The sequence below is a fragment of the Thalassotalea sp. G2M2-11 genome (assembly GCF_017168195.1).
GTDB lineage: Bacteria > Pseudomonadota > Gammaproteobacteria > Enterobacterales > Alteromonadaceae > Thalassotalea_E.
Window position 1 is genome coordinate 1 of record NZ_JADNYL010000003.1, and the last position, 57671, is coordinate 57671.

A 57671-nucleotide genomic window follows, 5' to 3' on the forward strand; every position below is an offset into this window, starting at 1 on the left:
GAGATAAAGTAAATGATGACTGGTTCATCACTGATGTTATTTGTGTTAATTCATTTCCGAGTTAATTCACGGGGAGCTATTTAGCTTTATTTATCGAAGTTAAGTGTTTAAAAATAGTACTTAATGGTATTGCCATATCTTTGTGTTTTTTATGTATATAATGATACAGCTTCAATTGATAAAGTGGTTTTTCTTGAACATGAAAGTTAGTAGTTGAGTCATCCATCATTAATCGATCGATATCATGTAAAGGTAATATCAGAACATCTACTGTATTATTTTTCAGTAGGCGAGCAGCCTGTTTTAGGGTATTTTCATAGCGAATATCGTGATGTTCGAACATTAATTCAGCTGCCATCATACCGCGTATACTCCCAAGTTTTAAGCTCTTAAGCATATTTAACGAATTGATAGGTTTGTGCGGTTTTTTTGTGATGATATAAAAAGCCAATTGATGGATAGCGGGTTCAACACGATATAAGTTTTTATAGCGATTTTCGATGAGCTTTACACGGCATAAATCGGCATCTGAATGCCCCGTATCTGCCATCAGAATACTTCTCCTCCCCGGGTATTGGACAATTTTATAAGCAATGTTAAGAGTATCGTATGCAATTTTTACTTTCTCAATGCAGGGTTGTAATGCACTGAGCTCATTGATATCTTGATGTTGACTAATAATAAATTCGCTGGTCGCACCTAGGGTATAATTGCTGAAGAGCAATGCAGTTAATACGATATGTTTCATCAAGTACTCTTCCCGAAAAGAAGTTGATCAATACAGTATAGCAGTTTGCTTTTAATAAATTTTAGCTTGGCTGTTAAGGTTTGTACAAGCCCATTGTTATGGTGAGTTTATTAAACTGTTTGAGTTTATCTAAGACATCAACCACTTTTTGATAGTTGGTTTCCTCATGAGGACGCAGGATAATATTTCTCGTTTGATGTTCGGCTAGAAAGAACTCTATTCGCGCAGGTAAACGTTCTATGTCAACCGGCTTAGTGTTAAAAAATATCGTGTTATTTTCATCAATATGGATCATGATATTCTCTGACTTTGCCGCACTTGCCTTACTTGATTCTGATTTTTTCACTAGAAAACCATTTTCTTTGACAAATGAAGTCGTGACAATAAAAAAAATCAGCAAGATAAAAACAATATCTAGCATGGGAGTCATATCCACTCCTGCATCTTTTTCAACGATATGTGGTTGCTTTCTTCTCTTCACTTAAACTACCTTTGACGCCTCTATAATTAAGTGTAGATGATAAAATGTTAATACTTACAATAAATAACGAATAAAAATTGTACTAACTCAAATTCATGAGCACTTAATTGGATTAGCTCACGTTAAGAGCAATATAATTGATAGGATAAATAACAATTAGTTGTTAAAATTCATTGATGTAATTCAATTGTGAACTCAAACATGGCAATTAATTGGTTTCCAGGGCATATGCATAAGGCCCAAAAAGAGATAAAAGAAATTCTGCCGCAAATAGACGTTGTTATAGAAGTATGTGATGCGCGTCTACCTTTTAGCAGTGAAAACCCGATGATCACTGAAATTAGAGGTGATAAACCTTTAATCAAGATTTTAAATAAAAGTGACTTGGCAGATCCTGAGCAGACTAAGGTGTGGCTGAGTTACCTTGAGGCTCAACAAAATGTAAAGGCCATAGCCTTAACAACGGATGATCCGAGTGTTGCCAAAAAAATTCCATCGCTAATTAGGAACCTAGTGCCTAATAAAGACGAAACAGGTAAACAAATTAATGCAGTGATCATGGGGATCCCCAATGTTGGTAAGTCAACCTTACTTAATACCTTGGTTGGTAAAGCCAAAGCAAAGGTTGGTAATGAGCCAGCGGTGACGAAGGGGCAGCAGCGTATCCGGTTAGAAGATGGCCTTTATTTGTATGATACCCCTGGCATGCTATGGCCAAAAATTGTCAATGAAAATAGTGGTTATCGATTGGCGATTACTAGTGCGGTGAAAGATACCGCTTATGATCACGATGATATTGCCTGTTTTGCTGGTGAATTTTTGTTAGCGCATTATCCCGAGCAATTGAAACAACGCTATGATTTAACTGAAATGCCTGAAAGAGAAGTTGAACTTATTGAAGAGATTGGTCGTCGTAGAAGTTGTATCAAAAGTGGCGGTCATGTTGATTTTCATAAAGCTTCCGCTATTTTAATTAATGAAATTAGAGATAAGACGCTAGGCGGTTTAACTTTTGAAACTCCAAGCATGGTTGAAGCAGAACAACTATATTTTGCTGAGCAGGAAGCAAAGAAAATTGCTGAACGTGAAGCAAAGAAGAAAGCACGTGGTCGCGGACGAAAAAATAAACCAAAGAAGGGACGATAATGAATACTTCATTTACTTTACATCATTTATTACAACGTGATTGTCTCGAATTAATAGATTTTCCTTTGTCTAAGTTATTAGTGATGAATGACAGCCAATATCCTTGGTTTGTTTTGGTGCCTAAGGTAGAAAATATCAAAGACATTTATCAATTAGACTGGGCTGATCAGCAACAACTGTTAAATGAATCGAGTTTATTGAGTGAATTGCTGATGCAGGTATTTAACGGTGACAAAATGAATGTGGCGGCATTAGGTAATGTTTGTCCCCAATTACATGTTCACCATATTGTTCGCTTTGAAGAAGATAAGGCTTGGCCGAAACCTATTTGGGGTGAACATCCTATGCAGGCATATTCTGAAGCTGAATTAGCTGAATTAAAAAACAAGCTAATGCCTGCGCTAGAATCTATCCTAGCGCAGTTTTAACAAGAAAATTAAGCAACTTGTTGTTCGTTGTTTTCGATAGCATCTAGTGACTGTTTTAAGTCTTCAATGAGATCGGTCACATTTTCTAAACCTGCAGAAATTCGGATCAAACTGTCACTAATGCCTGCTTCGCGACGTTCTTCATCGCTGTATGGGGAATGAGTCATCGAAGCTGGATGTTGGATCAATGATTCGGCATCACCTAAGCTAACTGCGATTGAAAATAATTGCATACGATTAATAAAGTCCGCACCACCTTTTAAATCTGTGTGTAATTCAAAGGCAATGACACCACCGGCAGCCTTCATTTGCTTACCAATAAATCGATGACCGCTATGAGAAGCAAGCCCAGGATAATAAACGCGAGCCACTTTGGGGTGAGACTCTAAAAACTCAGCGACAAGTTGAGCATTTTGACAATGACGTTCAACACGCAAATGTAGCGTTTTAAGTCCTCGTAATATTAACCATGCATCATGAGGGCTCATTGTGCCGCCAATGTCTTTGAGTGCCGTCAGTTTAATGTGCTCTATCATCTCTTTACTGCCACAGATAATACCGGCAACAACATCACCATGCCCATTAAGATATTTTGTTGCGCTGTGAATGATGATATCGGCTCCCATTTTAGCGGGCTGCTGTAAAACTGGGGTCATGAAGGTATTATCAACCACTGAAATGAGTTGGTGTTGTTTACAAATAGCTAAAATACGCTCTAAATCTAATACTTCAAGGTTAGGATTTATCGGGCTTTCTAAAAATACCATTTTGGTATTGTCTTTGATTACCTCAGTGATGTTTTCTGGTTCAGACATATCAACAAAACTCACTTCGATACCGAATTTAGTTAGCATATGACTAATTAAAGCAAACGTGCAGCCATAGACTGCTTTAGATGAGATAATATGATCACCAGCAGCAAGGTTAGCGAGTAGGGCACCCGAAACTGCAGCCATACCTGTTGCGGTTGCTGCCGCATCTTCCATGCCTTCCATCGCGGCAACGCGCATTTCTAATTGACGTGTGGTTGGGTTACCCAGACGGGTATAAATAAAACCATCGGATTCCCCGGCAAAACGCTGAGCACCTTGCTCAGCATTATCAAAAATAAAAGTAGATGTCTGATAAAGTGGCGTTGCTAATGAGCCAAATTGCTCATCGTTGATACGACCGGAATGGATTGCTTGCGTTTCAATAAACTTACTGTTCGCCATAGTACACTCTCTTTGCTGAATTCATGTTGTTATCGTTATTATTTATCTATTACAGCAATAACTAATCCAATTTTATAATGTCTATATAAATCAGTCAGTTATGGAGTTTTTCTTAAGTAAGAACTCTACCTCTTGTAATATAAATATTACAAGAGGTAGAGTTCTTATGCATGTGATGCGATTTTTATGTATCTAATTAATTGTTAATTAAAGATTTTATTTTTGTACTAAAGGTATTACACTGTAATTAATGTAATACAGTGGTGACAAAATTGAAGATTAAAATAGAATCCAGTGATCGCATTGGTATTAGCCAAGAAATATTAGCAATCTTTGCTTCTAAATCATGGAATTTAAAAAGTATTGAAGTGGAAGCGCATTTCACCTTTGTTCATATTGAGAATGTGAGTGTTAGCCTAACAGAGGTCGATCAGTCATTACGCTGTATTGATGGCTATATTCAATGTGCTCAAGTAAGGCAAATGCCAGCGGAACAGCGTGAAAATCATTTGCATGCGTTACTGAATCGGATCCCTGATCCCATTATTGATATTGATGAACAAGGTACTATTTTAGCAACGAATTCTGCCGCAAATAAATTAGTGGCTGTGTCAAAACATCCCTTATTGCAGCAAAACATTGTTAAATTCCTTGATGTGCCGCTAACACAGTTACTGCCTTTAAGTGAAATTAGTGTTTCGGTCAATTTTTTGAATCAACCCTTTATTGCCGATGTAAATCCGGTGTTATCAAAGCAAAGGATCACAGGTGCGGTGATCAGTTTAAGATCAATGAATAAAGTGGGCCGTCAGTTGAGTCTAATGCAATCGTCTACTCAGGATGCGTTAGAAACAATTGTAGGGCGTTCGAAGAAAATAACCTTAGTGCTTGCGCAGGTTAGACGATTTGCAGAGTTAGATTTGCCTGTACTTATCTGTGGAGATACTGGCACAGGTAAAGAGCTTATTGCTAGAGCTCTTCATCAGCTCAGTAGTCGCAAAAAAGCGCCATTTTTAACCATTAACTGTGCAACATTACCTGAGCATTTATTAGAAAGTGAATTATTTGGCTACGAAGGAGGCGCTTTTACAGGTGCGAGCAAGGGAGGTAAACCGGGATTATTTGAATTGGCGCAAGGAGGAACGGTGTTTCTTGATGAAATTGCGGAAATGTCACCTTATTTACAAGCGAAATTGTTACGCTTTCTACAAGATTTTAAATATCGCAAAGTAGGTGGCACCAAGGAGTTTACTGCCGATGTTAAAATTATTAGTGCCAGCCATCAGGACTTTAATGAGCTAATAGAGCAGCAAAAGTTTAGAGAAGATCTTTACTACCGCTTAAATGTATTACGTTTAGAGTTACCATCGTTAAAAGATCGCTCAGAAGATATTGTATTATTGGTCGAGCATTTTATACAAAATGCTGCCCGACAGTTTAAGCTCGAACCACCTAAAGTTAGTCATGATGCTATGATCACATTGACAAGTTTTCACTGGCCAGGGAATATCCGACAATTGGAAAATGTTATCTATCGTTTGATTGCTTTAAATGAGGGAGATACTATCTTAGATGAGCAAGTGAAAACCGTTCTTTTTGATCGACAAGAAAAACTTGTGCTCCCACAAGTGAATCAAGAAGAAATAAAAGATTGGGCGAGTGCACAAGCGTTGTTTGAAAGCCAGTTATTAGCAGAGCTTTACCCTTTGTATCCTACTACCCGTAAATTGGCTAAACGTTTAGCCGTTTCGCATAACAAAATTGCTATGAAGTTACGACAATACGGGATTACTGAACAGGGGCAATAAAATTTAGCCGCCTGTAAATTTCACTTTAAAACCTTCTTTTTCTAAGATAGCTTTAATGGTTTCTCGTTTATCGCCTTGTATTTCAATGGTTTGTTCAACCACGCTTCCACCAGTACCACAGTTTTTCTTTAATTTACTGGCAAGGCTTTTTAACTCATCAGGTGCTAAGCCTAAACCACTAATGACGACAACCCCTTTGCCTTTTCTGCCTTTGGTTTCGCGGCGTACCTTGGCAAAACCATCACTAGGCGTGACTTCTGGTGCAGTTTCTGTTTTGATTTTCCCTTTATCAGTGGAATATACAAGGGTGGATAGTTGATCTTGCCAAGTCATAAATACAGCTCTATTGAAAAGTATATGGACGATTATAATTAAATCTAGTGATAAAAAAAACCAGCCGTATGGCTGGTTTCTATTATATTACATTATTTAGTGGTTACAGCTTAGCTTCAAGCTCAGGTAATACATCAAATAAGTCAGCAACAATACCGTAATCAGCCACTTGGAAAATAGGAGCTTCTTCGTCTTTATTGATTGCAACAATAATTTTTGAATCTTTCATACCTGCCAAGTGCTGAATTGCACCTGAAATACCAACAGCAATATAAAGATCTGGCGCGACAATTTTACCTGTTTGACCAACTTGCATATCATTTGGTACAAAACCAGCGTCAACCGCAGCGCGTGAAGCACCAATAGCAGCACCCAATTTATCAGCGATGCCTTCAAGTAGTTTGAAGTTATCGCCATTTTGCATACCACGACCACCAGAAATAACTACGCTTGCTGCACCTAGATCAGGGCGTTCTGACTCAGTAAGTTCATCGCTTACATGACTTGAAGTGCCTGCATCGGTAACAGTATCAAGCGCAACAATCTCGGCATTACCATCTGTCGCTACGGCATCAAATGCAGTTGCGCGAACAGTGATCACTTTTTTGCTATCTAAACTTTGCACTGTAGCAATGGCATTACCTGCATAGATAGGACGAACAAATGTATCGGCTGATTCAACACCGATAATGTCAGAGATTTGAGCAACATCTAATAAAGCTGCGACACGAGGCATAAAGTTTTTACCTGTGGTTAATGCCGTTGCAATAATATGTTCGTAATCACCAGCAAGCTCTGTCACTAATAAGCTGATATTTTCTGCTAATTGGTGTTCATAAGCTGCGTTATCAGCGACTAATACTTTGCTAACGCCATTTACTTTCGCTGCCTGTTCAGCTACGGCACTACAGTTGGCTCCTGCAACAAGAATATTGATGTCACCACCAATTGCTTGGGCAGCAGCAACTGTTTTAAGGGTATCCGCTTTTAATTCGTTATTGTCATGTTCGGCAAATACTAAAATACTCATGAGATCACCTTCGCTTCATTTTTTAACTTTTCAACTAACTCATCAACTGACTCAACTTTAATACCGGCTTGACGCTCAGAAGGTGGTGTTACTTTGATTAAGGTAGAACGAGGTGTTAGGTCTATGCCAAAATCACTCGCAGCTTTAACATCTAACGGCTTACGTTTAGCTTTCATAATGTTAGGTAATGAAGCGTAACGAGGCTCGTTTAAGCGTAAATCAGTAGTTACAATAGCAGGCATATTAAGTGCTACAGTTTGTAGGCCGCCATCAACTTCACGTGTTACGTTAACTTTATCACCATCTACTTTTACTACTGAAGCAAAGGTACCTTGTGGTAAACCTGTTAATGCAGCGAGCATTTGACCTGTTTGGTTGTTGTCGCTATCAATAGATTGCTTACCTAAAATAACCAATTGTGGTTGTTCTTCTTCAACAACTTTTTGTAGTAGTTTAGCGACATGTAAAGAGTCTAAGTTTTGATCTGTTTCAATTTGAATGGCACGGTCAGCACCTAAAGCTAAAGCGGTACGTAATTGCTCTTGGCAAGACTTATCGCCAATTGATACAGCAATTATTTCTGTTGCTGTGCCTGCTTCTTTTAATCGTACAGCTTCTTCTACTGCAATTTCACAAAATGGGTTGATTGCCATTTTTACGTTAGCTAAGTCAACATTGCTGTTGTCTGCTTTAACGCGAACCTTAACGTTATAGTCGATGACACGTTTGATGGGTACTAATACTTTCATCGTTGCCTCTAATTATGCTTGTTGTATTTTTAAGTCTACGCTTATTCAAGTGTAGACGTCATTATTGGCTCAAAGACTACTGTTTGATAACGTGCGCGTCAACGTAAAGTTGTGTCAAAATGAGCGAATATGTTTTATATCAGTAAATGTCTTTTACAGCATAGTATTTACTGACGAAAATTCTATAGGTATGATATTATCAAACAGGTGTTTGAAAATCAAACGTGTGTTTGAATTTCAGTAATAAAACAATTTTGGGGGAAATTATGGAACGCGAATCGATGGATTTTGACGTGGTGATCGTTGGAGCAGGCCCTGCCGGATTATCTACCGCATGTCGTTTAATGCAATTAGCACAAGAAAAAGAACAAGAGCTTATGGTTTGCGTTGTTGAAAAAGGCTCTGAAGTTGGTGCGCATATATTATCTGGGGCGGTATTTGAACCTCGGGCACTCAATGAACTTTTTCCTGACTGGCAAGAAAAAGGGGCGCCACTTAGCACGCAAGTGAACAAAGATGATATTTATTTATTTAATGGCGCCGAAAGTGCCATTAAGTTACCTGGTTTTGGTGTGCCTAAAACCATGCATAATGAGGGGAACTATATTGCCAGTATGGGCAATATGTGCCGTTGGTTAGCTGAGCAAGCCGAACAACTTGGCGTTGAGATTTTCCCAGGGTTTCCTGCGCAAGAAGTGCTTTATAATGATGACGGTAGTATTGCCGGTGTATTAACCGGTGATATGGGGTTGGATGTTGATGGTAAACCTAAAGATTCTTATGTGCCAGGTATGGAATTAAGAGCGAAATACACAGTATTTGCTGAAGGTTGTCGCGGCCACTTAGGTAAAGAATTAATTGCAAAATTTGCGTTAGATAAAGATTGCTCACCACAGCATTATGGTATTGGCTTTAAAGAAATTTGGGATATTGATCCTGAAAAACATGAAGAAGGTCTAGTAGTTCACACGGCGGGTTGGCCTTTAGATAAAAATACCAATGGTGGCGGTTATTTGTATCATGCAGAAAATAACCAAGTATTTGTTGGTTTAATTGTTGATTTAAATTATGCCAATCCACATTTGAGTCCATTTGATGAGTTTCAACGTTATAAACATCACCCGAAAATTGCGCAATACCTTGAAGGTGGTAAACGTGTCTCTTACGGCGCACGTGCGATGGCAAAAGGCGGCTTTAATTCATTACCTAAAATGACCATGCCAGGTGGTTTATTGGTTGGTTGTGATGCGGGTACGATTAACTTTGCAAAAATTAAAGGTAATCATACGGCGATGAAGTCGGGCATGCTAGCGGGTGAAGCTATCTTTGCTGCTATTAGCACCGGAGATGAAGGCGGTAAAGATTTAACCAGCTATACTGAAATGTACCAAAACTCTTGGTTGTACGATGAGTTATATAATACGCGTAACTTTGGCCCTGCGATGCATAAATTTGGTACTTTCTTGGGTGGGGCATATAACACTATCGATCAAAACTTTTTCGGTGGTAAGCTACCGTTTAACTTTAAAGATGATTCCCTCGATCATGAACAGTTAAAGCCTGCATCAGAGTGCGCAGTGATTAATTACCCTAAGCCTGATAACAAATTAAGTTTCGATAAGCTTTCTTCGGTATTTTTATCAAATACAAACCACGAAGAAGAACAGCCTTGTCACTTAAAGCTGGCTGATGACTCTATCCCGTTAACGGTGAATTTGCCTAAATATGCTGAACCTGCTCAGCGTTATTGCCCTGCTGGAGTTTACGAAGTGGAAGAGGGTGAACAAGGGCCTAAGTTTGTGATTAATGCGCAAAACTGCATCCACTGTAAAACGTGTGATATTAAAGATCCGAGCCAAAATATTACTTGGGTGACACCAGAAGGTGCAGGCGGGCCTAACTATCCGAATATGTAGGGAATGAATAAAAACTGCAGTGTAGCTCGTAAAGTTAAATGTTCGAGCTACATAGCGCTTTGGTGATGACATACTACTTAAGTCAGGCGCTCACCGTTTTGTAGTTATGTCTCTTGAAGAACGTTGTCACGCAAGGATTTAGCTATACAGTACCTCCTGAACATATACTAAATTATGCTCCTGCAATTTCGTGATACCGTACCTCATGAACATAAAAGCCAACTTGTTAACAAGTTGGCTTTTTAACTTTTAAAGCATTGGTCATGCTTTATGGATTATATACTACATCTAATGATAAGCCTGATACTGAAGAGTAACCATATATGCCTATGTGCCATGTATCAGCAGTTGGATTGGTAAAAGAACATGTCTCTTCGTTTCCACCTTTATACGGACGACAATCGTAGTTTGAAGACGTTGGTTGTTGGCCTCGTTTGATATACAGATCTGCATCACCAGTTCCACCACTGATGGTGAAATCTAAGGTAGACATACCCGCTGGAATATCGATGGTGTAGTATTTCCAATCATAACGGTTAACACTGATGTCTGAAACGCTAGCGCTTCCACCAGTAGCACCTGTGCCACCACTGTTATCTGTGTAGCTACCAGTTAATGACACACCGTTAAAATCAGAGTATGCGATTACTTTTACATAGTAAGTGCCTGTTTGCGCGCTTGAAATTGGACAGCTTTCACTATTACCCGTTTTGTATGGACGACAATCGTATGAGCTAGTTGTTGGCGCTGAGCCAAATTTAACGTATAGATCTGCATCACCTGTGCCGCCTGACATATCAAAGGTTAAGTCTGTTGCGTTTGCAGGAACATCTAAGGTAAAGCTAAGTTCTTGGCCTTTACTCGCCGCTAAGTTACTTTTTGCTACGCCGTTCTCTAGAACATTGTCAGTCGTCGGGGGTTCAGTTGTGTTGCTACAGCTACTGGCTAATGAATCAGATGCAGCTTTTGCTTGCACTAGACCATAACCTGTTTTGTCATCACGACCTGCTGTTTCCAAATCAATGGCTGTTGATTTTAATGCACTACGAATATCATCAGCACTACAATCAGGGTTATTACTCCACACTAATGCTGCAACACCTGCTACATGAGGCGTAGCCATAGATGTTCCATTGTAATAAGCATAATCTTGATTACCATTAACCGTTAACGTGACGTTTTGGCCTAATTGACCAGCCAATTGTTGTCCTAAAGTTCTGTTAACCGATACTGTTGGTACATCAACCGCACCTGTACCATCTACTAAGAATGGATTTTGTAAGCCTGGACGATCTGAATCACTATAAACAATCACACCCGCAGCCCCTGCATCAGTACAAGCTTTCGCTGGATTAATTTCAGGGTAGCTGCTGCCTGATTGATTACCATTACGTTCTGCTAAACAAATGTTACCAGCTACATTACTGCTACAGCTATAGCTGCTACCTGAGACAGTACATGCTGCAAGAATACCTTGTGCGGTACCATTGACGTTGTTAATACTGTAATTACCGCCACTTTCTACGTAGCGGCTTTGTGGTACCACATGGTCATTACCATAAGTTGATGAACCAATGGTGATATACCCTAAACGGCCGTCGCCAGCAACAGTCGAAAGAATGGCTTCACCAGGTGCTGCAACTTCTACTTGGCTGGTATATTGTGAAAACTCTGCGTGTTGACCGTTTTGATCGACTGCGCCAACCGCCATAACTGAATCGTAAGATGCAGGATAAGATAACGTTGAATTACCATCATTACCTGATGCTGCCACTAACAACACGCCAGCATCTGCAGCAGCTTGTAATGAGTTTTGCTCCGCGGTAGTTGAACCACTACCTCCTAAACTCATGTTGACAACTTTTGCACCATTGTTCACACAAGTATTAACAGCATCTGAAAGATCGCCTGAGTAACCCCAACCGCTTTCGTTAAATACTTTAACAATATGCAGGTTAACATTGGTGTTTGGCATAACACCTACAACACCTTCACTGTTATTAACACCCGCTATCGTGCCAGCAACATGTGTACCGTGAGAACCACCCGCTTGGTACCAGTTACCAGTGCCTGAGTTATTGGTTCCTGTAGCATTGTTAGCATTTAAGTCTGGATTAGATTGTTCGTAGCCAGAGTCAATAATACAAACGGTCATGTTTGCAGCATCATTATCAGAGAGTAAGTCAGACTGAGTATTAGCGATACCCCAAGGTTGATTCTGTGAAAATAGAAAGCGACGATAGTTAACTTCAACGCTTTCAACCGCAGGATGACGTTGCATTTTAGCAATGAATTTTTCAATATCTTTGATATGTTTTAATTCACCCATTGATACAACATGTTGACCATTGCTAAGTTGTTTTACATGTTTAAGATCTAAGCCTACTTTTTTGGCAAGTCCTGGTGGAATGCTGTGTCCTTGGTTTTTGTCTTTAAACTGGATAAGCAACTGATCGGTATAATCATACTTACTCAACTTTTGTTGTGCGCGCCATTGAGCAAAAGATGAGCTGGGTGCTGCTGCGTTACTAACTTTGCTGTTGCTTTTTAGGTTAGCCGTCTGTGCATAAGCGTGACTAGCTGATGCTGTAATTACCGCTAAAGTTAAAGTGTTCAGCAAAAATTTATTCGAATTTTTCATTAAGTAAACCCCATTAGGTTTGTTGTTTTTATTATTTGATTTCAAATTTGTTGAGCGTTTTCAACGTCATTAATATTGAGAGAGAAAGTAAACTGGTGATAGCAATGCACAGACATTTTTTGTTTTATTTGCGACTTTTTTAATAGTTGAGATTTATGTTAATTATTTGTAAATAAAGCATTTAATTTTTTTGTGTCGTTTTTGTACTAAAAATTGTCGGATTCGTACTAGGGCTGTGTTGGGGAGTAGGTAGTATCACTGCAAAGGGCGACATACGCTAAATAAAAAGTTATGACGTCGTTGAATGGAACTCAGTACTTTAATAGCAGAATAACGATTAAGAGAACTTCAACGCGGAGATAAAAATGACAGTTTCAAAATTTTCAAGTTCACTGGTAGCAGTAGCGATCACTACAGTACTTAATGTGCAATCAGCACAAGCAGCAGACGATAGATACATTATTCAAGTTGATAATAGTAATAAAGGGGTGGTAAAAGCCCTTGCCAAAAAATTAGGCGCTGATTTAAAAGTCGATGGTAATGGCTTTATTGCTGCTTCATTTGCAGGTAAAAGCTTAAGTGAAGTAAAAGGCTTATTAAATAATCCACACATTAAGGTGATTGAAGAAGATCAACGCCGAGTGCCATTATCGGTATACAGTGATGATGCTGGTGATCCGATGGCTCAGCAGGTCACGCCTTACGCTGTTTACCAGTCGCAAGCAAATCAAGTGATGTTTAATGATGCCGCAGGTATGAAGGTATGTGTAATAGATTCAGGCTTAGATAGTTCAAATTCTGATTTTGTTTGGAGCAATATCACAGGTGATAATGATTCAGGTACTGGTAACTGGAATGAGCATGGTGGTCCTCACGGTACTCATGTAGCAGGTACTATCGGTGCTGCTGATAATAACGTTGGTGTTGTGGGCATGGCGCCCGGTGTCGATATGCACATCATCAAAGTATTCAATGAAAGTGGTTGGGGTTATTCTTCGGATTTAGCATATGCTGCTGAGAAATGTTCAACTGCTGGCGCAAATATTATCAGCATGAGTTTAGGCGGTGGTGGTGCAAATAGCACTGAAGAGAATGCTTTTAATGCCTTTACAGAAGCAGGTGGTTTAGTCGTTGCGGCAGCGGGTAATGATGGTAATGATGTACGTTCATACCCAGCAGGTTACTCATCAGTAATGATGGTAGGTGCTAACGATTCCAATAACAATATTGCCGATTTCTCTCAGTATCCTAGTTGTATGATCACAACAGGCCGAGGCAAGAGTCGTGATACCATAAACGATGAAACAGTTTGTGTCGAAGTAACAGCCGGTGGTGTGGATACTTTATCTACTTACCCAGCAGGTATGGCAACAAGCGCCTCATTAACGGCAGATGACCAGTACTTTGCCTCTGCCGCTATGGAGAACTCAGGTACTGCGACCGGTAATACTTATTTCATGGGAACAGCAGAAGCGATTGATAGTGCAGCCAATGGCATGGTTTGTGTAATAGATCGTGGCAATATTTCATTTCACGATAAAGTGCAAAACTGTGAAAATTCTGGCGGTGTAGCTGCGGTGATCATCAATAATGAATCAGGTATGTTATATGGTACCTTAGGTGATACAAATGCAACAACAATACCTGCTGTTGGGGCTGCGTTAGAAGATCGAACCGCATTATTGGCAGCAAGCACTATGGATATTAATATCGGTGCGAGTGATTATGGCTTTATGAGTGGTACTTCAATGGCAACACCTGCAGTATCAGGAATTGCAGCGCTAGTATGGTCAAATCATAATAGCTGTACAGGTACTGATATTCGTAATGCGTTAAAAGCAACCGCAGAAGATGCTGGTGCAGCCGGTAAGGATGCCTATTTTGGTTATGGTATTGTCAAAGCTGCAGCAGCGGATGCCTATTTAACTGCAAATGGTTGTGGTGATGTGGTTGAACCTCCAGTAGAAGGTGATATTACGTTATCAGCAAGTACTTCTCGTTCAAAAGGTGCTAACTATGTTGACCTTTCATGGAGTGGTGCATCAACTGCGAATGTAGACATTTACCGTAATAGCGCTTTATACAGCTCGACGAGTAATGATGGTACCTTCACTGATAGTTTTAAAGGTAAAGGAAGCTACACATACCGTGTTTGTGAAACAGACAGTTCAACCTGTTCAGCTGATGTTACGGTTAATTTTTAAAAATCAATAATCTGAGTAGTTGTCCAGCTTAGTTTTCTAAGCTGGACATTGTTGTTTTAGGGTATGTAATCAGGGGTTGTGATCATAATTTGGTAAGATTAGTAGTTGACATTCAGGGGGAAACCTCGCTATGTTTAGTATTAAATGTAAACAGTTTGTAACTATTTATTAACAAAGAAACATCACTTAAATAACGAAATCTTTTCGTTTTTTAATTATAACCCTAATGTTTTTAATAAGTTGTATAGATGTAAAGAGCAAAGGGGAGCTTTATGTTGGTCACTTCAATTAAAAAAATCACATTATCGTTATCACTATTAGTTGTGATCGGTGGCGTGGTTAACTTCGGTCTACAAGAGGTTACTGCGAGTAATGCTCAGCAGCGACAGTCTTATATTGTCAGTGCAAAGAATATAGAAAAATTACAAGAGAGTCTGGTTCAGCAGCAGTTAACACCTACCCATATATTACCAATTATCAACGCAGTAGCGGTAAATTTAACTGAAGATGAATTATTACAACTCCAGCAAACCACCACTATCAAATCAACAGTTAACCACAAGGTCAAACTAGCTAGTAACGGTTATGGTTGGGGTAAACGTAAATGGCAGCCTAGCTCTGATGTTGTTACTTATATCAATGCAACTGACGCTCATTCAAGCCGTAACTTTGGAGATGGCATCACTATCGGCTTTCTCGATACTGGCTTAGAGCAATTAGCTGGCTTGACGAATGATTTATATGGTCGTGATAAATTTTGGGGCACCTATGATGCGGTAAATAACACCATTAGCAACTATGGCGGCGAAGAAAGTGGTCATGGTACTCATGTCTCAAGTATTGCCGTTAATAGTGACTACGATGTTTATGGTAAAATTTATGGTGTTGCGCCAAATGCGTCAATTGTAGGTATTAAAGCTTTTGATGGTGAAGGTCAAGCTACCTATGCTGATGTTATTCGAGGTATTGATTGGGCATTGCAAGTAAAAGATCAAATTAACTTGCGTGTGCTAAATATGTCGTTTAGCGGCCCAGTTCGCTCTTACTATTGGGATGATCCTCTTAACCAAGCGGTGATGAAAGCATGGCAGGCGGGCATTGTTGTTGTGGCTTCTTCAGGTAATAAAGGGCCAGAACCTATGTCTATCGGTGTGCCAGGCAATGTACCGTATATTATTACTGTTGGCGCAATGACAGACAGCTACACTAAGTCGTATTTCGAAGATGATAATTTAGCGACATTTAGTTCTGCAGGACCAACGGTAGAAAGCTTTGTCAAACCAGAGATTGTTGCACCAGGTGGTCACTTATCTGGCTTGATGGCATATGATTCTCAAATAGTCACAGAACACCCTGAATTTCATGATGGTGGCCGATACTTTGAAATGTCGGGGACTTCACAAGCGGCAGCCGTTGTTTCAGGTGTTGTTGCGTTAATGTTAAACCAAGATCCTTTGTTAACGCCTGATGATGTTAAGTGTCGCTTAATGTCGAGTGCAAAATTAGCGGTAAACGATTTAGGTGACTTGGCCTATAGTGTGTTTCAACAAGGTGCTGGTGTTGTTGATGTCCAGCAAGCGTTAAATAGCACGGCGATTGATTGTGCTAATACGAATATGGATATTGCGAAAGATTTAGCCGGTGAAGCCCATTATTATGGTCCCGCGAATGTAGATGAAAATGGAAACTTTTTTATCGAAGGCTTGAGCTCTCGTTATCAGTGGAGTGTGTCTGATGAGCTTGATAGTGATGGTGGCCTTATTTGGAAGAACAATTTAGGCGCTGACGGTGGCTTGATTTGGAAAAACAGTTTAGGTACCGATGGTGGCCTTATTTGGAAAAATAGTGTTGGTATCGATGGCGGTTTGATTTGGAAAAATAGCGTTAATGTTGATGGCGGTTTAATATGGAAAAACAGTGTCAATGTCGATGGTGGTTTGATTTGGAAAAACAGTGTTGAATTTACCAGCGCAGAGGCGATTGGCGTTAATAACTGGGTTGACCAGCAATAACTGTATGCACTACTTATTAACTAAGTAGTGCGTTTAATATGAGGTTTAAAGAGTTAATTGTGATCAGAGCACTGCTATTTATCCTGTTAACGGTGATACTCTTTAAACCTAATGCTCAAGAATTGAATTTGTTGAGCTCCTTTCCCTTAGATAACCCCCTGTCTTATCAATTTATTCGAGCCATTGAACAGGATCACCATGGCTTTATGTGGTTTGGCTCACAAGAAGGTTTACATCGTTTTGATGGCCATCAGTTTGTCAGTTATCACCACGATGTTAATCAACCAGCTTCTCTTGGCTCCGATGTGATCAGTCGATTAATGGTTGATAATGCTAACAACCTATGGGTAGCGACACGTGGCGGCGGGCTCAATCTTTTTCGAGAAGCGACGAATGACTTTCAGCATTTCACAACGGTATCACCTAATGCAAAGCTTGCTCATGATAATGTTAATGCCATTTTGCAAGATAGTTTAGGTAAAATCTGGGTTGGTACTGAAGTTGGCTTAACCATTTTACATACCAGCAAGCAACAATGGCATAGTCAGCAAATTCAGCAGCAACTTGGTAACCCGAATAGTTTAACGAATAATATGGTTCATGCTTTACTTGAAACTCAAGATGGTCATATTTGGGTGGGGACTAATGGCGGTGGAATATCAGTTTTTGATTTAGCAGGAAATTTTGTTAAACAAATTCGATTTAATCAGCAAAAATCTGTGTTTCAAGCGAGTAAGTTTATTAACTCCCTTTATCAAGATCACCAAGGTTATGTGTGGATAGGTTCGGTTGAAAACGGTCTGATTAAGTATCATCCCAAAACACATCACACCGTGCACTATCGCTATGACAGTCAAGATAAGCAATCGGTTGCTAGCAATACCATTGAGAATATTTATCAAGATAGTGCCAATAAAATTTGGATAGCCACCGATAAAGGGTTACTTATTTATAACGCTAAAGATGATAATTTTTGGCGTTTTCATCATTCTGTTTCAAATCCATTTAGTTTAAAAAGTGATTTTGTACTGACGTTTTTTGAAGACAGTAATCAAATGATCTGGATTGGTACATTTGCGGGGGTGGATCGTTGGAACCCTTATATGACAACCTTCAACCAGTATAGTGCGCAAACGCATCCAAACTTGAAGAGTAATAATATCAGTGGCTTTGCTCAGTCTGATGAAAATATAGTCTTTTTTAGTACATATGGTGGTGGATTATATCAACTTGAACTCAGCTCTAATGAAATTACCCCTTTAGCGGTTCAACAAGATTTTAAGGATCTAAGGATCACTAAACTGTATGCTCAAGGTAGTAGCTTATGGGTAGGAACAAGAGCGTCTGGTTTATATAAAATTAATTTGCTCAATAATAGTGTTGCGCGTTTTAACCATCATAGTGCTGATCCATCGTCTATTTCTGCCAATAGCATTACTGATATTATAAGCGATAGAAATGGTACTTTGTGGGTGTCAACTTATCATAATGGGTTAAACCGATTGAACTCAGATGGCCGCTTTACCCGTTTTACCAGTCAAAGTCCGGTTGATGAATCAGGCCCTAGCATTAACCATATATTACAAATTATTGAAGATGAACAAGGCATCATTTGGTTAGCGGCCTATGGTGGTGGCCTTAATAGGTTTGATCCTAACACTGAGCGCTTCACTCATATCAAACACAATGCCAAAGACAGTAAAAGTATCAGCAGTGATCTGGCTTGGATTTTATATCTTGATAGTAAAGATAATTTATGGGTAGGCACGCAATCAGCCGGTTTAAATATATTGCCTAAAGCACAACGCTTAAACAACCAATTTGAATTTAAGCATTTAGATGCTAAAGATGGCATGAAAAGCCGAACCGCTTACGGTATTAGGGAAGACAGCGAAGGCAATATCTGGTTTAGTTCAAACAAAGGGATTTCAAGATATTCCTCCATTAATCAACGCTTTAAACATTTTGATACTAGTCATGGTTTACGTGATTTGGAGTATAACCATGGGGTAGTTTTTAAAAGCGATGACAATACGCTTTTTTTTGGTAGTGCTAAAGGTTTTGTTAGCATTAATCCGGATAGTGTTAACAAACCTCGTCAAGCACCTTTGGTTCGTCTTACCAATATATTTAATCTCAACGAGCCGATGCATTTTCCTCAACCATTAACAAAATTGACAGAGTTAGTTTTTGATTATAAGGATCAAATTATTTCTTTTGAGTACGTAGGGCTAAACTATGCTGCGCCTGAATCTACCCGTTACAAGTATCGATTACTTGGCTCTCAAGAGCAGTGGATCGATGCAGGTAAACAGCGCAGAGCAACTTATACCAACTTACCTGAGGGAAATTATACTTTACAAGTAATTGCTGGGAATAGTGATGACATCTGGAGTGAACCTTATGAGTTAAAAATTGTGATGACCCCACCGCCATGGAAGACTTGGTGGGCATATATGTTATATGCATCTGTCATTGCTTTAGTCTTGCTCAGTTACTCTCGAATGCTAAATAGAAAACTGATGAATGAACAAACGCAAAAGGAAGATTTAAGACGTCAGGTTGCTGCTAAAACAGAAGACTATTTGGCCAAAAACCTTGAATTGGAGCAAGCGAATAAAAAGTTAGAGTTTGCTGCGACAACGGATAAAGTGACAGGGGTGAGAAGTCGGCGTTATTTAGATATTTATATTGAGCAAGCCAGTCAATTAATGAATCAAATTCATCAAAATTTATTACCTGTACAACGAAATATTTTGCCTCGACTATATATTGTTATGGTACAAATTAATGAGATGTCAGCAGTAAATAATAGTCAGTTAATAAATTTTACCGACTTACTTTTATATAGCCGCAATAATGATGATTTAGTGATCCGTTGGGCAGAAGATACCTTTGCCATTATTGGTTATGAAAAAGATAATAATGTTGCAGAGCTTTCGGCGCGTTTAACGAACCGCTTTAGCGAAGCATTAGCAAATAGCAATGGCGTTAGTATTGCGTATTCGTTCTATCCTTTTGATCGTGAGCAACCTGTAGAGCTCTCTTGGGATCAAATCAGCGTTATTATAGAAAAGGCGCTGGCTCTAGTAAAACAACAGCCTGATATAACTTGGCTTGGCTTCTATCAACCTAAAGAACAACCGTTTAATTATTTGGATATTCTGCAAATGGATTCGCTAGACTCATTAAAACAGAAGATTGTTATTAAACAAGGCTAGGGCGTGTTGATCTTTGCTGTTTGATTTTTGTTCGAGATAAAAGCGTTTTAATCGCGGCGTGAGGAATGACGCTTAGCCATCTAAGTAAATCTCCTCTCAACAAAGAGTAAAACGCTTTTAACCGAACCTTTTAGGCAGCGTTTGTTGTCATTTCTACTATGTTGCCCCACATGGATGTGGGGTAAGGTGATTTGCAGGAGCATAAAATCTTTAGTGCTTTATCATGTGGAACAACCACACATCAAAAGAACTGCTTTGTATAAATTTCCAACAAACTGCTGCAAAAACAAACTTGAAAGATCAACACGCCCTAGATATAACTCGGCTATTCTTTAGTGACTTTATGATGTTGTTCAAACTTTTGCTGGTATTGCTTCGGCGTACATTGATAACTTTCTTTAAAACAACGGCCAAAATAAGTCTGTGAGGAAAAGCCAACATCTAAGGCTATCCTGCCTATTTGAGCACCACTTTGTAGTAATTCTTGTGCTTTTTTCAATCTAAACTCTTTAATAAAGTTATTTGGCGTGGTGCCTAGTAATACTTTTAACTTACGTTGTAGCTGGCGTTCACTGATCGCCATGTGGCTGGCGAGATCGGTAATACCCAGCTCTGGCTCGGTATACATGCTGGCGATGGCTTTTTCTAATTTTGTTAAAAATTGCTCGTCCACGGGGGCAATAGATTGTGAGGTTGTTAAGTTTGCAACCTTATCATGGCTGGCATCTTTTCGTTCATCTACTTGGATCTTATTAAATTTATTTAAATAACTTTGTTGGAGTTGTTTTCGGTTTTCCATTAAGTTCGCAATTCTGACCAATAACTCTTGCTGGTTAAAAGGTTTACTCAAGTAGTCATCTGCGTGTAAATTTAATCCTTGCAGTCGGCTGTCTAGATCAGAGCGAGCTGTGAGTAAAATAATCGGAATATGAGCGGTTAATTCATTTTCTTTGAGCTGCTTTAATACTTCAAACCCGTCGATACCGGTTAACATAATATCGCAAACAATAAGATCCGGTAGGTACTCTTGCGCCAGCGATAGCCCCAACTCACCACTGCTGGCTAACAAACAATGGTGAGCTTGCTCTATCACTTGCTTAATATGGCTTTGCATATCAAGGTTATCTTCTATTACCAACACCACTTGTTGAGAGTGCGATTTTTCACTTACTTGCAAGGTATTGGACTCAACCAATAAAGAAGATAATTCTTCTTCTGAAATACTTTGCGGGAGGTGCTGTTCAAGTGTTAATGGTTCAGTAAGCGGAATTGATAAGCTAAATTTACTGCCTTGGTTGTACTCACTGACTAAATTGATACGCCAATGGTGTGCTTTGACAAGCTCATTCACCAAAGATAAGCCGATGCCGACCCCGAATATTGCTTGATTTTTTTCATCATTAGCACGTTGGAAGCGCTCAAATATTTTAGCTTGTGATGATTTATCTATGCCGATGCCAGTATCAATAATGTCGAGGATGATAGTTTCCTGTTCTACGTAAGCGTTAACGCTAATTTTGCCACCTTCTGGTGTGTATTTAATTGCATTAGCTAATAAGTTGAAGATGATTTTTTCAAACGCTTGCGCATCACACTCTAACCATAAATCATCTGGTATATGTGCTTTAAAGGATAGTTGGCTTTGATTGGCTAAACGATCAAAGGAGTCACAAGGCATGGCCATCAATGTTTTTAAACGATAGGTGGATAGAGATAATTCGGGGTTGTCACTCAACCGTGATAATTCTAATAATTGTTCAACCATACGTACTAGTCTTAAGCCATTTCGCTTAGCCGTCGTTAACTCTTGGCTTTCATCTGAGTTGGTTGATTTTTTTAAATAACGGTCAAGAATACCATTGATAATGGTAAGCGGAGTTCTAAATTCGTGTGAAATATTGGCAATAAATTTATCTTTTAATTCAAGCGTTTGCTTTTCAGCAAGCTTTCTAGCCGTTAGGTTGATAAAAGTAACAACAATCAGTGCATTGTCACTACTATCTGCCCATTGCAGCTCTACCTGCACTGGAAACTCACTTTGATCAGAGCGAATGGCATTACATTCAACAGAAATACCTTGTTCTTTTCGTTGTAAAGCATAAACATTACTTTTGAATTCAAAAAAGTAATGCATTTTATCCTCAGCGCTGAACAAGTGTTTGATATTTAGCCCTATAATATCTTGCTCAAGCATCTGAAAAACTTGGACTGCTGCTGGGTTGGCTGACAGGATCTTACCTGTGGTTGATGTGGTTAAAATAGCATTGTTCGACGCATAAACAATTGCTTTGTTTTCATTGTTAACCAATGTATCTGTCAATTGCTGGTTTTTCTTTGTTAAATGTTCATTTTTATGGGCTTGCTTCAGGTAATTCTCTTTAAGTTGGTGATAACTTTGTTGCTTTTTATAGGTGAGTAAGCTAACGAATACCACCGCGATTGCTGTCCATGCTAATAGTACAACTGATTGCCAAAAAGGAGAGACTATATAAAACCACTGATACTCAATGCCGGCAAAATGGATCAATAAACAGGTGATCACAAGTAGCAATATATAGAGCTCAGAATGAATAGTGAACCGCTCGGGTTGTGTTGGTGCTTGTAGTTTTAACGCACTAGTGCTAGCGAGCAGTAATGTCAAATAAGGCAGCAAAGCGCTTACTGATTCACCAAAGGAGCCTGGCACTTGTTGAGAATAGTTCGCTTGATAGTTGAATACTGTTTCAATGAACATAGTGATGCCTGCTATGGCTAAAAAGCCGTAAATTTTGCGCCAATAATTTTGTTGGCAACGCAACATATTTAACAGTAAGCGAAAGCTGATTAATCCTGTGATAGATAAATTAAATAGTGTTGAAGGTAATTGTGAGTAGTACTGCTTAGGGGAAAATTCATAAGGCAATAAGATAAAATAACAAAAGCTGATCACACTAAATATGATAGCTGGTACTCTTCCGCCTAGGTATTGATTAACGGGAGTCTCATTTAAATGAGGGTTGGTTTCGATGGCCAATAAAATAAAAAAGTAGCTAAATAGTGAAAGAAAATCATGGAACAACAAAGCATTTGGATAAACACTTTTAGCGATGGTAGCGACAAATGCGCCGACTAAGGCCAACAGTATATATTGCCAGAACAGCGTTAAAGATTTAGAACGGGTATGTTGTTTGGTTAATAACAACATTCGAGCTGCGACCAATTGTAAGCTGAGCACAGCCAGCATTAATAAAATATCAAAAGAAAAGTTAAAGCTATCGGCAACTAATTTATAGGGGATTAAGGTAATAATTAACGCAAATACAATTGATAACGTTTTAAGGGAACTACGCAAACCATACACCTTGTGGCAAAAAATTAAATACTGTTCTTTCTATGAACCATTCTCCCTGTTGTTTTCTATTTAGTATACATTATTTTAACATTTGTGAAATATGTAACTAATGCGAAATTACAGCGTTCATTGACAGCTATTTGATTAATCATGTCAAAGTTTTACACTTTTCATTATTAGTATAATTCCTTTAATGCATAACTGTTAGGGCGTGTTGAACTTTCTCAGTAGGCGTTTATCTTGAACGAAATTCGAACAGCAAAGAGCAAGTTAGCCATTGTTTAAATATATGTCCGTGGATTGTGAAAAACTGTAATAAAAGATGATAAAGATCAAAGGCAAAACTGCGAAAGTCGTTAAGCTGTGCTTATTATGTTAATCCTTGTGTCTATTAGCTCACATACATAGAAATGATAGAGGGCGCTTATGTGGTATTTATATCTCGGATACTTAGCTACGCAATTGTATGGTTTTATTGAAGTGTTAAGTGGTATTCGTTTTGTCTGGTCGGTGCACTTTTTTTCAACCATTGTATTTGTTGTTTGGACGTTTTTTCCAGTCGCAGCTTATGTAATGGCAAAGTGGTTTGGGGCTAAAGGTGAACTCAAAGGTTATCAATTATTGCTGGTAGGATTAGGCATTGGTTTGTTTGAAAAAGCCTTGTATCAATTCCATGTGCTGAGTTTTTATCAAAATAATACCGGAGCCTTGATATCAGGCTTGTTGATGTTTGCCACAGCGTTTATTACTTTAAGGTCAAGTACACTAAAACTCACACTTGAACATTAAGCGAATTTCATCGTTAATATGAAAAAATAATGATTTTAATCTGTTAGTTAGCTGAAAAACTGCTAAGCTCTCTACTATCGTTTTGTGTATTTTCTAGAGCATATGATTTGTAAGCGTATATTGAGCGGTTTGCAGTTTTTATTTCTTGTTTTTCCCGTATCTGCATTTGAAAATGATTCATTTTTGTCTCTCTCGCTCGCAGAATTAATGCAGCAAAAGGTAAGTATTGCCAATAAAAATGAAGTCGAACTTTTATCGACCCCTTCATCGGTTTCATTATTTACGTCAGATGATTTAAACCGCTTAGGTATTAAGCATCTGAGCGATCTATTTGCTCATATTCCTGGTTTTTATTCAGCATACAATGCACATGAAAGTAATGAATCTGTACTGATCACCCGTGGTCATGCACAAAAATATGCCAATACGGTATTATTTTTGTATAACGGCCACCGTATTAATGATGATTACACGGGAGGCATTAATTTTCTGATCCATTTTTTAAATATTGCTCATGTTGAACGTATTGAAGTTATTCGAGGCCCAGGTTCAGCACTTTATGGCTCTAACGCTTTTAATGGCGTGATCAATATCATTAGTAAAGCAAGTGATTATGCGAAGTTTGCTGTTGGTAGCTTTGCTCATCGAAGTGTTGAGTTAGGAATGCAAAAACAGTTTCAACAATGGCAGTTTGCATTTTCGGGCAGTTATGAACGTAATAACGGTGATAAATTTACCGATGTATTTGATCGTTTCTCACTGCAAAATACAACGAATGATCCTTTTGAATCAACTCAGATAGAGACCAGTATTCGTTATCAAGATTTTAGCTTGCGCAGCTTATACCTTAATAGTGAACAGCAGAAGTACTTCGTATTCCGCCGCCTTAATGATCAATATAATAAAATTCATTTAGAGCATTATATTCACCAGTTTGATTACTCTCTACTTTCTCAAGGTGATTTGCAACTTGAGTTGTCAGGTAAGTTGCAGCACGCAAAGCGCACCAGTCTTGGCGTACTTCAACCCAAAGGAAGAAGTGGATTTGAAAAAGCGCCATTTTTGTTTGGGGAATATTTCAAATACCGTTCTCACGATTTAGCACTTTCAGGTGATTATCGCTTCTCTTCTGCTAATAAGCTTTCAGCTGGGATAGAGTGGAGTGAGTCGAGTATTCCTACCGGTGCGTTACGCAGTAATTACGATTTATATGGCGACTTTCGTTTATTGAATAAGTTAACTGTGTTTGATGAACCTGAACAACGTATTATTTTGGATAAAAAACGTGTGATATCGAGCGTATATTTACAACTTGCTTCTCAGCTAAATCAGTACATTTCGGTGACCGCTGGGCTAAGGTATGATGGTTATAATGATATTGCAGATAAACTTAATCCTAGGCTTTCAATTGTTTACCAGCCCAATAACACCCATGTGTTGAAGTTAATCTATGGTCAAGCGTATCGCGTTCCATCACTGGGAGATTTATATGATGAAGAAAGCGGCCTGGTTTTAGGGAACCGCTCATTAAAGCCCACCACATTAGCGTCAACTGAGTTGAGTTACCAATATAACCAAGCAGATATCTTTTTGGGAATGACATTATTTAACAATCATATTGAGCAGCTGATTGGTTTTACTGGCGGTAATATCAGCCGGTTAGATAATATTGCCAGTAATGATGCACATGGATTAGAAACTGAGTTTAAATGGACAGCGAACCAACAACTATTGTTTTCAGGACATTTTACGTATTTATTTTCGAATCATTCAAATATTGTTAGTGAGAGCCCATTAACACCTTCAGAGGCTATTACACCAAAGAAATATGGTAAGCTTTCGCTGCAATATCAATTTAATGAAAATTGGTTCACACACCTTCATTGGTCATGGCGTGATGATATAACGTTACTTTTCAGCCAGCATGGCAGTTCTTTGGTTAATTACGCAATTGATTATCGTCCAAATAAAGGAAGTCAGTGGCGATTAGCGATCAACAATTTATTTGATCAGCATTATGCCTACCCCAGTAGTTCACCTATTGGTACATTAAACGGAGTGACTTATCAGCAAATGCCTGCGCGTGGTCGGAAACTTAACTTAAGTTATCATCTAAAATTTTAATGGCTCTATGAGAGTTAACCAAGTTGTTATTGGTGCCGGAAGTAGAGGTATAAATCACTAAAGCTTGTCGAGTGAATTCCACCAATCTAGTGAAACATGTCGTTCACAGTGCGGTTGATGTTGTTGAACGCAATCGACTTTCCACATGTATTTTATCGGGATAAATTCAAACTAAGTTATTTTATTTGATTAAAGGTGAATAAATTGTCACGTTTACTGAGTTGTCTATGTGTTTTATTGTTTGCGGTGAGTGTACAGGCTAAAGTCGTTGAGAGAAGCCAATATACCATGGATAGTGACGGTCCTCTTCCTTCCTCCCAACAAGGTTTAGCATTACAACATGCTGAGCTACACTTTGAAATTTTTCCTCAGAAAAAATCTATTTCAGGTCGAGGTATTTTAACCTTCCATAGTCATCATCCTCGAAGACAAGTGGGGATTAATTTAGATAACCTATTTACCATCAGGCAAGTGTTAGTCAATGGTGTTCTCTTGGATAGTAAACAATACTCTAATCCTGAAGGCTTACTTGTGATCAACTTTGCTCAAGCTATCAATGGTCGATTTACGGTTGAGGTGCAATACTCTGGCCAACCACGAGAAGCGGTCAAAGCGCCTTGGGATGGTGGATTTGTTTGGTCTCAGACAAAGGGAGGACAAGATTGGATTGCAACGGCTGTACAAGGGGAGGGCTGTGATTTGTTTTGGCCATGTATTGATAACCCGATAGGAGAAGCTACAACCACCACCTTATATATTACTGTACCTAAGCCTTTATTTGCGGCAGCTAACGGCAAATTAATCTCAATTACAAAACATGAGAAGACCAGTACTTATCATTGGCAGAGTTTATCTCAATTAAATACCTATGGTGTGGCGATCAATGTTGGTCCTTATGAAGTGATCAAAACCTCGTATGAAAGCCCATATGGAAATCATATCCCTGTGGAGTTTTATCATTTACCGGAAAATAAAAGTAAGGCACAAAAGTTAGTAGAGCAGCTTATTGATATTACTACTTTTTTCGAGAAAAAAATTGGTCCGTATCCTTTTGCTCAAGATAAAATTGGTATTGTTGAAACACCTCACTTAGGAATGGAGCACCAAACCATTAATGCTTATGGTAACCAATATCGAGCTGATAAATATGGTTTTGACTGGTTGATGTTTCATGAGTTTGCTCATGAGTGGTTTGCAAATCAACTGACCAATAAAAATGCTAATGCAATGTGGTTGCATGAAGGATTTGGTGCTTATGCTCATCCTATTTATGAACATTACTTACATGGTCAAGCAGCCTATATGGCTCATATGTTCCAAATGCGGTTAAACATTCGCAATAAAGCACCGATTGTCAGTAATAAGTTGCTCACAGTAGAAGGGGTGTATCAAGAAGAAAGAGGTGGTCCTGGCCCAGATATATACAATAAAGCCCCTTGGGTATTACACACCTTACGTAACCTAATAGGTGATGAACATTTTTTTAATGCCACGACAGAGCTTGTTTACGGTATGACAAAGCCAAAACCAGGTCAATTTAAACCTGTTTTGGCTGATACTGAAGATTTTTTACGTATTGTTAATCGTCTAACAGGGCAAGATTATCGCTGGTTTTTTGATGTTTATTTCTATCAAGCGCAATTACCTGAGGTGGTAGAAAAATGGACGGAGAATCACTTAACTTTACAATGGAAAACACCGAATAACTTACCTTTTCCGCTACCGTTGGAGATATCAATTAATGGAAAAATAATGAAATTAGATATGAAAAAAACTCAAACACTTTCTGTGTCAAAAAACGATATTGTGATCATTGATCCCATGAGTAAAGTGCTTATTGAAAAGCCACATATTGCTGAATATCAAGCATTTATAAAGGCTAAAGCAAATTAACTTACGCCCGTTAACTGATAAGAGCGCATAAGGCTATGTTTTAACGCTTGTTTTACCATGCTGTATGACACTCTGTGTGGATTAAAAGTTAATTCTTTGTCATTTTCGTTTTAAAATGATGGGTGGGCATTGATATAGATTTTGCCGTATTACCATATATTTACATTTTGTAGTTGCATACCACGGATTTACTGGTAGAATACGCGCTCTTTTGTACGTCTTGCTGAATTAGTGTTTGGCTAGGCGGTTATTTTAAAACACTAACTAAGGTATATATTATGTCTTTATCTGTTGAGCAAAAAGCTGCTATCGTTGCAGAATATGCACAAAAAGAAGGTGATACAGGTTCACCAGAAGTTCAAGTTGCTTTGTTAACTACACAAATCAACCACTTACAAGGTCACTTTAAAGAGCACATCCATGATCACCACTCACGTCGTGGTTTATTACGCATGGTAAGCCAACGTCGTAAGTTACTTGATTACTTAAAAGGTAAAAACAGTGACCGTTATACTGCGTTAATCGGTAAATTAGGTTTACGTCGTTAATAACGACTGAACTAAGAAAAAAGAGCCTGTCGGCTCTTTTTTTTTGTCTAAAGTTTGAGCTTATCTACTACTGCAAAAACAAACTTAAAAGATCAACAGGCCCTAGCTATAGCCCATATATTGTTGAAATAGAGTCTGAAATAGAAGATAAATTAGGACATTGTTTTTGATGAAATCATGATTTAGGTCAATGTCGTTTATTGTGTTTACTTAAGTGAATTTTTACAATACCCATATAGCCAACCTTGATATTTCTTTATGGTAATAAAGGAAATACTTCAACATAGAATTTAATTGATGAAAAAAGCATTGCTACTATCCGCATTGATAACCGCTTTTTTGATGATTAATTTATCTAATCAAAGTACTATTGCTCATGATGGTCTTTACAATAGTGCATATACTTTCGAAGAGAGTTGGAGTGAACAGGACTCCCAAGATCACGAGCAAGGTTCAACAGAAACAACGTATTACGCTACTCCTCGTTTATATGCAGAATTATTACTGACTCGCCAACAAAGCGATATCAGTTTTAGTTTAACGCATCGTGCGATTCGCGCTCCTCCTGAACTGCTTTCATATTAATACCTCATATTTTTAGCGTTATAACAGCGTAGGTGTCCTATGCTTAACTGTTATAACAGGTATACGGAATGTAGTTAATCGAGATTTATGCGTTTCTATATTCCTTCTTAAAGGAGTTAACATCACTTGAAAGCACTATTTATTTCACTTTTACTATTTTGTTTAAGTGGCACTTCTGCGGTGGCGGCAGAAACATCAATGTCAAATTTGAATATGACATCCTCGACCTTTGGCATAGCTGCCTTGGTTATATTTATTCTGGCTTATGCGTTAGTTATTGCTGAAGAGTTCATTCACTTACGCAAATCCAAGCCGGTGTTATTGGCTGCAGGGTTAATATGGATCTTAGTGGCGCTACTTGCTAAGTCTAAAGCACAGGGAAAAGAGCTATTAGAGCATGCGATACAGCATAATTTACTTGAGTACGCTGCGTTATTATTATTTTTACTCACCGCGATGATTTACGTTAATGCCATGACAGAGCGAAATGTCTTTCAAGCATTACGAGCTTGGCTAGTGAAAAAAGGCTATAGCTACAAAAAATTGTTTTGGATCACTGGCTTTTTAGCTTTCTTTATTTCCCCTGTGGCAGATAATTTAACCACCGCTTTGTTGATGGGGGCTGTGGTTTTAGCTGTCGGTAGTGATAAACCTAAGTTTGTTTCGATCGCTTTTATCAATATTGTCGTAGCAGCAAATGCAGGTGGTGCTTTTAGCCCATTTGGAGACATCACCACCTTGATGGTATGGCAATCAGGTCATATCGACTTTTTTGGTTTTTTTGCTTTATTTATTCCATCATTAATTAATTTTATCTTACCTGCTTCAATAATGAGCTTTGCGATCCCTAATGAAACACCTAAGGGAACCAATGAAACGGTACAGCTAAAACAAGGTGCTGTGCCGATTTGTTTGTTGTTTTTGTGTACCATTATTACCGCGGTAACCTTTGAGCAGTTTCTTCATTTACCGCCATTTTTAGGCATGATGATGGGCTTATCTTATTTATTCTTTTTCTCATACTACTTGAAGATTTCAGGTAGAAGATCAGCTGAGAATATCGGGGAATTTAATATTTTCAACAAAGTGGCTAGAGCGGAATGGGATACTCTGTTATTTTTCTTCGGTGTGATTTTTTGTGTTGGCGGTTTAGGGACTATTGGTTATTTAGCTTATGTGTCACATTTTCTTTATGACGGTTTTGGGCCAACTAATGCGAATGTGATCGCAGGAGTGTTGTCTGCTATCGTTGATAATATTCCGGTGATGTTTGCCATACTAACCATGAATCCACAAATGAGTGATTTTCAATGGTTATTGGTCACTATGACTGCAGGTGTTGGTGGTAGTTTATTGTCCGTAGGCTCTGCTGCTGGGGTTGCTTTGATGGGGCAATCTAAGGGAATGTATAGCTTTTTTAGTCACCTTAAATGGAGTTGGGCTATTGCACTTGGCTACGTGGCCAGTATCTATAGCCACTTTCTATTAAATGGTTAATCGAGCTTATCCCTATCGCGACTTTGAGTGTTCAAGGTCGCGATAGAATTAACGATGAATAAAGTAGCTCATGCTATTTTTGTAATTCTAAGTCGACGGCTTCCACTATTTTTTCGGGCGAGGCTAAATACAGGTTATGGTTTAATAATGTCAGGTTTTCACCATGAGCGAGTAGTAAGGCTGGGATCGCACGTGTTCCGATAATTTCCTGTATTTCAGCTATATCATGCAAGGTAATTTCTGAATCCTTAGTGAATTTTTCAGATTGCAAGGCTTTAGCTGGAGGTGATAACTTTAACGCATTAATGATGTCGTTAACGTCATCTTTAGTCTGTATTGGATTACCCTGTTGAAAGTGTGCGTGTTGAATATTATTGAGTAACGTCAAGGCATCTTTTGGTGATTTATGTTGTACCCAATTAAGTATATTGGCTGCTAAGGTAGAGTCCTTTTCTGTAGAAAGTGTTTTTAGGTATTGCGCATCAAAAGGCACATCACTGGTTGCTTTAACAGCACTCACTGTTCTATCTACAACCTTGCTATCCCCTTCAAAGTACCCACAATGCATTAAGTGCACAGACATATTAGGGTGTGCTTTAACAATGGCATTGACTAATTGTGTGGTTGCGTAGCTCCACGGGCAATGGCTGTCATAGATAAAAAACAATTCAGCAGACATAAACAATAAAAACCTTATAAAAATTAACGGCGGCTGATTTTATCATTTTTGCTCGACATAAACCTAACAATTTATCGCTTTTTATTAAAAAAACGTGGTTAATTCTTGCGCTTTATGGTATAAAGTGCGCCGCTAAATTTAGGTTAGTTACACTGTTAAAGAGTGGCTGCTTAAATTGGGCATTAAACCGTACTTTAATAAGTACATACTATAAACTCACATACATCTGACAAAGATATATCGGGGTGCGCTAGCTCATTTGATGAGAGTAGGGTCGAATATATTGGATGTATGAACGCTTAACCCCAAAGGAAAAAATTATGCCAAACGTATCAATGCGCGACATGCTTAAGGCCGGTGTTCACTTCGGTCACAAAACTCGTTACTGGAACCCAAAAATGAAGCCATTCATTTTCGGTGCTCGTGACAAAGTTCATATCATCAACTTAGAGCAAACTGTACCTATGTTTAATGATGCATTAGCTTTCATAGCTGGTGTTTCTGCTAAAAAAGGTAAAGTATTATTTGTTGGTACTAAGCGTGCTGCTAGCGATGCAATCAAAGATGCTGCTATCAAATGTGATCAATTTTACGTTAATCACCGTTGGTTAGGTGGTATGTTGACTAACTGGAAAACAGTACGTCAATCAATCAAACGCTTGAAAGATTTAGAAGCGCAAAGTACTGATGGTACTTTTGAAGCGTTAACTAAAAAAGAAGCGTTAATGCGTACTCGTGAAATGGAAAAACTTGAAAAAAGTTTAGGTGGTATTAAGAACATGGGTGGTTTACCTGATGCTATCTTTATCATCGATGCTGATCACGAGCATATTGCTATTAAAGAAGCAAACAATCTAGGTATTCCTGTAGTATCAGTTGTTGATACAAACTCAAACCCAGATGGTGTTGATTACATCGTACCTGGTAACGATGATGCGATCCGTGCTGTGACTTTATACACAGACTCAGCTGCTAATGCAGTGATTGAAGGTCGTGAAAAAGACATCGTTGTTCAAGCTGAAAAAGACGGTTTTGTTGAAGCTGAATAAGCTTTAATCGCTGATACTTTTTATGATTGCCATAGTATTTATGACTATGGCAATTTTTAACACTTATTTGAATTTTGAGGAATTAACTCATGGCAATTACTGCTGCACAAGTTAAAGAATTACGTGAACGCACTGGCGCGGGCATGATGGATTGTAAAAAAGCGCTTCAAGAAACTGATGGCGATATGGAACTTGCAATTGAAAATATGCGTAAGTCTGGTCAAGCGAAAGCTGCTAAAAAAGCAGGTAATATCGCAGCTGATGGTCAAATCATCATTAAAGATGGCGTATTAGTTGAAGTTAACTGTCAAACTGATTTCGTTGCCAAAGACGACAACTTTTTAGCATTTGCTAATAAAGTTGCAGACGCAGCTGCTGCTGAAAAACTTTCTATCGAAGACTTACAAGCTAAGTTCGAAGAAGAGCGTATTGCGTTAGTTACTAAAATCGGTGAAAACATCAATGTACGTCGTGTTGAATATGTTGAAGGTGAATCATTAGCATCTTACAAGCACGGTGCCAAAATTGGTGTTGTTGTTGCCGGTTCTGGTGATGATGAAACTCTTAAGCACGTTGCGATGCATGTTGCTGCTTCTAAGCCTGAATTCATCAATCCAGAAGACGTACCAGCTGAATTAGTTGAAAAAGAAAAAGCTATTCAAATCGATATCGCGATGAACGAAGGTAAGCCTGCTGACATCGCTGAGAAAATGGTGACGGGTCGTATGAAGAAGTTTACTGGTGAGATCTCTCTTACTGGTCAAGCATTCATCATGGAACCAAAACGCACTGTTGGCGATGTATTGAAAGAAAAAGGTGTATCAATCTCTTCATTCGTTCGTTTAGAAGTAGGCGAAGGTATCGAGAAGAAAGAAGAAGATTTTGCTGCTGAAGTTGAAGCGCAAATCGCTGCTGCTAAATCATAATTGCGTTTTTATTGTACTGAATCTTATTCAATATAATAAAACAATATTAAAAAACGCCTCTAAATGAGGCGTTTTTTGTGGGTAAAATAAAATTTGGTCGAGTTTTTGCAACTAACTCTTTCGATAGTAAGCTAAACGTATTAAAATAGCCGCGGCTAATTTTGGCTGCGGCTCTTCTGTGATTAATTGATTCGATGCCGCATAGTAGATGAATTATTTTGTCATGCTTAAAGCACTAACTATTATTGCTATAGCGCAATTTAATCGCTGCCTTGAAAATTATTAAACACCTATAGGAATGTTTTTTTTATGAGCGTTAATCCCAAACCTACTTATCGTCGAATTCTTTTAAAACTTAGTGGTGAAGCCTTAATGGGTGATGAAGGCTTTGGTATTGATCCTAAAATACTTGATCGCATGGCACAGGAAATCAAAGAATTAATTGAAATGGACATTCAAGTAGGGTTAGTCATCGGTGGTGGTAATTTATTCCGAGGTGCTGGTCTAGCTGAAGCAGGCATGAACCGAGTTGTTGGTGATCAAATGGGTATGTTAGCAACGGTAATGAATGGTTTAGCGATGCGTGACGCCTTACATCGTGCCTTTGTTAATGCGCGCTTAATGTCGGCGATTGATTTAGCTGGTGTCTGTGATACTTATAACTGGGCACAAGCGATTAGCTTATTAAAATCAGGTCGTGTTGTTATTTTTAGTGCCGGTACCGGTAACCCATTTTTTACGACCGATTCAGCTGCCTGTCTACGTGGTATTGAAATTGAAGCAGATGCTGTGTTAAAAGCAACAAAGGTCGATGGTATTTATTCTGAAGATCCGGTTGCTAATCCTAACGCTGAATTGTATAGCCATTTAACTTATCAGGAAGTGCTAGAAAAAGAATTGAAAGTAATGGATTTGGCGGCGTTTACATTAGCGCGTGATCATAATATGCCTATTCGTGTGTTTAATATGAATAAGCCAGGTGCATTAAAGTCAGTGATCATGGGAGAGACCGAAGGAACAATCATTGATCATACCGATAATTTAAATAAATAATTGAACGTATTTAAGGGTTATTAAAGTGATAAACGAAATAAAAAAAGATGCTCAGGAAAGAATGGGTAAAAGTATTGAAGCGTTAAAAAGCAGCTTAAATAAAGTGAGAACTGGTCGCGCTCATACATCGTTATTAGATAACATCACTGTTGAATATTACGGCAGTGACACGCCATTAAACCAAGTGGGTAATGTATCTGTACCGGATGCACGCACTATTGCAATTACCGTTTTTGATAAAAGCATGATTGGTGCGGTTGAAAAAGCTATTATGGCATCAGATTTAGGTTTAAACCCTTCATCTCAGGGTACCTTGATTCGTATTCCTTTGCCTCCGCTGACGGAAGAGCGTCGTCGTGATTTAGTGAAAGTAGTAAAAGGCGAAGGTGAAAATGGCAAAATCGCTATTCGTAATATTCGTCGAGATGCAAACTCTGACATTAAATCGTTAAATAAAGAAAAAGAAATCAGCGATGATGAAATGCATCAAGCAGAAGATGAAATCCAAAAAATTACGGATACATTTGTTAAGCAAGTAGATGCTATCTTGGCTGACAAAGAATCAGAATTAATGGAAATATAACCAATAATTTTATGTAGATAACGTCGTAGTTGTAAATTGAATAAACTACGACGTTTTTTATTGCTTATTAAGAAAATAACTGGAGAGTATGTGACCGAATCAGCATTGCAAGCGGACGAGCAATTAACTGTGCCACAGCATGTTGCCATTATTATGGATGGTAATGGACGTTGGGCTCAACAACGCGGTAAAACTCGTGTGGTTGGTCATAAAAATGGTGTTGAGTCGGTTCGAGCTGTTGTTGCTACTGCACGTAAATTGGGCGTAAAAGCGCTCACGCTTTTTGCTTTTAGTAGTGAAAACTGGCAGCGACCTGAGCAAGAAGTTAGTGTGTTGATGGATCTTTTTATGTTTGTTTTGACGAAGGAAGTCAAAAAATTACATAAAAATAATATTCGATTTCAAGTGATTGGTGATATTTCACGTTTTTCTGATAAGTTACGTCAGAAAATTGATGACGCACAAACACTAACGGCTAATAACGATGCTATGGTATTGTCTGTTGCGGCCAATTATGGTGGACGCTGGGATATTGCCAATGCCGCCAAAAAAGTTGCTGAGCAGGTTCAACAAAACCAGCTGACGTTGGATGAAATTAATGAGCATACGCTAGATCAATACACCAGTTTGACAGATTTACCCGATTTAGATTTGTTGATAAGAACGGGTGGTGATTACCGCATCAGTAACTTTTTATTATGGCAAGCAGCTTATGCTGAGTTTTATTTCACGGAAGAATTATGGCCTGACTTTAAAGAGCAAGCTTTTGAAAAAGCTATTGCAAGTTTTGATCAACGAGAACGCAGGTTTGGTCAAACAAGCGAGCAAGTTAACGCAACAACTGATAAATAAAAACTAGAAAATATAAAGGGTTATCGTTTGTTATTACAACGCATTATTACAGCACTATTATTAGCGCCATTAGCAATTGCCGCGATATTTTATATGTCGCTCGACAACTTCTCGATTTTTATTTTGGTGATAATGGCCATCGGTGCATGGGAGTGGGGGCCTTTGATGGGCTTTAAAAATAAGCGCAGGCGATTAGCCTTCGTTGCCACCACTATCTTTCTTATTTCTGCGCTTTGGTATACTTTTCCGCTCACTTCTCTCTGGTCTTCAACGGCTCAATTACAACAAACAGTACAGTATATTTTATGGATTGCGGTTATTTGGTGGCTTGTTTCTGCCACTCTTACGTTTTTATACCCACGATGTAGTAGCTTTTGGTCTAGTCACCGTTCCGTGCGGGGTATATTTGGTTGGTTAACGCTTGTACCAACTTGGCTTGCATTTGTCGTATTAAGATCTAGTGAATATCATGTCGACACATACCATGGTGCGCAACTGATCATGTTCTTATTTTTAATGGTTTGGAGCGCCGATATAGGGGCTTATTTTGTTGGGAAATCAGTGGGTAAAAGAAAATTAATGCCAAATGTTAGCCCAGGTAAAACTATGGAAGGCTATATTGGTGGTGTAGTGTTTGCCTGTATCTTAGTGTCTGTTGCTGGTTATCTCTTGGCTTGGCAGTCATCGCAAGTGTTATTAGCATTAGCCGTAACAGCATTAATCACAACCATTTCGGTACTTGGTGATTTAAATGAAAGTATGTTTAAGCGACAAGCCGGTATTAAAGACAGTGGCGCAATATTACCTGGGCATGGCGGGGTATTAGATCGCATTGACAGCTTAACAGCTACAGCACCGATATTTGCCCTCTGTTACGCTTACCTCGGCTGGCATTAGAGGATTATTCATGCAGCCACGTCAGCTATGCATTTTAGGTTCGACGGGATCTATTGGTGAAAGCACCTTAGATGTTGTCAATCGTCATCCGGACAAATTTGTTGTCCATTCACTGTCGGCAAACGCTAGTGTCGATAAAATGTTACAACAGTGCCTGACTTTTCGTCCTCAACAAGTGGTCATGGTTGATGCTAAAGCAGCGTCAGAACTCTCGCAGCAATTGCTCGCTCATGAGTTAAGTGAAATAACCGTCCTTTCTGGCGAGAGTGCGTTGATCACCATTGCAGAAAGTGAGCAAATTGATACGGTGATGGCCGCAATTGTTGGCGCATCAGGCTTATTACCGACGTTAGCCGCGGTGAAAAAAGGCAAGCGAGTGTTACTTGCTAACAAAGAAGCATTAGTCACCTCGGGTCAAATATTTATTGATGCCGTAAAAGCATCTGGCGCAGAGTTATTGCCGATTGACAGTGAGCACAATGCCATTTTTCAGTGTTTGCCTATGATGAGCCAGCAGCATGTTGGCGCTTGTCAGTTAGCAGATAATGGTATTAGTAAAATATTACTCACTGGCTCAGGAGGCCCATTTCGTACAACTCCTATAGAAGAATTAGCTCAGGTGACCCCTGAGCAAGCTTGTGCTCATCCTAATTGGGACATGGGACGAAAAATTTCAGTGGATTCAGCCACCATGATGAACAAAGGCTTAGAATTTATTGAAGCTAGGTGGTTGTTTGATGTTGCTCCTGAAGATATTCAAGTGGTATTGCATCCGCAAAGTACCATACATTCTATGGTGCAATATCGAGATGGTTCAGTATTGGCGCAAATGGGTAACCCCGATATGCGTACACCGATTGCACATGCGTTGGCTTTTCCTGAACGAATTGATGCTGGCGTGCCGCCGTTAGATTTTTTTACCACTCCATCATTTGATTTTGAGCAAGCGGATTATCAACGTTACCCCAATTTACAATTAGCGATTGAGGCTTGTAAACAAGGTCAGGCTGCGTGCACAGCACTTAATGCTGCTAATGAAATCGCGGTTGATGGCTTTTTGAACAATAAAATTAAATTTACCGATATTTTTAAAATAAATGAAACTTCTGTGAAAAAATTTGTCTCAGAAAGGGTAGTGAATATCGATGATGTGATGGTACTGGATCGTTCGGTTCGAGAATTTGCTCAATTATTAGTGGATGAGTTAACTATGACTAATGTAAAGGTGAAGTAATCTAGTGTTTGAGTTTGTATGGAATTTGGTTTCCTTTATTGTTGCATTAGGTATTTTAATCACTGTGCATGAATATGGTCATTTTTGGGTGGCTCGAAAAAACAAGGTTAAGGTACAGCGTTTCTCCATTGGTTTTGGTACCCCCATTTGGCGCAAAATCGATAAACATGGTACTGAATTTGTGATTGCGCTTATTCCTTTAGGTGGCTACGTAAAGATGCTCGATGAACGTGTCGATGATGTTGCCCCACAGGATGCAGATAAAACGTTTAATAGTAAAAGTGTTTATCAACGAATTGCTATTATCGCGGCAGGTCCTGGTGCTAATTTTCTTTTCGCTATTTTTGCCTTTTATCTGATGTTTTTATTAGGTGTACCGAGCGTAAAGCCTATTGTTGGTGAAGTTGTGCCTCAGTCGATAGCCGCTAAAGCACAAATAACTCCTAACAGTGAAATTATTTCAGTTGCCGATAGAGAGACTCATGATTGGTCCGCGGTAAATTTGGCATTAGTGAGTCAAATAGGCGAAGAGCAAATAACGATTCAAACAAGAAAGCCTGACAGTGTTTCGTTACGCGAACATCAGTTAAATACTGAACACTGGGATTTTTCACCAGAAAAAGCATCTGCGATAGAAAGTTTGGGCTTAGCGCCATTTAGACCACAAGTTTATAACGAAGTCATGGTGGTCGCTAAAGGCAGTCCAGCAGAAGCTGCTGGCTTGCAGGTCGGTGATATTCCTTTAACGGTTGCCGAACAACCCGTCAATGGTGATTGGCAAACGTTTACTGGCTTAATAAAGCAATACCCAGGGCAACAAGTGGCTGTAGAGGTTAAACGTGCTGGAGAGCGCTTAACTTTAGCGGTTACTCCAAAATTAATTGAGCGAGACAATCAATCCATTGGTTATCTTGGTGTGGCAGCAAAATCAGCACCATATCCAGAAGCGTATCGCGTTGAATTATCTTATGGTGTGGTTGACGCTATAGGTGAAAGCGTTGCCAAAACATGGCAATTAGTGACGTTAAGTTTTGATATGATAGGTAAGTTGATTACTGGTGACGTATCAGTTAAAAACTTGAGTGGTCCTATCTCTATTGCACAAGGAGCAGGTGATCATGCCGGATATGGTTTTGTTTACTTTTTAGGTTTTTTAGCATTAATTAGCATTAATTTAGGTATTATTAATATTTTACCTATTCCAGTACTTGATGGCGGGCATTTAGTTTATTACCTTATAGAACTTTTTACCGGTCGACCTGTGCCTGAAAAAATACAAGAAATCGGTTTTAAATTTGGTACACTAGCGCTTTTAGGGCTAATGAGTATCGCTTTGTTTAACGATTTATCGCGATTATAAATAAGAAGAAGTAGTTAAGTTAAATTTTTATGATGATTAAAAAAATTGCCCTAGCGGTATTATTAGGTGCTTTAGGCACTACTGCTCAAGCGGCAGAAGAATTCCAAGTTGAAGATATACAAGTTAAAGGCTTACAGCGTGTGGCGTTGGGAGCAGCTTTAACTCATATTCCTTTTAACGTAGGAGATACACTCAACGACTTTCGTATTTCACAATCAATTAAAGCCTTGTATAAATCAGGTCACTTTAATGATATTGCGGTATTTCGAGATGGTAAACGTATTATCTTTAAAGTACGTGAGCGGGAAACCATCAGTGAAATTACCTTTGAAGGTAACAGTGACTTAAAAGAAGAGCAGTTAATTGAAAGTCTTGATGGCAGTGATATCCGGGTAGGTGAAACCTTAGATAAAACCGTGATTTCTGGCTTGGAAGTTGGCTTAGAAGATTTTTACCATAGTGTTGGTAAATATAATGCTGACGTCAAAGCGGAAATTACCCATCTACCGCGCAACCGAGTTAACTTAAAATTTGTCTTCTCTGAAGGTGATGCTGCTGCTATTCAACAAATTAACATTGTGGGTAATGAAGTATTTTCAGATGAAGAATTGCTCGATAAAGCAGAGTTAACCTTTGATTCTCCTTGGTGGGATTTTATGGCGCAAGATCGCTATCAAAAGCAAACCTTACAAGGGGACATGGAAACCATTGAAAGTTACTATTTAGACCGCGGCTATTTGCAATATAAGGTGGACTCTACTCAAGTGTCGATGACACCGGATAAAAAAGCGGTTTATATTACCTTAAATGTGACTGAAGGTGAGCAATACACTGTTAGTGAAGTCGATTTTGTCGGTAATATGGCTGGTTTTGAAAAAACCATACGAGCTATTAACCCGCTTAGTGCTGATAAACTTTATAATGGTGCCGAAGTTACTTATACCGAAGAAACTATCAGTCGATTTTTAGGGCGCTTTGGTTATGCTTACCCGAAAGTGACTACTATCCCTGAAATAAATGAAGAAGATAAAACCGTAAAGTTAACCATTTCGGTTGATCCTGGTAAACGCGTTTATGTGAATCGCATTAACTTTAAAGGTAACCATGTTACGGCAGACAGAGTCTTGCGTCGTGAAATGCGTCAAATGGAAGGTGCCTGGTTATCAAACAGCTTAGTGGAAGGCTCAAAAGCCTGGTTACAACGACTGCCTTATATGGAAGAAGTCGAATTTGAAACCATCCAGTTACCAGAAGAAGAAGATCTCGTTGATGTTGAATTTACCGTCAAAGAGCAGCCATCGGGCTCATTTACTGCAGGTATTGGTTACGGTTCAGCAACTAAGTTGAGCTTAAACGCCGGTATTCAGCAAAATAACTTTTTAGGAACGGGGAATCGATTATCGCTTAATGTTAATACTATCAGTTACTCACGTAGTATTAATATGTCTTATACCGACCCATACTTTACCGTTGACGCCATATCATTGGGTGGTCAGTTATTTTACAATGAGTTCGATGCAGGTAGCGCAAACTTAGTAGAATACAACAATAAAACCTACGGTGTAGGGGTCAACTTTGGTTTCCCGATTAATGAATATGTCCGCCTTAACTTTGGTGTTGGCTATAAACATAACGGCATTACCCGATTACAAACTTATGAGCAAATTCAAAGCTTTTATGAGCTGTATTCTGATCCCAATGATCCTGATGCTGGCTTAGAGTTTGAGAACTTTGATATCTCAGCTGCGATTTCACGTTCAACATTAAACCGTGGTACATTCCCTACCGCAGGTTCATCGCAGTCTTTGTCGTATAAAATGACCACGCCTAATTCGGATACTAACTATTTTAAAGTTAATTTAGACACGAAATGGTATTTCCCTATTGCTCGTGGTTGGAGTTTTAAAACTAGCCTTCAAGTGGGCTATGGTAACGGTTATGATACCATTAATGGTAATGATCAAATGTTACCATTTTGGGAGAACTTTAGAGCGGGTGGTGGTTCAGATACCTTACGTGGTTTTGAAACCAATATTGTTGGTCCACGAGCTATCTTTAGATACCCGACCAAAATACCGGGTACTCCTGATCCATTGGGTGGCTCAGGTTGCTGTTTAGGGCCTGATCATGATGTGGTGAATTCATCTCGCCGCTCCGTGGGTGGTAATGCCATCGCTTTAGCGGGTCTTGAATTAATTATGCCAACGCCATTTTTGGATGAAGGTTATGCCAACAGCGTTCGTACTAGTTTATTTGTTGATGCGGGTAACGTATGGAATACTGAATTTAATATGGATGATTATCGAGATTTAGCACCAAAAGAATTTGCTAAAATTGACGATTATTCTGATGTGGGTCGATATCGAGTATCGGGAGGATTATCTATCCAATGGCTATCGCCAATGGGACCAATGATCTTTAGTTTTGCTAAAGCTATTAAAGAAGAAGAAGGTGATGACACTAAATTCTTCAACTTTAATATCGGTAAAACCTTTTAATTGGCAGAGCTATCCCAATATCAATACAATAACGAAAAGAATATCTATTAGTTAGGAGAAGAAATTGAAAAAGTTATTTAAATCAATTGCGCTAGCAACTGTAGCCTCTGGAGCATTATTATCAAGCGCAGCTATGTCAGCTGAGCAAAAAATTGCTGTGGTAAACTTTCAAGAAGTCATGGGTAAAATTCCTCAAACTGCAGCGATAAGACAAAAGCTAGAAGCTGAGTTTAAAGATCAACAAGCTGAATTAGCCCAACTTGAAAAAGATATTAAGTATTATCAAGAAAAGAAAACACGTGATTCTTCTTTGATGAATGAAAAGCAAATTGAAGAGTTAGACAAAAAAATTGCTGACATGTATCAAAGTTATCAAACAAAAGGCAAAGCGTTACAACAACAAGCCGGCACACGTCAGAATGAAGAAACTAATAAGATCATTGCTTTGGTTCGTCAAGCGATCGATAGCATTGCAGCAAAAGGCAAATATGACTTAGTCATCGAGCAAAAAGCCGTGGTTTTTTCAAAACCAGATGCTAGCATTACTGACCAAGTTGTCGAGAAAGTAAGTAAACTATAAGCTAAGTATCCTATTACTCAACGTAGTATGGTGCATGGCAGATGTGTTAATAATAAAGATACGTTATTTGTGTAAATAACGTGTCTTTTTATTTTGGGTTACCTTATTAATAGCCTAAACTACAAATAAGTTAGCGCGTATTAATTCCTATGAAAGTAAATCACTTATGAGTTATACACTTTGTGAAATTGCCGAGAAAATTGGTGCAACCGTTAAAGGCGATGAAACTGTTTCGGTTACAAGTCTAGCAACCTTATTAAATGCTTCTGCTGGGCAAATTGCGTTTTTATCAAATGCTAAATATCGTCAGCAACTGTCTGAAACAAAAGCGAGTGCGGTGATTGTTGCACCTGATTGCCTAGATGATTGTCCAACCAATGCTTTAGTTATGGACAACCCTTATATGGGGTATGCTTTGGTAGCACAACTGCTTGATAGCACACCTAGAACATCGGCAAGTATCCACGCTAGTGCTGTGATCGACCCGAGTGCCGAGATCGCTGATGGTGTCACGGTTGGCGCTAATGCGGTGATAGAAGCTGAAGTGAAGCTCGCTAAAAATGTTTCTATTGGTGCCGGCTGTTTTATTGGTAAAGGTGCTGAAATTGGTGAAAATACGGCGTTATGGGCTAATGTCAGTATTTATCATGAAGTGAGAATTGGCTGTGATTGTTTGATCCAATCAAATACTGTTATTGGTTCAGATGGTTTTGGTTATGCGAATCAGCAAGGTAACTGGATAAAAATCCCCCAGTTAGGCTCCGTTGTTATTGGTGATCGTGTCGAAATTGGTGCTAGTACTACCATAGATCGCGGCGCATTAGATAATACTGAAATCCATGATGGGGTGATTTTAGATAACCAAATACAAATTGCACATAATGTTGTGATCGGTGAAAATACAGCTATGGCTGCATGCAGTGTTATCGCGGGCAGCACAGAGATTGGTAAAAACTGTACTATTGCCGGTATGGTAGGTATTAATGGTCATATCAAGGTGACCGATAACTGTGTCTTTACCGGCTTTGCTATGGTGACAAAAAATATCACAGAAGGTGGTGTATATTCTTCTGGTTTACCGGCACAAACGAATAAAGAGTGGCAGAAAACCAATGCCAGAATTCGTAAATTAGATGTAACTAATAAAAAAATTAAAGCTTTAGAACAAGAAATATTAACATTAAAAGCTAACGCAACTAGCTAATAACTAGTTATTTAGTCATTAAAAGGACAGTGTTTTGGACGCGCAAAAAAACACCATTGATGTACAAGAAATACAAAAAATCATTCCTCACCGTTATCCAATGCTTTTGGTCGACAGAGTACTCGACTATGAAGTAGGTAAAACGTTACACGCGATAAAAAATGTCAGCTTCAATGAACCTGTATTTACAGGGCATTTTCCTGATTTGGCAATTTTTCCTGGTGTGATGATCTTAGAAGCTTTAGCACAAGCAACTGGAATTTTAGGGTTTAAATCAGCGGAAAGTAGAGAGGAAAATGAAATGTACCTTTTTGCTTCTATTGATAATGCGAAGTTTAAACAGCCTGTAGTACCGGGTGATACCATGCATTTACACGTTGAGTTTATTAAAGAGCGACGTGGAATGTGGAAATTCTATGGTGAAGCAAAAGTAGACGGTAAAGTGGTTTGCTCTGCTGATCTTATGTGTGCACGTCGTAAGTTATAGTAAATTTAGGAGTAGTATCCTTTGATTCATTCACAAGCAATAATCGAAGAAGGGGCGAAGATAGGCAATAATGTCTCTATTGGCCCGTGGACATATATAAGTAAAGATGTCGTCATCGGGGATGATTGCACTATTAGCGCCAATGTTGTGATTAATGGTCCTACTACTATAGGTAAAGGTAATCGAATTTTTCAATTTGCTTCCATTGGTGAAGATTGCCAAGATCTAAAATACAACGGCGAGCCTACCCAGTTAGTTATTGGTGACAACAATATTTTTCGTGAATGTTGCACCATTCATCGCGGTACCATTCAAGATCAAGGTATTACGCAAATTGGTAGTAATAATTTGTTTATGGCGTATTCTCATGTCGCGCATGATTGCGTGGTAGGCAATAATTGCATTCTCGCCAATAGTGTTTCAATCGCGGGTCATGTTCATGTTGGTGATTATGCTATCTTAGGGGGCATGAGTGGTGTCCATCAATTTTGTCACATTGGTGCACATAGTTTTGTTGCCGCTACATCTTTAGTCTTAAAAGATATTCCGCCTTATGTCATGGCATCAGGTAATGCAGCAAAACCTTTTGGTTTAAATTCAGAAGGGCTGAAACGCCGAGGCTTCACTGCAGAAACTATTCGGACAATTAAGCAGGCTTATCGTAAGGTTTACCGTCAAGGATTAACGCTTGAACAAGCGTTAGAAGACATCGCTGAAAATATTGAATCTAGTGACGAGATTACCTTATTCACTGAATTTATTGCCTCATCGAATCGCGGTATTATTCGTTAGATGACTGACACATCGCTTGCTTCATCTGTTCATTCCCCCACCTTTGCCATTGTTGTTGGAGAACACTCCGGTGACACGCTAGGTGCTGGCTTAATGCAGTCATTATTAGCACGTTACCCAAATGCAAAATTTATTGGTATCGGTGGCCCTAAAATGATGGCGCTTGGTTTTGATAGCTTATTTGAGATGGAAGAGCTATCGGTGATGGGCATTTTTGAAGTGTTAGGCCGCTTACGACGATTGTTTCATATCAAAGACAGTTTAGTTGCTCATTTTAGCCAACAAAGGCCAGATGTATTTATTGGTATTGATGCTCCCGATTTTAACCTAAGAGTAGAGTTAAGCTTGAAAGAGCAGGGGATTAAAACCGTGCATTATGTCAGCCCAAGTGTCTGGGCTTGGCGACAAAAGCGTATTTTCAACATTGCAGAAGCCACTCATATGGTTTTATCTTTGTTACCTTTTGAGAAAGCTTTCTATGATAAGCATCATGTGCCTTGTCAGTTTGTTGGCCACCCTCTAGCCGATGATATCCCGTTAGTGTCAGAGAAAGAAACGAGTCGTCATGCGCTTAACTTGCCATTAAATCATAAAATATTAGCCTTGATGCCAGGTAGTCGAGGTGGTGAGCTGGCTCGTTTAGTCACTCCTTTTCTGCAAACGGCGCAGCAACTAGCAAAGCAAGATGCTGAGCTACTGTTTGTCGCGCCAATGATCAGTGATAAACGCGCTAAGCAATTTTTAGAAATTAAACAAAAGATTGCTCCTGATTTACCTGTTGAAGTGATTGTTGGTCGAACGCAAGAAGTAATGGCTGCAAGTGATTGTTTATTAACGGCTTCTGGTACCGTTACTTTAGAAGCTGCATTAATTAAACGTCCTATGGTGATTTGTTATAAATTCAATCCGCTGACCTATCACTTATTTAAAGGTTTTGTAAAATTAAAATGGTTCTCGTTACCGAACTTGTTGGCTAATAAGTCCTTGGTGCCCGAACTATTGCAAGCACAGGTGAGTGTTAACAATATTTTACCTTTGGTAAAAGAACGCTTGTATCAAGATCAATCAGAATTGAATCAAGCGTTTACCGATATTCACCTTAGCCTTAAACAAAATGCCAGTGAACAGGCCGCCATTGCTGTAGAACAAGTATATTTACAAGAGCATTAATAATTATGGTTAAAGCCGCTATACCTCCTTTTGAATATCCGATCGCTTATTGTATTGCTGGAGTTGATGAAGTCGGACGTGGTCCGCTGGTAGGGGATGTTGTTACTGCTGCCGTGATTTTGGACCTTGAAAATCCGATTGACGGTTTAATGGATTCAAAAAAATTATCTGAGAAAAAACGGCAAATATTAGCGCATGAGATCAAGGAAAAAGCGGTTGCTTGGTGTATTGCACGCGCAACGCCAGAAGAAATTGACACCTTAAATATACTACATGCGACTATGTTGGCCATGCAACGAGCGGTGCATGGCTTAGCAGTTGAGCCTGATCATGTGTTAGTTGATGGCAACAGAACACCGAGTTTTTTTAGTGAAGCAGGACAGATTGCCAGTCAATCCGTGGTAAAAGGGGATGCAAGGGTCGCAGAAATTAGTGCCGCATCAATTATTGCTAAAGTCGCTCGTGACGAAGAAATGATCGCCCTTGATAAACTGTATCCACAATATGGTTTTGCTCAACATAAAGGTTATCCGACAAAGGCGCATTTGGAAAAAATTGTCGAACATGGTGTCTTAGACTGTTACCGTAAGAGCTTTAAACCTGTCGCTGCAGTACTGAGTAATCAATCGTAATTATGGCTGAATCAATCGAAGTAAACTCATCACACTCTGAACTGGCGGTCTCTGGCCCTCAATTTATTCACTTGCGCGTGCATAGTGATTTTTCTATGTCAGACGGCTTGAACAAGGTCAAACCTATTGTTGCAAAGGCCGCTGAGCTTCAAATGCCGGCAATTGCATTAACCGATCAAACAAACCTTTGCGGATTAGTGAAATACTATCATGCGGCACATGGGGCAGGTGTTAAACCTATTATCGGTTCCGATTTTTGGGTAAAAAGTGATGAACTTGAAGAGCAGTTGTTTCGTCTAGTTATTATCGCCAGTGATAATACAGGGTATAAAAACTTAACTGAGTTAATTTCAAAGGCATATTTGCGTGGTCATATTCAAAACAAAGCCGTAATAGATAAAGCATGGTTGATTGAGCATGCCCAAGGCTTAATTATTTTGTCGGGTGCTAGAGAAGGCGATATCGGCAAAGCACTTCTTAAGGGCAACACTTCGCAAGTAGAGCAAATGCTTGCCTTTTATCAGCAATACTTCCCAAATAACTTTTATTTAGAATTAATTCGAACGGGAAGAGACAATGAAGAAGATTATCTTCACTTAGCGGTAGCGCTCGCCGATCAACATGGCTTACCCGTCGTTGCCACTAACGAAGTCGTGTTTTTAACTGAAGATTTATTTGAAGCCCATGAAATTCGTGTTGCCATCCATGATGGTTACACTTTAGATGATAAGCGTCGTCCTAAAAAATACAGTCCTGAGCAATATTTGCGCACTGAAGCTGAAATGTTGGAGCTGTTTGCTGATCTTCCTGAAGCTCTTGAAAATACGGTTGAAATTGCCAAGCGTTGTAATGTTACCGTACGATTGGGAGAATATTTTTTACCTGACTTTCCAACCGACGGTATGGATATTAAAGACTACTTAGTTAAAGTGTCTGAAGAAGGGCTGCAAGAGCGTTTAGAATTTTTATTTGATAAAGATGCCCCAGATTTCGCTGAAAAACGAAAACCTTATGATGAACGTTTAAAAATCGAACTGGATGTGATCAACAACATGGGGTTTCCCGGTTATTTCTTGATCGTCATGGAGTTTATTCAGTGGAGTAAAGACAATAACATTCCCGTTGGGCCTGGTCGCGGCTCTGGTGCTGGCTCTTTGGTCGCCTATGCGCAGAAAATCACGGATCTTGATCCGTTAGAATTTGATTTACTTTTTGAACGCTTCTTAAACCCTGAACGTGTCTCCATGCCCGATTTTGATGTCGATTTTTGTATGGACAGGCGCGATGAAGTGATTGATCACGTCGCTGAATTATACGGCCGGGATGCGGTATCACAAATTATTACCTTTGGTACCATGGCTGCTAAAGCCGTTATCCGTGATGTTGGTCGAGTGCTAGGCCATCCCTATGGTTTTGTTGATCGGATATCAAAATTAGTCCCTGGCGATCCAGGCATGACACTGGCGAAGGCGTTTGAAGTAGAACCTAAGTTACCGGAAGTCTATGCACAAGACAGTGAAGTTAAAGATCTGATCGATATGTGTCGTATCCTTGAAGGTACCACACGAAATGCAGGTAAACATGCCGGTGGCGTAGTTATCTCACCCACCACTATCACTGATTTTGCCCCATTATATTGTGATGATGAAGGTAAAAACCCGGTGACACAATTTGATAAAAATGATGTCGAAGATGCGGGCTTAGTTAAGTTTGATTTCTTGGGGTTAAGAACACTTACTATTTTGCAGTGGGCCATTGAGATGGCCGATCACAAACTGCTCTCCGCCGGTAAAGAGCCGATTGATATAGCGGCTATCCCGTTGGACGATAAGAAGTCATTCAAATTACTACTTTCTTCACAAACAACTGCGGTTTTCCAACTTGAATCCAGCGGTATGAAATCGCTGATCGATAAATTAAAACCGGATTGCTTTGAAGACATTATCGCCTTGGTGGCTCTGTTTCGACCGGGACCGTTACAGTCGGGCATGGTCGATAACTTTATTGAACGTAAACATGGCCGTGAGGAAATTTCTTATCCAGATTCCAAATGGCAGCATGAAGATTTAAAACCAATTCTTGAACCCACTTACGGGATTATTTTATACCAAGAACAAGTCATGCAAATTGCTCAGGTACTTGCTGGTTATACCCTTGGTGGTGCCGATATGCTTCGCCGTGCAATGGGTAAGAAAAAACCAGAAGAGATGGCCAAGCAACGGGCAGGTTTTGAAAAAGGTGCGGTAGATCGTGGAGTTGATGGCGAACTAGCGATGAAAATCTTTGACTTGGTAGAGAAATTTGCCGGTTATGGATTCAACAAATCACATTCGGCTGCATATGCGTTAGTTTCTTATCAAACCTTGTGGATGAAAGCGCATTATCCTGCGCCTTTTATGGCGGCAGTTATGTCCGCCGATATGGATAACACCGATAAAATCGTCACTTTGGTTGATGAATGTAAAAACATGGGCATTGATTTACTTCCACCGGATGTGAACAGTGGTCAATATAAGTTTACCGTTAACGATGATGATCAGATTGTTTATGGTATTGGTGCGGTTAAAGGTGTTGGTGAAGGGCCGATTGAAGCAATTATTGCGGCAAGAGAAAGTGGCGGACCATTCGTTGATCTTTTTGATTTTTGTGCTCGTGTTGATTTAAAGAAAACCAATAAACGAGTGCTAGAGCGCTTAATTAAGTCTGGCGCGATGGATAACTTAGGGCCCAAACTTACCATCAAGGGTAAAGAGGCACCACATCGAGCCGCATTATTTGATACTCTACCTGAAGCGATCAAAGCGGCAGAGCAGCACGCTAAAGCCCAAGCCATCGGTCAAGATGATTTATTTGGCCTGATCAATGAAGAGCCTGAAGATACTCGCCAAGCATTTAAAAATGTAGCTCCATGGCCTGAAGAAGAATGGCTTGCAGGTGAAAAAGAAACCTTAGGGCTTTATTTGACTGGTCACCCGATCAATCGTTACTTAACAGAGATAAAAAAATATGCTTCGGGCCGTCTAGTCAGCATGCAACCGACCGGTAAAGATAAATCTGCTACTGCGGTTGGTTTAGTCATAGGTGTTAGGGTTTTAGTGAATAAACGTGGCCGTCGTTGGGCATTAGTAACGCTAGATGATAAAAGTGCTCGTATGGATGTGCGATTATTTCCGGATGATTACGATAATTTTGCCGAATTGTTAGAAACTGATGCAATTTTAGTCTGTAGTGGACAGGTCAGCTTTGATGATTACTCCGGTGGCATTACAATGACCGGTCGCGATATAATGACCATTGCGGATGCAAGAGAAAACTACCTGACATCCTTGGATGTTAGTATTAATAAAAATGAGTTATCAGCAAATTTTATTGAACAGTTTTCATCTGTGTTGTCTGAGTATAAAGATGGCACTTGTCCAATTCGTGTTTTTTATCAAAGAGATGAAGCACAAGCTATGCTAGAATTGGGCGTACAATGGCGGGTTACACCCTCAGATGGTTTGATCAATCGATTGAAAAACCTCGTTGGTGAAGAAAAAATCGCACTAGAATTTAAATAGGTAGTGTTCAAGTAACATTACAGTAACCGAACAAAAGTAAAGATAACTTAGGTACTTTAAGCATATGTCATTAAATTTTTTAGACTTTGAGCAACCCATTGCGGAACTTGAAGCAAAAATTGAAGAGTTACAATTAGTCAATAATGGTCAGGAGTTAGATCTTGACTTAGAAGAGCAAATTTCACAATTACGTGAAAAAAATAAGGAACAAACCCGTAAAATATTTGCTGGTTTAGATCCTTGGCAAACGGCTCGTGTGGCTCGTCATCCTCAGCGTCCCTATACCCTTGATTATTTACCACGTATTTTTACTGAATTTGATGAGTTAGCCGGTGATCGTGCTTATGCTGATGATAAAGCAATCATTGGTGGTACCGCTCGCATTGATGGTAAGCCGGTGATGGTTATAGGCCATCAAAAAGGTCGTTCAACGTCTGAAAAAGTAAAGCGTAATTTTGGTATGCCGCGTCCAGAAGGTTACCGTAAAGCCTTGCGCTTAATGCAAATAGCAGAACGTTTTAATATGCCAATTATCACTTTTATCGACACCCCAGGTGCTTACCCAGGTATTGGTGCCGAGGAACGTGGTCAAAGTGAAGCGATTGCGAAAAATTTAAAAGTGATGTCGCGACTTAACGTGCCGATTATTTGTACCGTTATTGGTGAAGGTGGCTCTGGTGGCGCATTAGCGATTGGGGTAGGTGATCGTGTCAATATGCTGCAATACTCGACTTATTCAGTCATTTCCCCAGAGGGTTGTGCGTCTATTTTGTGGAAAACAGCAGAAAAAGCCTCAACCGCTGCTGAAGCAATGGGGATCACCGCAACTCGTATCAAAGAGCTTGAATTAATTGATAACGTGGTTGAAGAGCCAATGGGCGGCGCTCATCGAGATATGGATGAGGCAGCAGCATTTCTTAAGCAAGCGATCAAGTCTGATCTTGCTGAGCTAGAAGGTTTATCTAAAGAAGAGTTAATTGAAAAACGTTATCAACGACTGATGTCATTCGGTTACTGTTAATTACCCATTGTAGGTTGTATTTAATGACTGATAAGTGAGTAATTTGATGCGATCTACAATGTTATGTCTTTAATCACTGACACTCTTCTAGCATTTTTCTCCGCTTACCCTAAGCAACCCATAGTGGTTGCTTATAGTGGTGGCGTCGATTCTCAAGTACTGCTACATGCGTTGGCAAGCCTTAAAAAACAAGATCTACTGAACAATAAGCTCAGTGCTTGTCATGTCAATCACGGTTTAAGCCAACATGCTGATAAATGGCATCAATTTGCTATTGAACAGTGCCAATCGTTAGATATTCCTTTAGTTGATACTAAGTTAACGCTGGATAAAAAGCCGCAACAAAGCTTAGAAGCTATTGCCCGTGAAGCGCGTTATCACACGCTAGAGAAACTTTGCCAAGCAAAGGCATTGATTTGCACAGGTCATCATCAAGACGATCAAGTGGAAACCTTTTTCTTAGCTCTCAAACGAGGCTCAGGTGTTAAAGGATTATCATCGATGGCTGATCACATGCCATTAGGTGAAAAAGAGCAAGTCTTGGTGCGACCTCTACTGGATTGTACGCGGCAAGACATTGTCAATTATGCCCAAACACATCAGCTAACTTGGGTGGATGATGAGTCAAATGCAGATGTTTCATTTGATCGTAACTTTATTCGCCATGAACTGATTCCTTTGCTGCAGCAGCGTTGGCCGAGTATCAGGCAAACCGTGGCGCGAAGTGCTACGCATTGCCAACAAGCGCAACAGTTATTAGATGAATGTGCTAAAGAAGATTTAGCAACTTGCTTAAATACTGATAACACCTTAAATGTCATCGCTTTGAAAAAATACAGCCGAGTACGGTTTGATTATATCGTGCGTGAGTTTCTTAGTCAGCATAATGCTTTGATGCCCTCTACGGCGCAACTTGCTCAATTATATCAGCAAGTTTTTTCCAATAATTCAAGTCAGGCTGCAGTAAAAGTAGGGCAGTTATGGTTGAGAAAGTATCAGCAAAAGTTGTATTTAACCCCTAGTTATCAAGTGCTTGATGATTGGGGAGTATCAATTGATTTGTCATTTGACAGCAGTAAAAGCCTAGCAGTCGAATTGCCTGATGGTTTAGGCGAGATACACTTTAGCCTTGCAAGCTCTTCAGTAGAGCTAGGTGACGGTGCACAGTGCTTTGCATTGCCAGAGGGACTTCATCATATTCGTGTGTGCTTTCGTCATCACAATCCTCGATGTCATCCTGATTATCGACAGCACAGCCGGCCATTAAAAAAAGTATTGCAGGAGTTAGCACTGCCACCATGGCAAAGGGTGAGATTACCTTTGTTGTTTTGTGAGCAAGAATTAGTTGCTGCGCTAGGCCAATTTGTCTGTCGGCCGTTTATTGCAAAAAATGAGCAACGAAACATCATTGTTCGCTGGCTTACCAATCAACAGTCAGGTTAAAATCAAGTTAATTCAGCTTTCATTATTATTATAACAATTGGAGTTTTTATGAATTTAGTTTTAAAACTAATCGCTGGCATTGTTGCTGGTATGTTAATTGGCTTATATGCCCCAGATTTTATTGTGCAATTAGTTTTTACCGCACAAACACTGATTGGCCAATTAATTAAGTTTACCATCCCATTAATTATTTTATTTTATATTGCTAGTGGTATTGCATCGCTGCCACAAGGTTCTGGAGGCTTACTCGGTAAAACTGTTGGTTTAGCTTATGGTTCTACTATTATTGCTGGTTTGCTTGCATTTATTGTGGCAAGTAATGTGTTGCCAGGGTTAACAGCGGGAAATTTAATCGAAGCCGCTGAAGGGGAAAAACTCAAAGGCTTTATTGATATCACTATCACACCATTATTTGATGTGATGACTGCGTTAGCCATCGCCTTTATTTTTGGTATTGGTATTAGCGCAACTAATGCTACCTCGTTGCGTACTACCTTAGAAGAAGCAAAAAATGTTATCGAACTTCTGCTAAGTAAAGTGATCATTCCTGCTTTACCTTTTTATATTGCTGGTGTCTTTGCCGAAATGACGGTAGACGGAACTGTTTTTAGTACCTTAAAAACGTTTGGTGTAGTGTTAGTGTTAGCTCTTGTTATGCATTGGGTATGGATTTCAATTCTTTATGTCAGCACGGGTGCCGCAGTAGGTAAATCTCCTGCCTATTTATTGAAAAATATGATGCCTGCCTATTTTACCGCACTGGGTACCATGTCTAGTGCCGCAACTATTCCAGTATCATTACGTGCCAATAAGGCCAATGAAGTCAGTGATAGTGTTGCTAACTTTACTGTGCCTTTATGTGCTTCAATTCATTTAAGTGGCTCAACGATTACTATTGTCACTTGTGCTACTGCGGTGATGTTATTATCACCTGAACTTGCTGTGCCGGGTATTGGCGCCATGATGGGCTTTATTTTAATGTTAGGTGTGACTATGATTGCTGCACCGGGTGCACCGGGTGCACCGGGTGGGGCGGTAATGTCAGCACTTGGTTTATTAGCCAGTATGTTAGGTTTTACTGATGCAGCATTAGCCTTAATGATCGCATTGTATATGGCACAAGATAGCTTTGGTACTGCATGTAATGTGACAGGCGATGGTGCTATTGCACTATGGGTTGACAAGTTTGCTGGTGAAGAAGGTTTAGCTGCGCCAGAACAAAGCTAAATTACATTACATTAAATAACTAAAAAGGTCGCATTAATGCGACCTTTTTGTTTTTTTAAGAGGTAGAACTCTATTATTTTCTTGTTAATGGTACGACTAACAACATTAATAACAATGAGAACCAAGAAAATGAGCCGCCACTTGATTGTTTATCTTTTTGGCTATCATTTGGGTCATATCTTGTATTTTTAATTGAGGCAAGATCTCCGTCAGTACTTACCGTGTCATCAAAAATAATCACTTGATAAATAGTAACAAAATTTTCTTGTCCTGGTGTGGCATCATTGTTGCCACAGAACTCTTGGTAATTTGGCATGGGTAATTCTTTAAAACCAGCATAGCCTGTATTGCAACGTTCTATTTCAGCAATAGCATTTACTACGTCCATACCATCATCAATTACTTCGCCAAATACGGCGTAAGCACCGCCGCCATAGACATCGACAGCATCGAGTATTGAGGCGTTGTTTTGAGTATTGATAAACCATTGGCTGGTGGCACTGTTGATTTTTCCGGCGCGTTTTGCCATCGCAATAGTCCCTGTTACGTTTGAATAAACAGGTTCGTTGGTGATTGGCTCATCAGTGTCAATCCAAGTAGGTGGCAAAGTGCCTTCAAATTTTGCACCGCCTCCTTGTATGACAAAGTCATCAACCGTGCGATGAATGATGGTGTTGTCGTATTTACCCTGCGTGACATAGTTTAAAAAGTTATTTACCGTTTCAGGGGTGGTTTCATCATGTAAATTAACTTTGAAATTACCTTCAGAAGTTTGAAATTCAACAACGGTTGCTTGAACATTGATTGAACTCATACCCAAGGCCAACATTAAAGGAATAAATAATTGTTTCATGTGACTGATGCTTTACTCATTATCTGTAAATTGAAGTTGAGCATAGTAGTGAAAGGTAGATAAGATAACAATTACTATGTTGTTATCTTATGTAATCAATATGTCGCCCGGTTAAAACTAACTATTGGAAAATGCTATAGCGATGTTAAAAATCGTTCGTTTCGTGGCAGCCAATAATGATCATAATCGAGGGAAAATACTACTTTGTTGGATTTACCGATGATTTCTGCTTTTGGCACAAAACCTATCACACGTGAATCGGCGCTATTATTACGATTATCACCTAACACTAAATAATGATCCTCTGGTACGGTAACTGCGTCAAAACTACTAAGCTGTGTATTTTGAGGGCTTAATTGAATTTTATGGCTTTGGCCATTTATTGTCTCGAGTAAGACTAAATAATTGTCATTCGACTCAAGTGGTTGATAACTTGCAGCCGTATTATTAATGATCAAGCGGTTGTTATGCATGGCGACGGTATCACCTGGTATTCCTATCACTCGTTTGACAAGGCGTTTTTGTGCGATATCAGATTCAAAAATGATGATGTCATTCACTTTTGGTTTGGCTAACTCAATAAGTGAATGATTGATAAAAGGGGTTTTAACATCGTAGGCAAGTTTATTAATTAAAATTCTGTCACCTTCTACAATTGTTGGTTTCATTGAGCCTGTCGGCACATCGTTCCAATCGGCGATAGCACTTCTAAAAACCAGCATTAATAGTAAAAAGGTGATAAATGATTTATTAGCTTGGAAAATTTTGTTGAGTTGATGTTTCATTTAGCTAACGTGGCTCCATATGAATTTGTATAGTTTAGCTGTTGGATAACGTTATGACTGATCTGTTCATCTTTACTTCAAAAATTGGTCAAAGATAATGTAACAATTGATGACAATTTAACTTACTGGTTGTTCAATCGTCAGTGTTTTTTATCGTATTTTCGTTTCACCATCTATGTAAGACAATGATAATATCCCTACTTAGGCGAGTAGTCAGATAAGTATTAGGAAAAAGTGTGAGTCAATCACAAAATAAACAGCAAATCATCATTGGTTTAACTAACCCTAAAAGCCCAACCAATGTGGGAGCCGTAATGCGAGCGGCAGGGTGCTTTCAAGCCAGCCAAGTGCGCTACAGTGGTCAACGTTATACTAATGCGGCAAAGTTTTCTACGGATACTAAAAACGTTCGTCGTGATATACCGTTGGTAGCTGTTGACTCATTGCTGGATGGTATTTCTGATGATGTTGCTTTGGTATGTATTGAGTTAGTGGAAGGGGCAACCCCATTACCTGACTTTGAACATCCTGCTAATGCGTATTATATTTTTGGTCCTGAAGATGGTTCATTAAGCCAGCAAGTGGTTAACCAGGCTGAGCATGTGGTATACGTGCCTACCATAGGTTGTTTGAATTTAGCTGCCACAGTTAATGTGGTACTTTATGATCGTCTTGCTAAGTCATCAGAAAGTATCGCCAGTGATGAATTAATTCGCAATAGCAGAGACACAAACAACAAAGTGAGAGTCACTTTATCATAGATGGTTCGACCTGTGCTAAATCATTCATCAAAAAGGCGAAATTACTTGACTCTTGCAAGTAACCCTATAGAATGCTGCTTAGCTAGAAAGTAAGACCACTATTTATGTACACCGTTTCGCAGTTATTATTAGCTCGTCCTGTTTGATAAGTAATAGTTACACTTCCTGCAATACCGCCTTAGGGCACAAATTACTCAATTAAATAGGATATTATTATGTCTGATACAACTACTGGTACAGTAAAATGGTTTAACGAATCTAAAGGTTTTGGCTTTATCGAGCAAGAATCTGGTCCTGACGTGTTTGCACACTTCAGCGCTATTTCTGGCGACGGTTTCAAAACTTTAGCTGAAGGCCAAAAGGTTCAGTTCAAAGTAAGCCAAGGCCAAAAAGGTCCACAAGCTGAAAACATCGTAGCTTTATAATGTTTGCCTAGCGATTCGCTAGGGCACATTAGTAAAGAAGGTAAGCATTTTTGCTTGCCTTTTTTTATGCCTGAAAGAAAATCAACACGTTAATTTTGAAGTGGTTAAATTTACCAAATTATCGTCTAAATGACCTTGAAAGTTTAGCTTTCTTTAATAGCTCTTTGTGCTGTTTTAAAAATAAAACATTAAATACAATGAGTTAGCTATTTGGCATCGCTTTTGAATAGTATGTGATAACTGCGAATTAAAGGTGATAAAGGAACGTTAGATGAAAACATTACTTGCAACAGCCATTTTATTAACAACAACCACTGCTTTTGCTCACGATACTCATATGTCATCGAACTCTTGCGATGTTGATTTAAATGCTGGCTTACGTATTAATAAAGAGTTAGTTGAGTTTAGTAAAAACAATCGACCACTGTATCAAATTATCAACAATAAAACCTTGATTGTTGATGGGCAAGAAGTTGCTTTAGATCATTCACAACAACAGCTAGTAACTCAGTACTCAACACAAATTCGTGCTGTGGTCCCCGAAGTCAAAGTACTTGCCGTTGATGCAATTAATTTGGCGGTTGATGGTGTGAATTTAGCCTTTAATGAATTACTTGGTAAAGGTAATGATGTCAGTGAAGATTTAACCGCTCATTTACACAAAATTCGAGATGAAGTTGAATATAAGTTCGATAGCAACCAAGAATTTTACATTGATGAGCATGGCGACTTTTCTGATGACTTTTTTGGTGAAGAATTTGAAAGTCGAATCGAAGACGTGATTGAAGAGACCATCGAAAACTCCATGGGGAGCTTATTGATTGCCGTCGGCCAAGAATTGTTATTTGCTGGTGGTGATATGGATGCATTTGAAGCAAAAATGGAAAATTTTGGCGAGCGAA

At 39.2% G+C, this 57671-nt stretch carries 46 protein-coding genes (1 of these 46 running past the window's edge); 35 read left to right on the top strand and 11 right to left on the bottom strand.

Going from position 1 to position 57671, the window contains the following annotated elements:
* Window positions 1-76 precede the first annotated feature (76 nt).
* Window positions 77-748 (bottom strand): hypothetical protein, encoded by a 672-nt coding sequence (locus tag IV514_RS10995; RefSeq protein ID WP_206485331.1) that lies wholly within the window; start codon window positions 746-748, stop codon window positions 77-79.
* A gap of 73 nt (window positions 749-821) precedes the next feature.
* Entirely contained in the window at window positions 822-1229 is a 408-nt protein-coding gene (locus tag IV514_RS11000) for a biopolymer transporter ExbD (RefSeq protein WP_346776920.1), read from the bottom strand.
* 201 nt (window positions 1230-1430) lie between these two features.
* On the opposite strand from IV514_RS11000, the gene ylqF reads away from it, so the two are divergent.
* A complete protein-coding gene (gene ylqF / locus IV514_RS11005) occupies window positions 1431-2375 on the top strand; it encodes a ribosome biogenesis GTPase YlqF (RefSeq protein ID WP_206485332.1) in 945 nt (314 codons plus the stop codon).
* Window positions 2375-2803: an HIT family protein gene (locus IV514_RS11010; RefSeq protein WP_206485333.1), complete on the top strand. Its 429-nt coding sequence runs from the start codon at window positions 2375-2377 to the stop codon at window positions 2801-2803. Before ylqF ends, IV514_RS11010 begins: the two co-directional genes overlap by 1 nt.
* 8 nt (window positions 2804-2811) lie before the next feature.
* On the opposite strand, the gene megL is transcribed toward IV514_RS11010, so the two are convergent.
* Window positions 2812-4017, bottom strand: a complete 1206-nt coding sequence (gene megL, locus IV514_RS11015) for a methionine gamma-lyase (protein WP_206485334.1) — start codon at window positions 4015-4017, stop codon at window positions 2812-2814.
* A gap of 272 nt (window positions 4018-4289) precedes the next feature.
* Between megL and IV514_RS11020 the strand changes: the two genes are divergently transcribed.
* Window positions 4290-5825 (top strand): sigma 54-interacting transcriptional regulator, encoded by a 1536-nt coding sequence (locus tag IV514_RS11020; RefSeq protein ID WP_206485335.1) that lies wholly within the window; start codon window positions 4290-4292, stop codon window positions 5823-5825.
* A gap of 3 nt (window positions 5826-5828) precedes the next feature.
* Here IV514_RS11020 and IV514_RS11025 read toward each other — a convergent pair whose 3' ends face one another.
* The 3 genes from IV514_RS11025 to IV514_RS11035 all read right to left on the bottom strand — a co-directional run bounded on the left by IV514_RS11025 (window position 5829) and on the right by IV514_RS11035 (window position 7937).
* A complete protein-coding gene (locus tag IV514_RS11025; protein ID WP_206485336.1) occupies window positions 5829-6158 on the bottom strand; it encodes a stress response translation initiation inhibitor YciH in 330 nt (109 codons plus the stop codon).
* A gap of 103 nt (window positions 6159-6261) precedes the next feature.
* On the bottom strand, window positions 6262-7188 hold the full coding sequence (locus IV514_RS11030) for an FAD-binding protein (protein WP_206485337.1): 927 nt from the start codon (window positions 7186-7188) through the stop codon (window positions 6262-6264).
* Window positions 7185-7937 (bottom strand): electron transfer flavoprotein subunit beta/FixA family protein, encoded by a 753-nt coding sequence (locus tag IV514_RS11035; RefSeq protein ID WP_206485338.1) that lies wholly within the window; start codon window positions 7935-7937, stop codon window positions 7185-7187. Before IV514_RS11035 ends, IV514_RS11030 begins: the two co-directional genes overlap by 4 nt.
* A 266-nt stretch (window positions 7938-8203) precedes the next feature.
* Between IV514_RS11035 and IV514_RS11040 the strand changes: the two genes are divergently transcribed.
* The gene (locus IV514_RS11040) at window positions 8204-9853 is read left to right on the top strand and encodes an electron transfer flavoprotein-ubiquinone oxidoreductase (protein ID WP_206485339.1); all 1650 of its coding nucleotides are present in this window, start codon (window positions 8204-8206) and stop codon (window positions 9851-9853) included.
* Window positions 9854-10121: 268 nt separating this feature from the next.
* On the opposite strand, the gene IV514_RS11045 is transcribed toward IV514_RS11040, so the two are convergent.
* A complete protein-coding gene (locus tag IV514_RS11045; RefSeq protein WP_206485340.1) occupies window positions 10122-12494 on the bottom strand; it encodes a S8 family serine peptidase in 2373 nt (790 codons plus the stop codon).
* Between the two features lie 365 nt (window positions 12495-12859).
* On the opposite strand from IV514_RS11045, the gene IV514_RS11050 reads away from it, so the two are divergent.
* The 3 genes from IV514_RS11050 to IV514_RS11060 all read left to right on the top strand — a co-directional run bounded on the left by IV514_RS11050 (window position 12860) and on the right by IV514_RS11060 (window position 19931).
* Window positions 12860-14698 (top strand): S8 family serine peptidase, encoded by a 1839-nt coding sequence (locus IV514_RS11050; RefSeq protein WP_206485341.1) that lies wholly within the window; start codon window positions 12860-12862, stop codon window positions 14696-14698.
* A gap of 272 nt (window positions 14699-14970) precedes the next feature.
* On the top strand, window positions 14971-16710 hold the full coding sequence (locus IV514_RS11055; RefSeq protein WP_206485342.1) for a S8 family peptidase: 1740 nt from the start codon (window positions 14971-14973) through the stop codon (window positions 16708-16710).
* Window positions 16711-16769: 59 nt separating this feature from the next.
* Complete coding sequence (locus IV514_RS11060) at window positions 16770-19931, top strand: two-component regulator propeller domain-containing protein (RefSeq protein ID WP_346776921.1); 3162 nt, start codon at window positions 16770-16772, stop codon at window positions 19929-19931.
* 325 nt (window positions 19932-20256) lie between these two features.
* On the opposite strand, the gene IV514_RS11065 is transcribed toward IV514_RS11060, so the two are convergent.
* Complete coding sequence (locus IV514_RS11065) at window positions 20257-23262, bottom strand: ATP-binding protein (protein WP_241242339.1); 3006 nt, start codon at window positions 23260-23262, stop codon at window positions 20257-20259.
* 426 nt (window positions 23263-23688) lie between these two features.
* On the opposite strand from IV514_RS11065, the gene IV514_RS11070 reads away from it, so the two are divergent.
* The 6 genes from IV514_RS11070 to nhaD all read left to right on the top strand — a co-directional run bounded on the left by IV514_RS11070 (window position 23689) and on the right by nhaD (window position 30698).
* Window positions 23689-24051, top strand: coding sequence for a hypothetical protein (locus IV514_RS11070; protein ID WP_206485344.1), 363 nt, complete (start codon window positions 23689-23691; stop codon window positions 24049-24051).
* 207 nt (window positions 24052-24258) lie between these two features.
* Window positions 24259-26175 carry a TonB-dependent receptor gene (locus tag IV514_RS11075; protein WP_206485345.1) on the top strand — a complete coding sequence of 639 codons (1917 nt, stop codon included), beginning with the start codon at window positions 24259-24261 and terminating at the stop codon, window positions 26173-26175.
* 204 nt (window positions 26176-26379) lie between these two features.
* Window positions 26380-28068, top strand: a complete 1689-nt coding sequence (locus IV514_RS11080) for a M1 family metallopeptidase (RefSeq protein WP_206485346.1) — start codon at window positions 26380-26382, stop codon at window positions 28066-28068.
* A 278-nt stretch (window positions 28069-28346) separates the two neighbouring features.
* Entirely contained in the window at window positions 28347-28616 is a 270-nt protein-coding gene (gene rpsO / locus IV514_RS11085; RefSeq protein WP_206485347.1) for a 30S ribosomal protein S15, read from the top strand.
* Window positions 28617-28913: 297 nt separating this feature from the next.
* Window positions 28914-29201 carry a hypothetical protein gene (locus IV514_RS11090; protein WP_206485348.1) on the top strand — a complete coding sequence of 96 codons (288 nt, stop codon included), beginning with the start codon at window positions 28914-28916 and terminating at the stop codon, window positions 29199-29201.
* A gap of 198 nt (window positions 29202-29399) precedes the next feature.
* On the top strand, window positions 29400-30698 hold the full coding sequence (gene nhaD / locus IV514_RS11095) for a sodium:proton antiporter NhaD (RefSeq protein WP_206485858.1): 1299 nt from the start codon (window positions 29400-29402) through the stop codon (window positions 30696-30698).
* 73 nt (window positions 30699-30771) lie between these two features.
* Here nhaD and IV514_RS11100 read toward each other — a convergent pair whose 3' ends face one another.
* Window positions 30772-31377, bottom strand: a complete 606-nt coding sequence (locus tag IV514_RS11100) for a hypothetical protein (RefSeq protein ID WP_206485349.1) — start codon at window positions 31375-31377, stop codon at window positions 30772-30774.
* Between the two features lie 320 nt (window positions 31378-31697).
* Here IV514_RS11100 and rpsB point away from each other — a divergent pair, with 320 nt between their 5' ends.
* The 19 genes from rpsB (at window position 31698) to IV514_RS11195 (ending at window position 53945) form a co-directional block, all read left to right on the top strand.
* A complete protein-coding gene (rpsB, locus tag IV514_RS11105; protein ID WP_206485350.1) occupies window positions 31698-32426 on the top strand; it encodes a 30S ribosomal protein S2 in 729 nt (242 codons plus the stop codon).
* 89 nt (window positions 32427-32515) lie between these two features.
* Complete coding sequence (tsf, locus tag IV514_RS11110; protein WP_206485351.1) at window positions 32516-33352, top strand: translation elongation factor Ts; 837 nt, start codon at window positions 32516-32518, stop codon at window positions 33350-33352.
* Between the two features lie 309 nt (window positions 33353-33661).
* Window positions 33662-34405 (top strand): UMP kinase, encoded by a 744-nt coding sequence (gene pyrH, locus IV514_RS11115; protein ID WP_206485352.1) that lies wholly within the window; start codon window positions 33662-33664, stop codon window positions 34403-34405.
* 25 nt (window positions 34406-34430) lie between these two features.
* Entirely contained in the window at window positions 34431-34988 is a 558-nt protein-coding gene (frr, locus tag IV514_RS11120; RefSeq protein ID WP_206485353.1) for a ribosome recycling factor, read from the top strand.
* Window positions 34989-35078: 90 nt separating this feature from the next.
* Window positions 35079-35840 carry an isoprenyl transferase gene (locus tag IV514_RS11125; protein ID WP_346776922.1) on the top strand — a complete coding sequence of 254 codons (762 nt, stop codon included), beginning with the start codon at window positions 35079-35081 and terminating at the stop codon, window positions 35838-35840.
* Between the two features lie 27 nt (window positions 35841-35867).
* Window positions 35868-36737, top strand: a complete 870-nt coding sequence (locus IV514_RS11130; protein WP_206485354.1) for a phosphatidate cytidylyltransferase — start codon at window positions 35868-35870, stop codon at window positions 36735-36737.
* Window positions 36738-36747: 10 nt separating this feature from the next.
* Window positions 36748-37971: a 1-deoxy-D-xylulose-5-phosphate reductoisomerase gene (ispC, locus tag IV514_RS11135; protein WP_206485355.1), complete on the top strand. Its 1224-nt coding sequence runs from the start codon at window positions 36748-36750 to the stop codon at window positions 37969-37971.
* 4 nt (window positions 37972-37975) lie between these two features.
* Window positions 37976-39331, top strand: coding sequence for a sigma E protease regulator RseP (rseP, locus tag IV514_RS11140; protein WP_206485356.1), 1356 nt, complete (start codon window positions 37976-37978; stop codon window positions 39329-39331).
* Window positions 39332-39360: 29 nt separating this feature from the next.
* A complete protein-coding gene (bamA, locus tag IV514_RS11145; RefSeq protein ID WP_206485357.1) occupies window positions 39361-41829 on the top strand; it encodes an outer membrane protein assembly factor BamA in 2469 nt (822 codons plus the stop codon).
* Window positions 41830-41893: 64 nt separating this feature from the next.
* The gene (locus tag IV514_RS11150; RefSeq protein WP_206485358.1) at window positions 41894-42409 is read left to right on the top strand and encodes an OmpH family outer membrane protein; all 516 of its coding nucleotides are present in this window, start codon (window positions 41894-41896) and stop codon (window positions 42407-42409) included.
* 166 nt (window positions 42410-42575) lie between these two features.
* Window positions 42576-43613, top strand: coding sequence for a UDP-3-O-(3-hydroxymyristoyl)glucosamine N-acyltransferase (lpxD, locus tag IV514_RS11155; RefSeq protein ID WP_206485359.1), 1038 nt, complete (start codon window positions 42576-42578; stop codon window positions 43611-43613).
* Between the two features lie 34 nt (window positions 43614-43647).
* On the top strand, window positions 43648-44100 hold the full coding sequence (gene fabZ / locus IV514_RS11160) for a 3-hydroxyacyl-ACP dehydratase FabZ (protein WP_206485360.1): 453 nt from the start codon (window positions 43648-43650) through the stop codon (window positions 44098-44100).
* Window positions 44101-44121: 21 nt separating this feature from the next.
* Window positions 44122-44892: an acyl-ACP--UDP-N-acetylglucosamine O-acyltransferase gene (lpxA, locus tag IV514_RS11165; RefSeq protein WP_206485361.1), complete on the top strand. Its 771-nt coding sequence runs from the start codon at window positions 44122-44124 to the stop codon at window positions 44890-44892.
* Complete coding sequence (gene lpxB, locus IV514_RS11170; RefSeq protein WP_206485362.1) at window positions 44893-46062, top strand: lipid-A-disaccharide synthase; 1170 nt, start codon at window positions 44893-44895, stop codon at window positions 46060-46062.
* Window positions 46063-46067: 5 nt separating this feature from the next.
* The gene (gene rnhB, locus IV514_RS11175; RefSeq protein ID WP_206485363.1) at window positions 46068-46694 is read left to right on the top strand and encodes a ribonuclease HII; all 627 of its coding nucleotides are present in this window, start codon (window positions 46068-46070) and stop codon (window positions 46692-46694) included.
* A 2-nt stretch (window positions 46695-46696) separates the two neighbouring features.
* Window positions 46697-50254: a DNA polymerase III subunit alpha gene (dnaE, locus tag IV514_RS11180; RefSeq protein ID WP_206485364.1), complete on the top strand. Its 3558-nt coding sequence runs from the start codon at window positions 46697-46699 to the stop codon at window positions 50252-50254.
* Window positions 50255-50318: 64 nt separating this feature from the next.
* The gene (gene accA / locus IV514_RS11185) at window positions 50319-51275 is read left to right on the top strand and encodes an acetyl-CoA carboxylase carboxyl transferase subunit alpha (RefSeq protein WP_206485365.1); all 957 of its coding nucleotides are present in this window, start codon (window positions 50319-50321) and stop codon (window positions 51273-51275) included.
* Window positions 51276-51338: 63 nt separating this feature from the next.
* Entirely contained in the window at window positions 51339-52718 is a 1380-nt protein-coding gene (gene tilS, locus IV514_RS11190; protein WP_206485366.1) for a tRNA lysidine(34) synthetase TilS, read from the top strand.
* Between the two features lie 48 nt (window positions 52719-52766).
* Window positions 52767-53945 (top strand): dicarboxylate/amino acid:cation symporter, encoded by a 1179-nt coding sequence (locus IV514_RS11195; RefSeq protein WP_206485367.1) that lies wholly within the window; start codon window positions 52767-52769, stop codon window positions 53943-53945.
* A gap of 73 nt (window positions 53946-54018) precedes the next feature.
* On the opposite strand, the gene IV514_RS11200 is transcribed toward IV514_RS11195, so the two are convergent.
* Together IV514_RS11200 and lepB are read right to left on the bottom strand one after the other, a co-directional pair.
* Window positions 54019-54798: a peptidylprolyl isomerase gene (locus IV514_RS11200; protein WP_206485368.1), complete on the bottom strand. Its 780-nt coding sequence runs from the start codon at window positions 54796-54798 to the stop codon at window positions 54019-54021.
* A gap of 134 nt (window positions 54799-54932) precedes the next feature.
* Window positions 54933-55583 (bottom strand): signal peptidase I, encoded by a 651-nt coding sequence (gene lepB / locus IV514_RS11205; RefSeq protein WP_206485369.1) that lies wholly within the window; start codon window positions 55581-55583, stop codon window positions 54933-54935.
* A gap of 236 nt (window positions 55584-55819) precedes the next feature.
* Here lepB and IV514_RS11210 point away from each other — a divergent pair, with 236 nt between their 5' ends.
* The 3 genes from IV514_RS11210 to IV514_RS11220 all read left to right on the top strand — a co-directional run.
* Window positions 55820-56344: an RNA methyltransferase gene (locus tag IV514_RS11210; RefSeq protein ID WP_206485370.1), complete on the top strand. Its 525-nt coding sequence runs from the start codon at window positions 55820-55822 to the stop codon at window positions 56342-56344.
* Between the two features lie 215 nt (window positions 56345-56559).
* Window positions 56560-56769: a cold-shock protein gene (locus IV514_RS11215; RefSeq protein ID WP_206485371.1), complete on the top strand. Its 210-nt coding sequence runs from the start codon at window positions 56560-56562 to the stop codon at window positions 56767-56769.
* Between the two features lie 271 nt (window positions 56770-57040).
* A protein-coding gene (locus IV514_RS11220; RefSeq protein WP_206485372.1) for a DUF2884 family protein crosses the window boundary here: on the top strand, window positions 57041-57671 show its 5' portion. Its footprint extends 170 nt past the window's final position; the window shows 631 of its 801 coding nt (coding positions 1-631); its start codon is at window positions 57041-57043; the stop codon falls past the right edge of the window.

Excerpts from the sequence above, each read along its gene's own strand:
- IV514_RS11215 (WP_206485371.1), top strand. The coding sequence starts at position 56,560 with ATGTCTGATACAACTACTGGTACAGTAAAATGGTTTAACGAATCTAAA.
- IV514_RS11100 (WP_206485349.1), bottom strand. The coding sequence starts at position 31,377 with ATGTCTGCTGAATTGTTTTTTATCTATGACAGCCATTGCCCGTGGAGC.
- ylqF (WP_206485332.1), top strand. The coding sequence starts at position 1,431 with ATGGCAATTAATTGGTTTCCAGGGCATATGCATAAGGCCCAAAAAGAG.
- dnaE (WP_206485364.1), top strand. The coding sequence starts at position 46,697 with ATGGCTGAATCAATCGAAGTAAACTCATCACACTCTGAACTGGCGGTC.
- lepB (WP_206485369.1), bottom strand. The coding sequence starts at position 55,583 with ATGAAACATCAACTCAACAAAATTTTCCAAGCTAATAAATCATTTATC.
- IV514_RS11035 (WP_206485338.1), bottom strand. The coding sequence starts at position 7,937 with ATGAAAGTATTAGTACCCATCAAACGTGTCATCGACTATAACGTTAAG.
- rnhB (WP_206485363.1), top strand. The coding sequence starts at position 46,068 with ATGGTTAAAGCCGCTATACCTCCTTTTGAATATCCGATCGCTTATTGT.
- lpxB (WP_206485362.1), top strand. The coding sequence starts at position 44,893 with ATGACTGACACATCGCTTGCTTCATCTGTTCATTCCCCCACCTTTGCC.
- nhaD (WP_206485858.1), top strand. The coding sequence starts at position 29,400 with ATGTCAAATTTGAATATGACATCCTCGACCTTTGGCATAGCTGCCTTG.
- IV514_RS11075 (WP_206485345.1), top strand. The coding sequence starts at position 24,259 with ATGCAGCAAAAGGTAAGTATTGCCAATAAAAATGAAGTCGAACTTTTA.
- IV514_RS11050 (WP_206485341.1), top strand. The coding sequence starts at position 12,860 with ATGACAGTTTCAAAATTTTCAAGTTCACTGGTAGCAGTAGCGATCACT.
- tsf (WP_206485351.1), top strand. The coding sequence starts at position 32,516 with ATGGCAATTACTGCTGCACAAGTTAAAGAATTACGTGAACGCACTGGC.
- ispC (WP_206485355.1), top strand. The coding sequence starts at position 36,748 with ATGCAGCCACGTCAGCTATGCATTTTAGGTTCGACGGGATCTATTGGT.
- IV514_RS11040 (WP_206485339.1), top strand. The coding sequence starts at position 8,204 with ATGGAACGCGAATCGATGGATTTTGACGTGGTGATCGTTGGAGCAGGC.
- IV514_RS10995 (WP_206485331.1), bottom strand. The coding sequence starts at position 748 with ATGAAACATATCGTATTAACTGCATTGCTCTTCAGCAATTATACCCTA.
- accA (WP_206485365.1), top strand. The coding sequence starts at position 50,319 with ATGTCATTAAATTTTTTAGACTTTGAGCAACCCATTGCGGAACTTGAA.
- IV514_RS11045 (WP_206485340.1), bottom strand. The coding sequence starts at position 12,494 with ATGAAAAATTCGAATAAATTTTTGCTGAACACTTTAACTTTAGCGGTA.
- IV514_RS11200 (WP_206485368.1), bottom strand. The coding sequence starts at position 54,798 with ATGAAACAATTATTTATTCCTTTAATGTTGGCCTTGGGTATGAGTTCA.
- rpsO (WP_206485347.1), top strand. The coding sequence starts at position 28,347 with ATGTCTTTATCTGTTGAGCAAAAAGCTGCTATCGTTGCAGAATATGCA.
- IV514_RS11090 (WP_206485348.1), top strand. The coding sequence starts at position 28,914 with ATGAAAAAAGCATTGCTACTATCCGCATTGATAACCGCTTTTTTGATG.
- IV514_RS11030 (WP_206485337.1), bottom strand. The coding sequence starts at position 7,188 with ATGAGTATTTTAGTATTTGCCGAACATGACAATAACGAATTAAAAGCG.
- rpsB (WP_206485350.1), top strand. The coding sequence starts at position 31,698 with ATGCCAAACGTATCAATGCGCGACATGCTTAAGGCCGGTGTTCACTTC.
- IV514_RS11070 (WP_206485344.1), top strand. The coding sequence starts at position 23,689 with ATGTGGTATTTATATCTCGGATACTTAGCTACGCAATTGTATGGTTTT.
- IV514_RS11010 (WP_206485333.1), top strand. The coding sequence starts at position 2,375 with ATGAATACTTCATTTACTTTACATCATTTATTACAACGTGATTGTCTC.
- lpxD (WP_206485359.1), top strand. The coding sequence starts at position 42,576 with ATGAGTTATACACTTTGTGAAATTGCCGAGAAAATTGGTGCAACCGTT.
- IV514_RS11055 (WP_206485342.1), top strand. The coding sequence starts at position 14,971 with ATGTTGGTCACTTCAATTAAAAAAATCACATTATCGTTATCACTATTA.
- megL (WP_206485334.1), bottom strand. The coding sequence starts at position 4,017 with ATGGCGAACAGTAAGTTTATTGAAACGCAAGCAATCCATTCCGGTCGT.
- tilS (WP_206485366.1), top strand. The coding sequence starts at position 51,339 with ATGTCTTTAATCACTGACACTCTTCTAGCATTTTTCTCCGCTTACCCT.
- pyrH (WP_206485352.1), top strand. The coding sequence starts at position 33,662 with ATGAGCGTTAATCCCAAACCTACTTATCGTCGAATTCTTTTAAAACTT.
- IV514_RS11195 (WP_206485367.1), top strand. The coding sequence starts at position 52,767 with ATGAATTTAGTTTTAAAACTAATCGCTGGCATTGTTGCTGGTATGTTA.
- IV514_RS11025 (WP_206485336.1), bottom strand. The coding sequence starts at position 6,158 with ATGACTTGGCAAGATCAACTATCCACCCTTGTATATTCCACTGATAAA.
- bamA (WP_206485357.1), top strand. The coding sequence starts at position 39,361 with ATGATGATTAAAAAAATTGCCCTAGCGGTATTATTAGGTGCTTTAGGC.